52 protein-coding genes (2 of these 52 only partly in view) are annotated in these 56,425 nt (G+C 65.9%); 23 read left to right on the plus strand and 29 right to left on the minus strand.

What is annotated here, in order from left to right; all coding sequences use genetic code 11:
• The 3 genes from ACX9OW_RS18570 to ACX9OW_RS18580 form a co-directional block, all read left to right on the plus strand.
• A protein-coding gene (locus tag ACX9OW_RS18570) for a hypothetical protein (protein ID WP_322523345.1) crosses the window boundary here: on the plus strand, nt 1-360 show its 3' portion. It extends 57 nt beyond the left edge of the window; 360 of the gene's 417 nt are visible here — the last part of the coding sequence; its start codon lies beyond the left edge, outside the window; it ends in the stop codon at nt 358-360.
• Nucleotides 361-487: 127 nt separating this feature from the next.
• Complete coding sequence (locus tag ACX9OW_RS18575) at nt 488-1,162, plus strand: hypothetical protein (RefSeq protein ID WP_459062672.1); 675 nt, start codon at nt 488-490, stop codon at nt 1,160-1,162.
• Nucleotides 1,163-1,296: 134 nt separating this feature from the next.
• Entirely contained in the window at nt 1,297-2,139 is an 843-nt protein-coding gene (locus ACX9OW_RS18580; protein WP_065182578.1) for a class I SAM-dependent methyltransferase, read from the plus strand.
• Nucleotides 2,140-2,142: 3 nt separating this feature from the next.
• Here the strand turns inward: ACX9OW_RS18580 and ACX9OW_RS18585 are convergent, their stop codons facing one another.
• Together ACX9OW_RS18585 and ACX9OW_RS18590 are read right to left on the minus strand one after the other, a co-directional pair.
• Nucleotides 2,143-3,111, minus strand: a complete 969-nt coding sequence (locus ACX9OW_RS18585) for a polysaccharide deacetylase family protein (RefSeq protein ID WP_459062673.1) — start codon at nt 3,109-3,111, stop codon at nt 2,143-2,145.
• 54 nt (nt 3,112-3,165) lie between these two features.
• A complete protein-coding gene (locus ACX9OW_RS18590; protein WP_253161724.1) occupies nt 3,166-3,762 on the minus strand; it encodes a hypothetical protein in 597 nt (198 codons plus the stop codon).
• A 139-nt stretch (nt 3,763-3,901) separates the two neighbouring features.
• On the opposite strand from ACX9OW_RS18590, the gene ACX9OW_RS18595 reads away from it, so the two are divergent.
• The gene (locus ACX9OW_RS18595) at nt 3,902-4,645 is read left to right on the plus strand and encodes a hypothetical protein (protein ID WP_459062674.1); all 744 of its coding nucleotides are present in this window, start codon (nt 3,902-3,904) and stop codon (nt 4,643-4,645) included.
• Here the strand turns inward: ACX9OW_RS18595 and ACX9OW_RS18600 are convergent.
• Both ACX9OW_RS18600 and ACX9OW_RS18605 read right to left on the minus strand, forming a co-directional pair.
• A complete protein-coding gene (locus ACX9OW_RS18600) occupies nt 4,642-4,812 on the minus strand; it encodes a hypothetical protein (RefSeq protein WP_164972344.1) in 171 nt (56 codons plus the stop codon). The genes ACX9OW_RS18595 and ACX9OW_RS18600 overlap by 4 nt on opposite strands.
• A gap of 20 nt (nt 4,813-4,832) precedes the next feature.
• A complete protein-coding gene (locus ACX9OW_RS18605; RefSeq protein ID WP_459062675.1) occupies nt 4,833-5,645 on the minus strand; it encodes an alpha/beta fold hydrolase in 813 nt (270 codons plus the stop codon).
• A gap of 219 nt (nt 5,646-5,864) precedes the next feature.
• Between ACX9OW_RS18605 and ACX9OW_RS18610 the strand changes: the two genes are divergently transcribed.
• On the plus strand, nt 5,865-6,341 hold the full coding sequence (locus tag ACX9OW_RS18610; protein WP_459062676.1) for a nuclear transport factor 2 family protein: 477 nt from the start codon (nt 5,865-5,867) through the stop codon (nt 6,339-6,341).
• A gap of 59 nt (nt 6,342-6,400) precedes the next feature.
• Here the strand turns inward: ACX9OW_RS18610 and ACX9OW_RS18615 are convergent, their stop codons facing one another.
• The 3 genes from ACX9OW_RS18615 to ACX9OW_RS18625 form a co-directional block, all read right to left on the minus strand.
• The gene (locus tag ACX9OW_RS18615; RefSeq protein ID WP_414487753.1) at nt 6,401-6,994 is read right to left on the minus strand and encodes a hypothetical protein; all 594 of its coding nucleotides are present in this window, start codon (nt 6,992-6,994) and stop codon (nt 6,401-6,403) included.
• 45 nt (nt 6,995-7,039) lie between these two features.
• Nucleotides 7,040-7,954 carry an HNH endonuclease gene (locus ACX9OW_RS18620; protein WP_459062677.1) on the minus strand — a complete coding sequence of 305 codons (915 nt, stop codon included), beginning with the start codon at nt 7,952-7,954 and terminating at the stop codon, nt 7,040-7,042.
• 147 nt (nt 7,955-8,101) lie between these two features.
• A complete protein-coding gene (locus ACX9OW_RS18625) occupies nt 8,102-9,241 on the minus strand; it encodes a YncE family protein (RefSeq protein ID WP_459062678.1) in 1,140 nt (379 codons plus the stop codon).
• A gap of 688 nt (nt 9,242-9,929) precedes the next feature.
• On the opposite strand from ACX9OW_RS18625, the gene ACX9OW_RS18630 reads away from it, so the two are divergent.
• Nucleotides 9,930-10,298: a hypothetical protein gene (locus tag ACX9OW_RS18630; protein WP_459062679.1), complete on the plus strand. Its 369-nt coding sequence runs from the start codon at nt 9,930-9,932 to the stop codon at nt 10,296-10,298.
• 289 nt (nt 10,299-10,587) lie between these two features.
• Here ACX9OW_RS18630 and ACX9OW_RS18635 read toward each other — a convergent pair whose 3' ends face one another.
• Together ACX9OW_RS18635 and aceE are read right to left on the minus strand one after the other, a co-directional pair.
• Nucleotides 10,588-12,954: a P-loop ATPase, Sll1717 family gene (locus tag ACX9OW_RS18635; protein WP_459062680.1), complete on the minus strand. Its 2,367-nt coding sequence runs from the start codon at nt 12,952-12,954 to the stop codon at nt 10,588-10,590.
• A 48-nt stretch (nt 12,955-13,002) separates the two neighbouring features.
• Complete coding sequence (gene aceE / locus ACX9OW_RS18640) at nt 13,003-15,690, minus strand: pyruvate dehydrogenase (acetyl-transferring), homodimeric type (RefSeq protein ID WP_053520110.1); 2,688 nt, start codon at nt 15,688-15,690, stop codon at nt 13,003-13,005.
• Nucleotides 15,691-16,263: 573 nt separating this feature from the next.
• On the opposite strand from aceE, the gene ACX9OW_RS18645 reads away from it, so the two are divergent.
• Together ACX9OW_RS18645 and ACX9OW_RS18650 are read left to right on the plus strand one after the other, a co-directional pair.
• Nucleotides 16,264-16,821: a PadR family transcriptional regulator gene (locus ACX9OW_RS18645; RefSeq protein WP_053520111.1), complete on the plus strand. Its 558-nt coding sequence runs from the start codon at nt 16,264-16,266 to the stop codon at nt 16,819-16,821.
• 59 nt (nt 16,822-16,880) lie between these two features.
• Nucleotides 16,881-17,678, plus strand: coding sequence for a siderophore-interacting protein (locus ACX9OW_RS18650; RefSeq protein ID WP_459062681.1), 798 nt, complete (start codon nt 16,881-16,883; stop codon nt 17,676-17,678).
• Between the two features lie 17 nt (nt 17,679-17,695).
• On the opposite strand, the gene ACX9OW_RS18655 is transcribed toward ACX9OW_RS18650, so the two are convergent.
• Nucleotides 17,696-18,520 carry a hypothetical protein gene (locus ACX9OW_RS18655; RefSeq protein WP_459062682.1) on the minus strand — a complete coding sequence of 275 codons (825 nt, stop codon included), beginning with the start codon at nt 18,518-18,520 and terminating at the stop codon, nt 17,696-17,698.
• A 181-nt stretch (nt 18,521-18,701) separates the two neighbouring features.
• On the opposite strand from ACX9OW_RS18655, the gene ACX9OW_RS18660 reads away from it, so the two are divergent.
• The gene (locus ACX9OW_RS18660; protein ID WP_459062683.1) at nt 18,702-19,103 is read left to right on the plus strand and encodes a hypothetical protein; all 402 of its coding nucleotides are present in this window, start codon (nt 18,702-18,704) and stop codon (nt 19,101-19,103) included.
• Between the two features lie 104 nt (nt 19,104-19,207).
• On the opposite strand, the gene ACX9OW_RS18665 is transcribed toward ACX9OW_RS18660, so the two are convergent.
• On the minus strand, nt 19,208-19,918 hold the full coding sequence (locus ACX9OW_RS18665; RefSeq protein WP_074902043.1) for a YceI family protein: 711 nt from the start codon (nt 19,916-19,918) through the stop codon (nt 19,208-19,210).
• Nucleotides 19,919-20,003: 85 nt separating this feature from the next.
• Nucleotides 20,004-20,594, minus strand: a complete 591-nt coding sequence (locus ACX9OW_RS18670; RefSeq protein ID WP_053520115.1) for a malonic semialdehyde reductase — start codon at nt 20,592-20,594, stop codon at nt 20,004-20,006.
• 126 nt (nt 20,595-20,720) lie between these two features.
• Here ACX9OW_RS18670 and ACX9OW_RS18675 point away from each other — a divergent pair, with 126 nt between their 5' ends.
• Complete coding sequence (locus ACX9OW_RS18675; RefSeq protein ID WP_459062684.1) at nt 20,721-21,680, plus strand: mitochondrial fission ELM1 family protein; 960 nt, start codon at nt 20,721-20,723, stop codon at nt 21,678-21,680.
• A 101-nt stretch (nt 21,681-21,781) separates the two neighbouring features.
• Nucleotides 21,782-22,348 carry a queuosine precursor transporter gene (locus ACX9OW_RS18680; protein WP_053520117.1) on the plus strand — a complete coding sequence of 189 codons (567 nt, stop codon included), beginning with the start codon at nt 21,782-21,784 and terminating at the stop codon, nt 22,346-22,348.
• 111 nt (nt 22,349-22,459) lie between these two features.
• On the opposite strand, the gene glnE is transcribed toward ACX9OW_RS18680, so the two are convergent.
• Complete coding sequence (glnE, locus tag ACX9OW_RS18685; RefSeq protein WP_180875822.1) at nt 22,460-25,255, minus strand: bifunctional [glutamate--ammonia ligase]-adenylyl-L-tyrosine phosphorylase/[glutamate--ammonia-ligase] adenylyltransferase; 2,796 nt, start codon at nt 25,253-25,255, stop codon at nt 22,460-22,462.
• A 318-nt stretch (nt 25,256-25,573) separates the two neighbouring features.
• Between glnE and ACX9OW_RS18690 the strand changes: the two genes are divergently transcribed.
• Nucleotides 25,574-27,088: an acetyl-CoA hydrolase/transferase family protein gene (locus ACX9OW_RS18690; protein ID WP_053519658.1), complete on the plus strand. Its 1,515-nt coding sequence runs from the start codon at nt 25,574-25,576 to the stop codon at nt 27,086-27,088.
• A gap of 259 nt (nt 27,089-27,347) precedes the next feature.
• Here ACX9OW_RS18690 and hglS read toward each other — a convergent pair whose 3' ends face one another.
• The 9 genes from hglS to ACX9OW_RS18735 form a co-directional block, all read right to left on the minus strand.
• Entirely contained in the window at nt 27,348-28,709 is a 1,362-nt protein-coding gene (hglS, locus tag ACX9OW_RS18695; protein WP_053519657.1) for a 2-oxoadipate dioxygenase/decarboxylase HglS, read from the minus strand.
• A gap of 100 nt (nt 28,710-28,809) precedes the next feature.
• A complete protein-coding gene (locus ACX9OW_RS18700) occupies nt 28,810-29,298 on the minus strand; it encodes a hypothetical protein (RefSeq protein ID WP_053519656.1) in 489 nt (162 codons plus the stop codon).
• A 31-nt stretch (nt 29,299-29,329) separates the two neighbouring features.
• Nucleotides 29,330-30,082: an HAD family hydrolase gene (locus tag ACX9OW_RS18705; protein ID WP_053519655.1), complete on the minus strand. Its 753-nt coding sequence runs from the start codon at nt 30,080-30,082 to the stop codon at nt 29,330-29,332.
• 95 nt (nt 30,083-30,177) lie between these two features.
• The gene (locus tag ACX9OW_RS18710) at nt 30,178-30,585 is read right to left on the minus strand and encodes an EF-hand domain-containing protein (protein WP_053519654.1); all 408 of its coding nucleotides are present in this window, start codon (nt 30,583-30,585) and stop codon (nt 30,178-30,180) included.
• Between the two features lie 227 nt (nt 30,586-30,812).
• Nucleotides 30,813-31,184, minus strand: coding sequence for a hypothetical protein (locus tag ACX9OW_RS18715; RefSeq protein WP_053519653.1), 372 nt, complete (start codon nt 31,182-31,184; stop codon nt 30,813-30,815).
• A 71-nt stretch (nt 31,185-31,255) separates the two neighbouring features.
• Complete coding sequence (locus tag ACX9OW_RS18720; RefSeq protein WP_053519652.1) at nt 31,256-31,969, minus strand: M15 family metallopeptidase; 714 nt, start codon at nt 31,967-31,969, stop codon at nt 31,256-31,258.
• A complete protein-coding gene (locus ACX9OW_RS18725; RefSeq protein ID WP_459062685.1) occupies nt 31,902-33,452 on the minus strand; it encodes a serine hydrolase domain-containing protein in 1,551 nt (516 codons plus the stop codon). The genes ACX9OW_RS18720 and ACX9OW_RS18725 overlap by 68 nt, the downstream gene beginning before the upstream one ends.
• 58 nt (nt 33,453-33,510) lie before the next feature.
• A complete protein-coding gene (locus ACX9OW_RS18730) occupies nt 33,511-36,510 on the minus strand; it encodes a TonB-dependent receptor (RefSeq protein WP_111186633.1) in 3,000 nt (999 codons plus the stop codon).
• Between the two features lie 51 nt (nt 36,511-36,561).
• Nucleotides 36,562-38,022 carry a transglutaminase-like domain-containing protein gene (locus ACX9OW_RS18735; RefSeq protein ID WP_053519649.1) on the minus strand — a complete coding sequence of 487 codons (1,461 nt, stop codon included), beginning with the start codon at nt 38,020-38,022 and terminating at the stop codon, nt 36,562-36,564.
• Nucleotides 38,023-38,154: 132 nt separating this feature from the next.
• On the opposite strand from ACX9OW_RS18735, the gene ACX9OW_RS18740 reads away from it, so the two are divergent.
• The 6 genes from ACX9OW_RS18740 to ACX9OW_RS18765 all read left to right on the plus strand — a co-directional run bounded on the left by ACX9OW_RS18740 (nt 38,155) and on the right by ACX9OW_RS18765 (nt 44,168).
• Nucleotides 38,155-39,591: an SH3 domain-containing protein gene (locus tag ACX9OW_RS18740; protein WP_053519660.1), complete on the plus strand. Its 1,437-nt coding sequence runs from the start codon at nt 38,155-38,157 to the stop codon at nt 39,589-39,591.
• Entirely contained in the window at nt 39,588-40,694 is a 1,107-nt protein-coding gene (locus ACX9OW_RS18745) for a dipeptide epimerase (RefSeq protein WP_053519648.1), read from the plus strand. Before ACX9OW_RS18740 ends, ACX9OW_RS18745 begins: the two co-directional genes overlap by 4 nt.
• 73 nt (nt 40,695-40,767) lie before the next feature.
• Entirely contained in the window at nt 40,768-41,613 is an 846-nt protein-coding gene (locus ACX9OW_RS18750; RefSeq protein WP_053519647.1) for a MurR/RpiR family transcriptional regulator, read from the plus strand.
• Nucleotides 41,614-41,640: 27 nt separating this feature from the next.
• A complete protein-coding gene (locus ACX9OW_RS18755; protein WP_053519646.1) occupies nt 41,641-42,417 on the plus strand; it encodes a L,D-transpeptidase family protein in 777 nt (258 codons plus the stop codon).
• Nucleotides 42,414-43,712, plus strand: a complete 1,299-nt coding sequence (locus tag ACX9OW_RS18760; protein ID WP_164151066.1) for an APC family permease — start codon at nt 42,414-42,416, stop codon at nt 43,710-43,712. The genes ACX9OW_RS18755 and ACX9OW_RS18760 overlap by 4 nt, the downstream gene beginning before the upstream one ends.
• A gap of 111 nt (nt 43,713-43,823) precedes the next feature.
• On the plus strand, nt 43,824-44,168 hold the full coding sequence (locus ACX9OW_RS18765; RefSeq protein ID WP_053519473.1) for a hypothetical protein: 345 nt from the start codon (nt 43,824-43,826) through the stop codon (nt 44,166-44,168).
• A 90-nt stretch (nt 44,169-44,258) separates the two neighbouring features.
• Here ACX9OW_RS18765 and yiaA read toward each other — a convergent pair whose 3' ends face one another.
• Nucleotides 44,259-44,708, minus strand: a complete 450-nt coding sequence (yiaA, locus tag ACX9OW_RS18770; protein WP_053519474.1) for an inner membrane protein YiaA — start codon at nt 44,706-44,708, stop codon at nt 44,259-44,261.
• Nucleotides 44,709-44,877: 169 nt separating this feature from the next.
• Here yiaA and ACX9OW_RS18775 point away from each other — a divergent pair, with 169 nt between their 5' ends.
• Nucleotides 44,878-46,062: a PQQ-dependent sugar dehydrogenase gene (locus ACX9OW_RS18775; protein WP_053519475.1), complete on the plus strand. Its 1,185-nt coding sequence runs from the start codon at nt 44,878-44,880 to the stop codon at nt 46,060-46,062.
• 45 nt (nt 46,063-46,107) lie between these two features.
• Here the strand turns inward: ACX9OW_RS18775 and ACX9OW_RS18780 are convergent, their stop codons facing one another.
• From ACX9OW_RS18780 to tsaD, 5 genes are all read right to left on the minus strand, one after another.
• The gene (locus ACX9OW_RS18780; protein WP_053519476.1) at nt 46,108-46,623 is read right to left on the minus strand and encodes a hypothetical protein; all 516 of its coding nucleotides are present in this window, start codon (nt 46,621-46,623) and stop codon (nt 46,108-46,110) included.
• 161 nt (nt 46,624-46,784) lie between these two features.
• Nucleotides 46,785-48,959, minus strand: coding sequence for a glycoside hydrolase family 3 N-terminal domain-containing protein (locus tag ACX9OW_RS18785; protein WP_053519477.1), 2,175 nt, complete (start codon nt 48,957-48,959; stop codon nt 46,785-46,787).
• Nucleotides 48,960-49,087: 128 nt separating this feature from the next.
• Nucleotides 49,088-50,359: a mechanosensitive ion channel family protein gene (locus ACX9OW_RS18790; RefSeq protein WP_053519478.1), complete on the minus strand. Its 1,272-nt coding sequence runs from the start codon at nt 50,357-50,359 to the stop codon at nt 49,088-49,090.
• 65 nt (nt 50,360-50,424) lie between these two features.
• On the minus strand, nt 50,425-50,778 hold the full coding sequence (folB, locus tag ACX9OW_RS18795) for a dihydroneopterin aldolase (protein WP_053519479.1): 354 nt from the start codon (nt 50,776-50,778) through the stop codon (nt 50,425-50,427).
• Nucleotides 50,779-50,902: 124 nt separating this feature from the next.
• Complete coding sequence (gene tsaD / locus ACX9OW_RS18800; RefSeq protein WP_053519480.1) at nt 50,903-51,928, minus strand: tRNA (adenosine(37)-N6)-threonylcarbamoyltransferase complex transferase subunit TsaD; 1,026 nt, start codon at nt 51,926-51,928, stop codon at nt 50,903-50,905.
• Nucleotides 51,929-52,095: 167 nt separating this feature from the next.
• Here tsaD and rpsU point away from each other — a divergent pair, with 167 nt between their 5' ends.
• Complete coding sequence (gene rpsU / locus ACX9OW_RS18805) at nt 52,096-52,311, plus strand: 30S ribosomal protein S21 (RefSeq protein WP_002808376.1); 216 nt, start codon at nt 52,096-52,098, stop codon at nt 52,309-52,311.
• 133 nt (nt 52,312-52,444) lie between these two features.
• Nucleotides 52,445-52,891, plus strand: coding sequence for a GatB/YqeY domain-containing protein (locus ACX9OW_RS18810; protein WP_053519481.1), 447 nt, complete (start codon nt 52,445-52,447; stop codon nt 52,889-52,891).
• Nucleotides 52,892-52,970: 79 nt separating this feature from the next.
• On the opposite strand, the gene ACX9OW_RS18815 is transcribed toward ACX9OW_RS18810, so the two are convergent.
• Complete coding sequence (locus ACX9OW_RS18815; RefSeq protein ID WP_229765859.1) at nt 52,971-53,909, minus strand: hypothetical protein; 939 nt, start codon at nt 53,907-53,909, stop codon at nt 52,971-52,973.
• A gap of 212 nt (nt 53,910-54,121) precedes the next feature.
• Here ACX9OW_RS18815 and ACX9OW_RS18820 point away from each other — a divergent pair, with 212 nt between their 5' ends.
• Nucleotides 54,122-55,048 (plus strand): YihY/virulence factor BrkB family protein, encoded by a 927-nt coding sequence (locus ACX9OW_RS18820; RefSeq protein WP_053519482.1) that lies wholly within the window; start codon nt 54,122-54,124, stop codon nt 55,046-55,048.
• A gap of 60 nt (nt 55,049-55,108) precedes the next feature.
• Nucleotides 55,109-56,425, plus strand: partial view of a DNA primase gene (dnaG, locus tag ACX9OW_RS18825; protein ID WP_053519483.1) — the 5' portion only. Its footprint extends 423 nt past the window's final position; only the first 1,317 of its 1,740 coding nucleotides appear in the window; it begins with the start codon at nt 55,109-55,111; its stop codon lies beyond the right edge, outside the window.

Below are 56,425 nucleotides of genomic sequence, written 5' to 3' on the forward strand. Positions count from 1 at the left end.
GGCGATGCACGGCTGCCGTTCTCCTCCGATGCCCTGCAAGGCTGCTTCGCCACCAGCCCGCGCAGGACCGCCGATTTCCGCATCGAGCGCGAAGGCAGCCAGTACTTCGTTTCCTTCAACCGCGATGGCCAATGGCAGCGCGACCCGAACGGGCTGCACAAGGCCACCTCCAGCGAGATCAGCCGCTACTTCCGCGACGATGCGGCACAGATCGACAGCGCCGTGATCCGCATGGCCGGCGGCTTCGGCCTCTTCCACTTCAACAGCGGCGCCACGCTGAAGGGCAAGGCCAGTGACAGCGACTACATGGCGCTGATGCTGATCGGTGCCGGGCCGGTGTATGCGGTGAAGTGCGATTGATCGAAGTGCAGGGATTCAAGCGGATGAGGAAAGTTTCAAATTCGATCAGGCACAACTTCGGTCACAATCAAGATGCCGGATATTGTTGAGCCTACTGTCTCCGCCACCATGAAACGGAGACTCACACATGAGCAGACGCGCGCTGATCCTATGTTTAGCGACGGCCATGGCTGTACCTGCGTTCGCAGAAACACCCTTGAGTGTCGACAGAACCGAGTTGGACTCCAAGGGCGAGATCATCATCGTTCGTCGTACAACGTGGCCAGACTTCGACGGAGCACACATCCAGGTTGATCAGCATCTCAAGCCAGATGGATTTGGACGCCTGATCTATCGATACAGTGACCAGTCGGAAGCCACCAAGCTCTATCATCAGGCCTTCTGCGCCTCCATGGATATGGAACCGTCTGAGGGGGAAGGGACGATTGAAGGGCCGGCAGCAGGCTGGGTATGCACTCGTGAAAATGCTCCCGGTAGTTCAGCCTCAAAATTGAACTGGAAGAGTATCGACTGGGTTACAGCAACTGCTCCGAATGGACGTGTGCCTGTGGGCATCTCCTACTACTCAACGGGCCAGATGAACGCAGAAAGTTCTGTCGCCGGCGCCCGAACGGCCACACTTGGTGTTGACAATGGCAGATGCCACCTTAGCGATACACGTCATTTCTCATCCCCCTTCTCTCTCAGCGAGGGAATTGGCGTCATCTGCACCGTAAACGAGTCGCGATTCGTGAGCACCTCGCTGGATGTATGCATACCAAAGCAGTGCGCATCCAATCGCGGAACTCAGTTTGCCCAATAGGCCGTTTCTTCCTGGCGACCTTCATCCTTTCAATGAAGGTCGTCGCAGCAATGCACAGGGGTCCGACACCGCTCTTTCTATCCTTCATGGCAGCTGCGGTACCATGCCCTCCCCCGAACCGCCCGATGCCTGCCGTGCCCCACTACACCGGCCCCCTGCTGACCCGCGACAGCGCCGACGCCCTGCGTCGCGCCCACGACAAGGGCGCGCCCGAGTGGCAAGGCTCGCTTGACCTGGGGCGCAGCCAGGACAGCGTGGGGCTGGACGCGGAAGGCTTCCATTTCCGCGGCCAGCACTACCCGTGGCCGGGCAAGCTGAAGGACCGCACGCTGTACTACTGGGAGGGCGAAGACTTCGCTCCCATCTCACGCTACAGCGGTTCACTGATCAAACTGGTGCCTACCGAGTGGGGTGCGCCGACCTTCGAGATCGACGGCATCAAGATGCTGCCCACCTCGAAGCTGTCGCCGTTCGAGGACGCGCGCCGCAAGGTCGAGCTGGTTGCACCGGCGGGCAAGGCGCTGCTTGATACCTGCGGTGGGCTCGGCTACTTCGCCGCCTGCGCACTGGAGGCCGGCGTCGGCCAGATCCGCTCGTTCGAGAAGAACGCCGACGTGATGTGGCTGCGCACGCTCAACCCGTGGTCGCCCGATCCCGACTCGGCCGCTGCCGGTGGTCGCCTGCACTTCAGCCAGGGCGACGTCTCGCAGCAGATCGAGCAGATCGCCAGCAACAGCGTCGATGCGATCCTGCATGACCCGCCGCGCTTCGGCATCGCAGGCGAACTGTATTCGCAGGTGTTCTACGACCATCTCGCCCGCGTCCTGCGCAAGGGCGGCCGCCTGTTCCACTACACCGGCGCGCCCAACAAGCTCACCAGCGGCCGCGATGTGCCGCGCGAAGTGGCCAAGCGCCTGGAAAAGGCCGGATTCAAGGCCGAGCTCGCGCTGGACGGCGTGCTGGCGGTCAAGCGCTGAGCGCTACTCCGAATCCACCTTCGCCAGCGTCATCACCCACGCCGGCACCACCGGTTCGCCGGCATAGAAGTCCTTCGGCTTGTTCTCGGCCATCGCCCAGCGATGCAGCCAGCTGGGGCCGTAGCGGCCGTTGTAGCCTTCCGCGCCGCGCGCATAGGCGGGGTCACGCATGGCTTCTTCCAGCGTGATGAAGCGGTAGCCGCGCCGCCGGGTGGCCGCCACCAGTTCGGCGAAGGTGGCCGCGTTCAGTTCATTGGCATGCATCAGCCAGACCTGCGGCAAGGCATAGCCCAGCAGCGCCTGCGACTGCCGCTCGTAGTAGTCCAGCTTGTTGAGCATGTACGGCACATAGCCCTTGTGCAGCCGCGCCAGCGTAGCCTCGCGGGCTGCGGACGGCGGCTGTTCATTCATCACGTTGGCGTAGGCGAAGGCCCAGACCCATTCGCCGTTGTCCACCGTCACCGGCGCCACGCGGTACCCGTGGTCGCGGAAGAATCCGTCCATTGCCGCGCGGTCCTCGGCGGTCCGGCCCGCACGCAGATACGGATGGCGCATCCACTGTGGCCGCTGGCCGAGCTCGGCCAGCAGTGGCCGCAGCACCTGTTCGCCACGCAGGAAATCCTGCTGGAAGGCGGCTACGCCCTGCGCATTGAGGTCCATGTGCGAATAGGTGTGGTTGCCCAGCCCATAACCCGCGTCGAGCCAATCGCGCAGCATCTGCACCCGCGCCGGCTGCACCTGGCCATCAACCTCCAGCTTGTTCTCGTTGACGAAGCCCACCACCGGCACATCGGCCTGGCGCAGCTGCGCCATCAACGCCGCATGGCGCGTCTGCAGATCCGCAGGCAGGAGGGTGTCCAGGCGCGCCCACGGCAGATCATCAATGGTCACCGCGATGCGCCGGTCCACCTCCGCGGCGTGCACCGCCAGCGACAACAGCAGCAACGGCAGGGCACGCAGCCACGTACGCATGGACCATCCTTGTGTCGGCAGGAACGCCGACTGTAGCCCAGCGCGCGAGCGCCGTCAGCGCCCCTCTTCCGCAGCCGCGGCCCGCCACAGCGCAACACCGCCCACCATCGCGGCCGTCAGCAGCGCCACCAGCACCAGGGCCAGGTCATCCGGATTGCGCTGCAGCGGCGCGTGCGCGCGGGTGAAAATATGGAAGACCACTTCCTGGGCCTGCTCCAGTGGCATGCGTCCCTGCTGGGTCAGATCGACCAGACACGCCGTCGGAGACAGCCTGACCACGCTGTTCCACGCGTCTTCGTACAGATGCAGGGTCCACGCCGCCAGCGCCATGGCGCTGGCATGCAGAGCCATCAGCCCCAACGCGGTGGTGCGCAGGGGCCGCCGTACCCGGTGCCACCAATGCACGCAGATGGCCATCGCACCCAGCAGTGCGAGCGCCATGCCCGCTACCGGCAACCACCGCAGCGGCTGCCAATCATCCAGTGCGCCGGCACGCGCCATCAACACTTCGGCCATCCGCAGTCGCGCCGCGGGGTCCGGGCCACCGCAGGCAGCCGTCACCGGCTCCAGCAACAGATCCACACGGTGATGGAAATAGCCTGCGGCCAGGCCAAGGCCCAGCACGGCGACCACCTGCAGCAGAAGCAACATCAGTCCCGGGGCGCGCGTGCGGCCCTGAGGGAACGGAGTGGATGTCATCGTTACACTCGTGTCGGCGGTCTGTCATCGTAACCAAGCCGATCACGGCTGTCGGCTGGCGGATGCGACAACACGTGTGCTCGGCGGTACGATGTCCACCGAGGAAGAGCCGTTGCATGGAGTGCGCTGGATGCTGACGCTGTACCTGCTGGTGCATTACGGCACCGGCCTGTTGATGATCGCAGGGGCGGCCTACGCCGTGTCGCGTGTCATCCAGACCCAGCGCGCCAAGCTGCCACCAGTCACGCAATCCCTGCTGCCTACGGCCACACCACCGCGCCGTCGCGAACGCAAGGCACTACGGCGCCTGCAACGTCGTCATCCGCAGTGGAGCTACCACGTTGCCGCACCGGTTCCCCGCCGCTGGTACTTCGTCGGCTGCATACCGATCTTCGCCACGGCAGCGGTATGGGCCGTCGTCATGCCGGACGGCGCACGCTTCCAGGTCATGGTTGAAAGCACCGTCGGCTACCCGGCGAGCATCGCCCAGGTGCGCCTGCCCGTATCCCGGCACGCCGCGCTGTTGCAGGCGTGGCAGCCTGTCATCGCACAGGGCGCACGCACGGTCGAGATGGACTACACCATCGGCCGCCCACCGCTGGCAATCCAGTCGCGCGACGTTCTGCCGGTACAGGTACGGCAGCAGGGTGACCTGCTGCAGGTCGCGTTTGCACAGCCGATGCAGACACGCCAGCTGCAGGCCGCACTGACAGCGCGGGGCGCTCTGGCCGCCGGTGCGGTGCAGGTCCATCCACGCACGTTCGCACCTTGGCGCGAACGCGGTTGGACGCCCCTGCTCGCCCCTGCACCAGCGGGCCGCCCAACGCCGCGCTAACCGCGCGGCAGCTTGGCCGCCCACATGTTGTCGACCAGGTTCGGATAGGGTCGCCCGTTCTCCTCCGCGCGCTGCCGCGCCGCCTCCTTCTGTGCAGGCGACAACGGCTGCGACTTCTGGCCCTTCGGGTTGGGCTTCTTCCACGGTGGCGTGCGGGTCTGGCGCATGCGACGAGTGTAGAGGCCGGTTACTGCTTGAGGAAGTTCAGCAGCGCCAGATTGAAGTCGTCGGTGTGGCTGGTGTTGCAGCCATGCGGCGCGTTATGCAGCACCACCAGCTCGCTGCCGCGTATGGCGCGCTGGGTGCGCTTGCCCGAGCCCTCCAGTGGCACGGTGGCATCACTGTCGCCGTGCAGCACCAGGGTGGGAACGCTCACCTTCTGCAGATCGCGACGGAAGTCGGTAGTGGCAAACGCCTTCATGCAACCCAGCGCCGCCGCCTGGTCGGACTGGTGGCACAGCGCAATCGCCGCCTGGCGCTCGGCCTCGGTGACCATCAGCTTGCCGTTGGCGCTGAAGAAATCGCGGGTGAAACCATCGAAGAAGGCTTCGCGGTCCTGTTCCAGGCCGGTGCGCATCTCGTCCGCCTTGTCCTGGGTCAGCGGGCCCTCCGGGTTATCGTCGGTGCGCAGCAGGTACGGCGGCACCGCAGCCGCGAACACCACACTGTGCAGGCGCGACTCGCCGTGATTGGCGATGTAGCGCGCCACCTCGCCGCCACCCATCGAGAAACCGACCAGCGTGACCTCCTTCAGATCGCGCTGCTCGATGATGCTGGCCAGATCGGCCGCCAGCGTGTCGTAGTCATAGCCGTCAGTCGGCTTCTCGGAGCGGCCGAAGCCACGCCGGTCATAGCTGATCACGCGATAGCCCGCATCCCGCAGGATCGGCACCTGGTCCTTCCACGCCTCGGCCGAGAGCGGCCAGCCATGGATGAGGATGACCGGGCGGCCCTCGCCGCCGGTGTCTTCGATGTGCAGCCGGATGGGGGAAGCAGGCATGGGAACTCCTGATGAAAGGATGGCACCAGCCTAGGCAGCGGCGCCTGTGGCGACCGTGAGGGAATCCGCCCGCGCCATGACATGCCCTACACGCCTGGCGCCCGGCACCCGCACCCGGAATCCGGCCGTTCGTACCCGGCAGACGCGGCTTCGTCGCACCTGTGCGCCGACCGCCCCCGCAGCGTGCCACTGTGCGCCCGACATCCACGGAGACGCGCCATGCTGTTCGCCCTGCCCTTGCTCGCCGCCGGCCTTGCCGCCAGCCCTGCCCCGTCCGATACCCTGCGCGAGCAGATCCGCCAGGCCGATACCCAGCTGTTCGCGGTGGCGTTCGAGGCCTGCGATGCCGATCGGGCCGCGGCGATGACCACCAAGGACATGGAGTTCTTCCATGACAAGGACGGCAAATCGGCCAGCAGCCGCGAGGACTTCCGGCGCAGCGTGGCCCGCATGTGCGACAGCGCGCGCCAGGGCGGCTGGCGCCTGCGCCGCGAACTGGTGGAACGTTCGCTGCAGGTGTTCCCGCTGCACGACGAGCGTGCATTGGAGATAGGTGACCATCGCTTCTACGAACGCGGCAAGGACGGCCTGGAGCGGTGGGTGGGGCAGGCGCGCTTCGTGCAGGTGTGGCGACGCGTGGACGGCACCTGGCAGGTGGAGCGGGTGATCAGCTATGACCACCGCGGGGTGGATTGAGGTTGGGGGGCGCTTACAGGCCTGCCCCTTCGATCCACCCCAGCAGTCGAGTGGCGGCCTCACGTCATTCCGAGCCAACGCTCAATCGCTGCGCTGCCTGCACTGAACAGCAGGTAGCGATGGAGGCACCACCCCGCCAACACGCCAGCAATCGCAACCCATAGCCAGTACGGGGCAGATGCACGCAGCGAGAAATCGCCGACCAGCAAGAAGTACGCCAGTAGCATGGCCACCATGGCCGTAATGCAGTAGCCCGCCATGAATGCGCAAGCGAGATACCTTCTTCGTTGTGGAGTGGAATGCCGCCGATGGCGCCATGTCAGCTCACCGGTGGTGTCATCCAGATCGATCAGTTCCCACGCGTCAGCGATCTCCATGATTGCCCGCGCCGGCTGGTCCAACCGGGAGAGTTCCTTAATCAGCGACACCGGCAGATAGGCGCCAAAGTGATGTCGCACAGCAACGGAGAGCCAAAGGTCATCCTTGCCATCCGCACGCTGAAATAGCTCAAGGAACTCCTTTCGCGATGTACCTTTCGACTGCGCATTACTTGCAATCCACTTGAACAGCAGAACAGCGATAGCGCACAAGATGAGTGGGAAGAGCAATTGCCCACCATTCAAGTCCACCAGTCGATTGATGATGCCATCCATGCGTTATCTCCCTGAGATGCGAAACAGCGGTGCCGAGCTCTCGTTCTACCTCTGGAACCGCCGGTTACGGTGGTAGTCGAGGTACCGCCGCTGCGCTGCATTGAACGGCTGCTGCGCCCGTCGCTGCTCGAGCGACCAATCCTGCAACAGCGTTGCGGGCAACTTGGGGCTCACGATAAGTCCACCCTCGTCATCGAACGAGATGAACCCCCGATCGAATAGTCGATCGACATGCGGCGCAAGCATTAGGCCATTGTTGCCATCTAGACGCTCCGCGTTGTCACTATCCGCCCACGGCTTGATGTGGCTTGCGATAAGAAAGTTGACATCACTGGTTCCCGTGACGCGGCACCTGAGCTCAATGGCCTTCACGTTGTTGCGGAACTTCCCCTGTCCCAGGCGCGCGGTAATCAACTGCTTCTTTTGAGTTACCGAGAGCTCGCGATCATTCTCAATCTTTTCGATAGCGCGGTTGATCGGCACGTCCTCCTGCCACTGCGACACCTCATCAACATCAACCCTCATCAGTGCTAGGAGTTCGTCTGCCATGCGCTGCGGCACCGGGCAGAGGTACGCCTCGTTCGCCTTGCCGTTTCGCTTGAGGGGCGAATACTTGTCCGGGAGATGAGGATCGAGACGATCCATATGCTCGCTCACCAGCAGCGGTGCCTCGAGCAGGCGGTACGTCACAGGGACGGCCCAACCGTCCTTGCCCCACTCACTATCCGGCACATCGAACGCGTCTGGTCGGTCCTGGGAGTGGTGCGGGTCCGTTACCACCGCAAGGGCTTTGATCCGCTTGTTCGCAAATGCGAAGACCATGTCGCCGGGCTGGACCTGCGTCATATGGTCATAGAAGGGACTGGAGTACCCGCCCTTCTTTTTCTTTGGGGACCACAGAAAGCCGCCCTGGAACGATGCGTCGAACGTCTTCTTCTGATTGACCCACCAATACCTCATTCCTGCCCCCGTCTCGTCCAGATGACGCAGCCTCCTGGCCGCCTGACGGGATACTACCTAGCAATGTCGTAATCGGCACGATTTCGTCCAAAGGAACAGAGGCAGGGGATCGCCCTGCCTCTGCCTTTGACCTATCGCGTGTTGCGCTTACAACTGGATGCGCGCCACGCTCTCGTTCGCGTCCTTGGCATCCTTCTCGCCGTTCTTGATGCTCACGTACAGCACGTTGTTCTTGGCATCCAGCGCCAGGCTGTTCGGGTGGGTCGGCACCGGGTAGGTGGCCACCTTCTGGTAGCTCTCACTGTCGTACGCGGTCACCGTGCCGCCGTCGCGGTTGGTCACGTACAGGCGCTTGCGCGGTGCGTCCAGCAGGATGCCCAGCGGGCCAGCGTCGGTCGGGATGCTGGCCAGTTCCTTGCCGGTGGTGCGGTCGAGCACCAGCACGCGCTGGCCCGGGTGCTTGCTGGTGAAGCCCGCGCTGCTCTTGGTCATGTAGCTGCGGATCATCTCCGAGCCCTGGTCGGTCACGAACAGGCGCTTGCCGTCCGGGTGCAGCGCGATGTTCATCGGCTGCTCGGCGCTGATCTTGTGCTGGGCCACCACCTTGTTGGCGTCGGTGCCGACTACCACCAGGTCGGCCAGCAGGTTGCTGGTGTACACACGCTTGTTGGCGGCATCCAGCGCCAGGCCTGGCGCCTTGGCGTTGCCCAGGCCCGGAATGGTGTCGATCACTTTCAGCGTGGTGGTATCAACCACGAACAGCACGCTGCCCTCGCTGGAATGGCCGGTGACGTACAGACGGTTGGCCGGGCTGTCGACCACCAGTTCGCGCAGGTCGTGGGTGTAGGCGGCCTTGCCGTCCTTGCCGACCTTCTTCTCCATCAGCTGCACGATGCCGATGGCCTTGTTCTGGGCGGTATCGACCACGGTTACCGAGGTATCAACGGTGTTGCCGACGTACAGGCGGTTGTGGGCGTCATCCAGCACCACGCCGAACGCCTTGCGCTCCAGCGGGATGCGGGTTTCCACGGCCAGCGTGGCCGGGTTCAGGCGCAGCACCTGCGACGGGCCGGCGTCATCGCCGAAGCCACCGGACGAGGCAACGAACACGGCGTTCTGGGTGGGGCTGTACGCCAGTTCGTACAGGCCCTTGGCGATGGCCTGGCGCTGCACGGCAGCGGGGGTGCTGGCGGCGGGCGCGTTATCGGCGAAGGCCACCGGCGCGCCGACGCTGAGCGAGATGGCAAGGGCCAGGACGGCCGAGCGGAAAGCGGAATGACGGAACATGCGAGCATCCTTGATAAGGGCACGGAAGGGTGTCCTGGCTCGCTGGGCCGTACGGCGACGGCCCGCCCCGGGTATGTCTGCACGGGGTGGGCTGGCTGGGTTGCGGGGGAATGGTAGCAGGCTGGCGAGAGGCGTGGCGCCGAGGATGACGGCCGAAGTGTCGTTTTTGGCTCGCCATTTCGGCTGCGAGGCGATGACGATGGCCCGATTTCGGTGTGGACGGATGCTTTCGGGAGGCCTTGCGCGATCGGCAGGCGGTAGCGTTCTGTGCGGGCGTACAGGCTGATTACGATCTTTCCTGTCGCAGAAAGCTTCCTTGAAGTTCGATTGCGGAGATTGTCGTCGCATACGGCACGCTGGCCATCTGCGACAATAGTCCTGCTCTGTGGAACAGCGTGTTTTCTCCGCAAATTCCAATTGGATTTCAGGGCGCAGGCGTGAGCAGATTGGCGGGCCACCGGAAAAGGGTGGCGCGGGACTCGAAAACCCGTCCAAGTATCAGATGTTCACGCTTGTCAGCCGGCGTCACGTTTGTGTGGCGCCGGCTGGCAATCCGTTCGCGTTCCATGGCGGGCGGTGCGTGGGGGTCTTCGGACCCGCCGGTCTGATACTTACCGGTTTTCGAGCCACGCATCGTCCCGCCACCTCCATCGGTGGCGTTGCTTTCTGTCCTGTACGGAGCATTGCCATGAACGAATCGGATTTCCGTTCCCTGCACGCGCAGTACGATCCGGCCAATACCGAGCCCGAGCGCGACGCATCCCCCGATCCCAACGGATTTGTCTCTACCCTGCGTCGCATCGGAAAGGGTGCGGCTGCGGACGGTCAACCGTGGCCGGAGCGGCATCAGCTCCCGGGGCGTTGTCTTCAGCTGGCGGATGCGGATTGTGCGCTGGCGGGATTGCGTGTGGTAGCAGAGCTGATGCTGGCTGCGGAGCGGACTCGGCAGAATGGCTCGCCCGAGGAGTATGTCGGGGATCGGGTGATGGAGGGGTTGAAGATGGCTTGTGTGGCGTTGACTGCGCAGGTTACTGAAAGGTTGCAGGTGCGGGGGTAGTCATGCCTCCACGCTTCATTTCTTACCTCGTGGCATCATTGCTCGAGTAAGAACATTGGGCAATTCGGTGTCGGCGTCATTGCGTAGCCCTTCTTGAGCTAACGGCGTATAGAATCACCTCAAAACCGCGCGCGCTCCGCTGCTCGGAGATCACTAGCACCGCCTCTAGCGGCCCATGAACTTGACTTCGCGAAGCTATCACTACTTGGAGAGCGATCGCGCCACTCTTGCTGTGCTATAGCGGCGATTGAGGAAAGCGCAGAGCCACTTCAACCCGAATCCTGGCGAACTATTTAATTCCTAGGGCCGGCCAGAATGCTGGGCTGATGACAAAAGATTTAACATGGCTTGCTCGACGCTTCCTATACGCATCGAGCAGCTTTGGATTATACGCAACGTCGTGGATGAACTTTGAATCCCCCAATTCGTCAAGGCAGCCCAGAAACCCGTACCAGAGCAATATTTTCACTAAGTGATCTGCATCGCACTCAGGAACTTTCGCATCCTGAAGTGCGCTCCGTAGCTCATCCTCGGACAACTCATGATCGAGACCGATGAATGAATACAAAATATCCTCCCCTTGCGGATAAACATCGCGAATTTCGTGACTAAGATCAGCGATGAGATCGGATGAAAATATGTTCATACCCTTATCGATATCGTCAACGTCAATCCGATCACGACCAAGCGTAATCGCCATTCCGCGGCAGTGATTTATCAGATCTATTAAGTATCGAGGACGCATCATAGATCGGTCAATCAAATACTGAGAACTCTCTTCCCCACGTATATGACTAACACAGACCTGCGACCACAGTGACTCGAAACTATCTATATCGTTTTCTGAATGGTATGAAGCTCGACGCAATATCAATTGCCTTAACAACTCTGAATCAGTCCAATCGAGCAGAGCCTTTGGCTCCTTACCTCTATCTGCCATCTCATCAATAAGGATTTCAAAAACATCATTTCTAATAAACATCAAGGTATGAGCCTCGACGCCACCACGCTGGATCCTTCGTTCCAGCTTCCTCGTTGCCTCAACCAACGACTTAACTATTATCAAGTCGTCCTCATTTATTCCGCGACTTGACCATCCCTTGTCTATATTGTCAAAAAGTATCCAGACAGCCTTCTTTGAAGACAAGTATGAGAGGAGCTTATCCTGTAGATTCCTTATGTCACTACTGTATATCAATTCAGTTATCTGTGGCGTGGATAGCATCTGGGAATCCGCCCCTCCGAATCTTTGGGCATAGTCGTTCTCTATCCTCCCCAGAAGTCGCGCCATTCGCTCCGCAAAATCCCCCTGCGCCTCATAACCAAATTTCTGATATTCACTTGCCAAGTCCCTGTAGGCACTTATTACATCTTCGTCTCTGTACAGGTAGGAATCCCTATCCCTCTCAACGACCTTGTGACAGGTTTCAAGCCACAGGAGACTATCCCAGAATGCAGTGATGGTATGTTCAAAACTCCCCCTCTCGAGGAGCTTAAGCACGCGGTCTTTAAACTTTATGAGCCGATATCCGTCAGGCTTTAGATCTAGAACGACGTTGTCACGACTGGATCTCATTCGATCCCGAACTTGCATAAAAAGAGCAGTTTTTCCGGAGCCCTTCCGCCCAACAATTAGGCGCACTTCCCCGCGCTGCGCCCTCCGATACCCATCAATTGGTAGATAGTAATTATGGAGATCTCGAAGCTCGTTCTCAGCAGATGAGGCCCCCAGATCAAACTTTTCCAGAGTCGTGTACTCTCTTCTCTGGACATCTTCAGGGGATCGCTGGACCTCTTCGTAGACCATTCCAGCGAAGTCGCTTATGAAATCATCAATTTGGTCGGGATGCGCATAAGATTTAACAAAGTCCCTGTAATCCAGAGGAACGGGATCTGCACCGGACTGCAGGATCGACACAACTTTCCCCATCCCCTGCGCGAGCCCTGCGATGAAGGCCCCCCTTAGATTAGATATCTCGTGATCAGCCACTCCATTTGATATGAGGTGCACGAGAACGCCATATGACTGGGATACTTGCTGTATCGCATCTAGAGCAGACAGACGCGGCTGCTCGGTGGGATCAAAACTGCGAAAAGCGAGACGTGCCTTACGGACTCTAGAAAGAATTTTGGTCGCGCCGTCCGTCTTCCATTTGTCCTGCGTTAAATATACTGGAGACTTCTTATTCAGTACCGAGGAATTAGGAATGGCGGACACCTCTCGGATCCCCGAAAGATAATCTTGCAACCCTTTAGAATTTTCATATGCCCTGTAGCCCAGCGTATCAAATATTCCAAGCTCATTGATTTTGCTAGCCGCAGGTGCTGCGTAAGGCTCATTCCGGACGACAAGGACACGCTTCCCCTTCCCAATTGCGTATCCAATCTCGTATATCACATTGAAGTTTAAGACCGTAATGTCTGCAACTAGAAAATCGCTCGCTTCAATTCCTGACAAAACCGTCGCCGCTATGAACCTACCTGGAATATCCAACTCGGGCCATCCAGTGACCTCCACCTGTCCAGAATACCTATGAAAATCGTGCAGCGCGGACTGAATGGTCGCGCCGACTTCCTTGGGCGACGACGAATAGGCAAAAAATCCTTTTAGTTGGTCAACCACGTTAGCCCCCTGCTGCTGTGCTTTGTCCAACATAGCAAAAAGGCGGCCTTTCGGCCGCCCTTTCATCCAACCATCACCCAATCAAACCCCAACAGGATTAGCCTTCTCCGGATCAATCTTGTACTGCTTGATCGCCCGGGCCACATCCTTCGCGGTCATCTTCCCTTCCTTCGCCAGCGCCGCAATCGCGGCATGCGCGATGTAGTACCGGTCAACCTCGAAGAAGCGACGCAGGTTCGCACGGGTATCCGAACGGCCGAAACCATCCGTACCCAGCACGGTGTAGCTCATCGGCACGAACGCGCGGATCTGGTCCGCATACGCACGCACGTAGTCGGTAGCGGCAATCGCCGGGCCCTGGCGGCCTTCCAGCAGCTCGGTCACGTAGGCCTTGCGCTGCTCGCCTTCCGGATGCAGGCGGTTGTGGCGCTCCACATCGAAGCCGTCGCGGCGCAGTTCGTTGAAGCTCGGGCAGCTCCAGATATCGGCGGTCACGCCGAAGTCCTTGTCCAGCAGCTCGGCGGCGGCGATGGCTTCGCGCAGGATGGTGCCCGAACCCAGCAGCTGCACGCGCAGTTCGCCCTTCTTCGGCTTGCCGGCGTCGGTCAGCAGGTACATGCCCTTGACGATGCCCTCGGCTGCGCCTTCCGGCATGTCCGGGTGGGCGTAGTTCTCGTTCATCAGGGTCAGGTAGTAGTACTCGTCTACCTGGTCTTCCATCATCGCCTTGGTGCCGTGCTGCAGGATCACCGTCACTTCGTAGCCGAAGGTCGGGTCGTAGCTGCGCACGTTCGGAATGCCACCGGCCACCAGATGGCTGAAGCCATCTTCGTGCTGCAGGCCTTCACCGTTCAGCGTGGTGCGGCCGGCGGTGCCACCCAGCAGGAAGCCGCGGGTGCGCATGTCGGCGGCCTGCCAGGCGATGTCGCCCACGCGCTGGAAGCCGAACATCGAGTAGTAGATGTAGAACGGCAGCATCGGCACGTTGCTGACCGAGTAGCTGGTACCGGCGGCCATCCACGAGCTGATCGCGCCCGGCTCGCTGATGCCCTGCTGCAGCACCTGGCCGCTCTGGTCTTCGCGGTAGAACATCAGCTGGTCGGCGTCCACCGGCTTGTACTTCTGGCCGAACGGCGCGTAGATGCCGATCTGGCGGAACAGGCCTTCCATGCCGAAGGTGCGGGCTTCGTCGGCCACGATCGGCACGATGTGCGGGCCCAGCTCCTTGTCGCGCAGGGTGATGTTCAGGCTCTGCACGAACGCCATGGTGGTGGAGTAGGTGCGCTCGCCGCTGCTCTTCAGCAGGCGCTCGTAGGTTTCCAGCTTCGGTGCGTTGAAGCTCTTGTCGGCCTTGCGGCGGCGCTGCGGCAGGTAACCACCCAGGGCGGCACGGCGCTCCTGCAGGTACTGCACTTCCGGCGAGTCCGGGCCCGGGTTGTAGAACGGCACCTGGCCGTCCTTGAGCTGCTCGTCGGTCACCGGAATGTTGAAGCGGTCGCGGAAGTGCTTGACGGCTTCGTCGTCCAGCTTCTTGGTCTGGTGGGTCGGGTTCAGCGCTTCACCGGCGCTGCCCATGCCGTAACCCTTCACGGTCTTGGCCAGGATGACGGTCGGCATGCCCTTGGTGTTCACGGCCTGGTGGTAGGCGGCGTACACCTTGTGCGGGTCGTGGCCACCGCGGTTGAGGCGCCAGATGTCGTCGTCGGACAGGCCGGCGACCATCGCGGCGGTCTCCGGGTACTTGCCGAAGAAATGCTCGCGGGTGTACGCGCCGCCGAAGGCCTTGCAGTTCTGGTATTCGCCGTCGACGGTTTCCATCATCAGCTTCTTCAGGACGCCGTTGGTGTCCTTGGCCAGCAGGGCATCCCAGTAACCGCCCCACAGCAGCTTGATGACGTTCCAGCCGCCGCCGCGGAACACGCCTTCCAGTTCCTGGATGATCTTGCCGTTGCCGCGCACCGGGCCGTCCAGGCGCTGCAGGTTGCAGTTCACCACGAAGATCAGGTTGTCCAGGCCTTCACGGCCGGCCAGGGCGATGGCACCCAGGGTTTCCGGCTCGTCCGACTCGCCGTCGCCGATGAAGCACCACACCTTGCGGTCGGACTTCTCGATCAGGCCACGGTTTTCCAGGTAACGCATGAACTGCGCCTGGTAGATGGCGGCCAGCGGGCCCAGGCCCATCGACACGGTGGGGGTCTGCCAGAAGTCCGGCATCAGCCACGGGTGCGGGTAGGAGGACAGGCCACCGCCGTCCACTTCCATGCGGAACTTGTCCAGCTGCTCTTCGCTGATGCGGCCTTCCAGGAAGGCGCGGGCGTAGATGCCCGGGGCGCTGTGGCCCTGGATGAACAGCAGGTCGCCGGGGTGGTTGTCGCTCGGGGCGCGCCAGAAGTGGTTGAAGCCCACGTCGTACAGGGTGGCGCCGGAGGCGAACGAGGCGATGTGGCCGCCCAGGTCGCCCGGCTTGCGGTTGGCGCGGACCACGGTGGCCATCGCGTTCCAGCGGATGATCGAACGGATGCGCCATTCCAGGTCGGCATTGCCCGGGCTCTTGGCCTCGAACTGCGGCTCGATGGTATTGACGTATTCGGTGGTGGGAGAGAACGGCAGGTAGGCGCCCGAACGACGGGTCAGCTCCACCATGCCTTCCAGCAGCTGATGCGCGCGCTCGGAGCCCTCGACATCAATAACGGCCTTCAACGACTCGATCCACTCCTGGGTTTCCACAGGATTCGGGTCGTTGTTCAGCACCTCGTTCAACCAGTTCATTAGCGCTCCCATAACCGCACGCACGCGCGCGACTGTTGTATAGATATCTAGACCGCAAAGTGTAGCGCACCAAGGGCTTTCGTCACTTGGCTACGCTGGCGTATGGACGCATGCAGCCAGTGTCCGCAAGGCATGTCCCGCCTGTCTTCGGCGGGCCAGCAGGCGCGCTGCAGGCCGCTGCGGCGGGCCTTGGACCGCTTCGGGCACGTCGCGATTGCCCGCCTGGCGCATGTGCAGAACGAAGTGTTACCCAGGGCGATGACCGTTGTAGGGCACGGCCGACCGCGTGTGGGCCTACGCCGGGGGCACCGCAGCTGAATGACTGATGCGGTGTCGCGCCCGGCTCTGGACCGGGCTGCGCCTGCCGCGCAATGTGGCGGCGAGTGTTGGCACTGCCGCAACGGCCCGCCGTCTGGCTGCCTCGCTCCCTTCCACAGTGGTCCCCGGGGCGCACCGCAAGGGCGCCCTTTCTGTGTACGTGGCCCAAACGCGGCACGGTTGTGGCCGGATCGATGCTTGCCGGCGCCTGCCCTATCGATATATCGTTTCGATACTCGTTACCGATATATCGAAATGAGCCGTTCCCCTTCCCCCAGAACCCGTTCCAGCGAATCGGCCGTGCCCCGCCGCCATGGCCAGCCACGCGTGCTGAGCCGGGGCGACCTGCGCCTGCTGGTACTGGCCCTGATCGGCGAGCAGCCGCGCCATGGCTACGAGCTGATGCAGCTGATCAGCAACCAGTTCCTGCAGGCCTACACGCCCAGCGCCGGCACCATGTACCCGCTGCTGGCGAGCTTCGAGCAGGCCGGCTGGGTGGCATCGGAGGAAGTGGATGGCCGCCGGGTGTTCCGCATCACCGCCGCCGGCGAGTTCGAGCTGAAGGTGCAGCGCACCCAGGTGCGCCTGGCCCAGCGACGGGCCTTCGATCGTGCCCGCGAGATCACCAAGGCATCGCTGCCGCCGCCGCTGGCCAGCGCCCTGCGTGACTTCAAGCGGGCGCTGGTGCATCACCACGGCCGCTGGGCCGAAGGCGAGGCCGAGCAGGTGGCGGCGCTGCTGTCGCAGGCATCGGCACTGATCAACGGCACCACCGGTAGCGAGCCCACCTCTTCAACGACCCAGCCAGACTGACTCCAGCCAGGTCTCCCCCTACGCCGCGCCCCCTGCGCGACACCTTTACAGGTACTCCCATGACTGAGCATCACAACGCGCGCCTGCGCCTGGATGTGAGATTCCGCGAACTGACGGTGCTGCGCACCGAGGTGGTCACCCCGCACATGCGCCGCGTCGTGCTGGGCGGCGATGATCTGGCCGGCTTCGATTCGCCCGGCGCCGACGACCACATCAAGCTGTTCTTCCCCAACGCCAGCGGCGAAATGGTGCTGCCGGTGCTGACCGCCGAAGGCCGCAGCTACCCGGACGGCAAGCAGCCGTCGCCGGCACGCGACTACACCCCGCGCTGGTGGGACCACGACGCCAGCGAACTGGCCATCGACTTCGTGCTGCACGACCAGGGCATTGCTGGGCCATGGGCCGAACGGGCGCAGCCGGGCGACAGGCTGGTGATCGGCGGCCCGCGCGGCTCGTTCGTGGTGGCCGACAGCTACGACGCCTATGTGCTGATTGGCGATGAAACCGCGCTGCCGGCCATTGCCCGCTGGCTGGATGTGCTGCCGGAGGGCGCCGAGGTGCAGGCCTTCATCGAAGTGAGCGATGAAGCCGAGCGACAGGACCTGCCGCAGTACGAGAACGTGCAGATTCACTGGCTGGAACGCAATGGCTTCCCGGCGGCCAGCAGCACGCTGCTGGAAGACATGCTGACCGACTTCGAGGCACCGGAGGGCGACACGTTCTACTGGATCGCCACCGAATCGCGTCGCGCACGGATGATGCGCAAGTTCATCGAAGGCCATCTGGGCGTGCCGCGCGACTGGATCCGCTCGACCGGCTACTGGAAGGCGCACCCGGACGATACCGACGGCGACTGAGCACGCCGCGTTTTGCCTCAGTCTGCGTGAGCCGGGCATGGCCCGGCTCTGCAGCAGGCAGCCACCGGCATGCGCTCCTGTCGCCATCCGAACCGGTGCGCGGCCCAGATCTCCAGCGCCATCAGCAGCACAACGACCAGCCACGGCAGCAGCAGGCCGAAATACACGCCCGGCATCATGCCGTTGATCTGCGCTTTCACCAGCCGCAACACGCCGCGGGTGTGCAGCAGTTCGTCCACGCGCATCGTCAGCGCTTCGCGCACCACCGTCGGCTCCACGCCCAGTACACCGGCCTTGTCCACCAGGGTGTCTTCCACCAGCCCGCGCAGCACGCCTTCGCGCACCTTGCCGATCACCCAGCCACTGGCGCGTGCCAGTACGCCATCGCCCAGGCCATCCAGTACCGGCAGCGGGTGTTCGCTGAGGTAGGCCGAGGCGACGGCTTCGGCCACATCGCCCACCGTGCCTTCGCTGTGCAGCGCATCGCGCATGCGCGGGTCGTCAAGCGAGTCGGTGAACCCGTGGCTCCACTTGGCCACGAGCGTCTGCAGATGCGGCTGGAAATGGTCCATCTGCTGGAGCAGCGCGCGGTGCGCGCCCGCGGTGAAACCCAGCTGCAGGCCGAAGAAGGCGGTGCCCAGCGGCAGCAGCAGCGCGTAACTGGCCAGCAGCCAGTGATGCCAGCGCCTGCGCCGCTGCAGCCAGCCGCGGCGGCGCAGCGCGTACCAGCCGGCCAGGCCGACCATGAGGCCCAGCAGCGCGCCCAGCACGCTGCCCACTGCCAGATCGAGCACGCTCAACCCGGCCCAGAATTCGTTCAACCAGTACTGCACGTCCTGCATGGCCTTACCTTCCGTGGATGAAACAGCAGGCGATTGTAGGACCGGGTTCACTGTTGGTGGCTCTTCAGCCCATGCCACAGGGTCAGACCCCTTGTCCCACGGAGCGGCGCATGACGCCGGCATCGGATCGAGCCGGGCAGATGCGACAATCGCGCTCCTTCCCAGTTGCAACGAGGCCCCTGTGGGCAAACTGACCTTGGCCGGCGTCGATGCGCTGCGCTCCCGCTTCAACGACGACGCCGCCTGTGATGGCGCGCTGGCGGCCTTCGCTGATCCGGCCGCCCTGCGTGCACCGCTGCGGGACCTGTTGGACGCCGAACGCCGGTTCCTGCAGGCCGAGTACGAAGTGGCGCAGGTGGCCGATGTGCTGCGCCGCGACCACAAGTACGCGCCGGTGGGCCGGCCGTCGGTGCATATCGTGCAGCTGCGCAAGCAGCAGGCGGCGACCAGGCAGGCCGCGTTGATCGCACGTCAGGTGGTGGCGCAAGCCGCGCAGACCTTCGTGCGGGTGAGTGGCATGACGGTGAAGGCCAAGCAGAGCCCGAGCGAGGCGTGTGCAGCGTGGCTGGGCGCGCTGCGCTGAGCGCGCGTACCCGGCAGCGGCCAACGCGCGTTCCCGGCGCTCAAAAAAGAAGGCCCGCTTCGCAGCGGGCCTTCTGCCTTCTCACGACGAGTGAGCGGGGTGCATCAAGCGGCCGGCTTCTCGCCGGTGGCTTCGGTGGTGATGCGGATCTTCACTTCATCGCTGACGTTCGGGGCGTAGGCGCCCACGCCGAAATCGCTGCGCTTGAGGGTGGTGGTGGCATCGAAGCCGGCGGCCGGAACCTTGGCCATCGGGTGCTCGCCGCCGCCGTTGATGGTGACGTCCAGGGTCACCGGCTTGGTGATGTCCTTGATGGTCAGATCGCCAGTGACGGTCAGCTTGTTGGTGCCGGCCGATTCCACCTTGGTGCTCTTGAAGGTGGCCGCCGGGAACTTGGCAGCGTCGAAGAAATCGGCGCTCTTCAGGTGCTCGTCGAACTTGGCGGTGAAGCTGTTGAGGCCGCTCAGCGGCAGCTTCACTTCCACGGTGGACTTGGTCACGTCGGCGGCGTCGTACACCAGGGTGCCTTCAGCGTTGCCGAAGTGTGCGCTCGGGTTGGAGAAGCCGAAGTGGCTCCACTGCGCCAGCACGTCGGTGTGGCTCGGGTCGAGCTTGTAGGTGCCCGAGGCGATCTGGATCGCTTCGGCGGCCGGCGCGGCAGCGGCAGCATCGGCAGCCGGGGTGGCGGCCGGCTGTTCGGTGGCGGCCGGAGCGGCGGCATCAGCGGCCGGGGCAGCGGTATCGGCCGGCTTGGAGCAGGCGGCGATGGCCAGGGTCAGGGCCAGCGGCAGCAGCAGTTTACGGGTGGCGCTCATCTGAGGAACTCTCCGGATCGTAGGGTGGGTACAGGGTGCAGCAATGGCCCGCCGCAACCGGCGGGCCCGAAACCGATACAGCGACTTACGCGATGCGCGCCGCTTCGTCGAACGACAGACGCGGCAGGCGCGGGAACAGGCCCGCCGGGTCACCGTACCCCAGGTTGACCAGGAAATTCGACTTGATGCTGGTGCCGGCGAAGAAGGCTTCATCGACCTTGGCCGGGTCGAAGCCGGACATCGGGCCGGCATCCAGGCCCAGCGCGCGCGCGGCCAGGATCAGGTAGGCGCCCTGCAGGCTGCCGTTGCGGATGGCGGCCTCGTGGCGGCCTTCCTGCGGGCCGTCGAACCAGGACTTGGCGTCGGCGTGCGGGAACAGGTACGGCAGCTTCTCGTGGAAATCCAGGTCGAAACCGATGATGACGGTGACCGGTGCGGCCATGGTCTTGTCATGGTTGCCTTCGGACAGCGCGGGGGCCAGCTTGGCCTTGGCTTCGGCCGACTTCACGAACACGAAGCGCGCCGGGCTGGCGTTGGCCGCGGTTGGGCCCCACTTCACCAGCTCGTACAGTTCCTGCAGCAGGCTGTCGTCCACCGGGGTGTCGAGGAAGGCATTCTGGGTGCGGGCGGTGCGGAACAGCTGATCCAGTGCGGCGGCGTCAAGCGCGTGGGACATCGGTGCATCTCCAGGGCGGCGAAGGGGAGTCAGTGCCCGCGGGCAACGCGGGGCGAAACGACCAGCCGCAGTGTAGAGTGTCGCGACTGTTGCAACACCCAGCAGGGCTGAAACGAATTAATGCCAATGGTGAAACGATCGAGCGCACCGTGGACGGTCACCGACGGCCGTGCAGGCAATGTCCGCCAAGCGGTCGCGCTGGCCTCGGCGCTGCGCCAGGGCACCTATCGACCCGTGGTACTGCAGCCTCGGGCGCCCTGGCGCTGGGTCACCCCGCGGCGCCTGCCCGGGGATGCCAACGGCTACGGCGATGCGTTCGCGGCACTGGCTGCCGAGCCCCCTGCGCTGGCGATCGGCTGTGGCCGCCAGGCCGCCGGTGCGCTGCGCGTGCTGCGCGCCCGCGGCACGCAGGTGGTGCAGATCCTCGACCCGCGCATCGGCGCCAGGCATTGGGACGTGGTGGTGGTACCCGAGCACGATCGCCTGCGCGGCAGCAATGTGCTGACGTTGATCGGCAGCCTCAACCCGGTCGATGACGACTGGCTGGCCTGGGGACGGGCCGCGTTCGCCGGCTTCAGCACCCTGCCCGGTCCGCGCACTGCACTGCTGGTGGGCGGCCCGACGCCGCTGGCGCCGTGGGACGAAACGGCGATGGTCGGTGTGTTCCGCGCCCTGGCCGCGCAGATCCGCAACGAAGGCGGCAGCCTGCTGGCCACCACCTCGCGACGCACCCCGCCGGCACTGGCCGAGATCCTGCGCGCGACCTTCGCCGACCTGCCGCACGTGATCTGGGGCGACGGCGGCGACGGGGTGAATCCGTATGGCGGCCTGCTCGGCTGGGCCAACCGGGTGGTGGTATCGCCCGATTCGGTGAACCTGCTCTCTGAAGCCTGCGCCACGCGCATGCCGGTGATGGTGGCGCTGGCGGAGACCGCGCAGGGACGCCTCGCCCGCTTCCAGCAGCAGCTGCACGAGCGCGGGCGATTGCAGACACGCTGGCTGGACTGGCAGTACGACCGCATCGAACCACTGCGCGAAACCGCGCGCATCGCCGCCGAGGTCAGGGCGCGGCTGGCATTGGGGTAACGCCCCACCGTTGACGGCTGGTGTGTTCCTGAACGGGTGGTTTTGGATTTGCCTTTGGCCGCGCGGATAATGGGCGATTCCCCTTGTCCTCCTGGCTCGCCATGTCCGTGCGTCCCGCCCCCGTTTTTGCCCCGCTGACCCCGCGCGCCCTGGTGCTGGCCGTGCTGGCGATGGGCGCGGTGGTGCTGCTGTCGAACGTGCTGGTGCAGTACCCGATCAACGACTGGCTGACCTGGGGTGCGTTCAGCTATCCCGTCGCGTTCCTGGTGAGCAATCTGATCAACCGCCGCTTCGGCCCGGGACCCGCCCGGCGCGTGGCCTGGATCGGTTTCGCGGTGGCGGTGCTGTTGTCGGTCTGGGTGGCGACGCCGCGCATCGCCATCGCATCGTGCTCGGCCTTCATCGTGGCGCAGCTGCTGGACATCACCGTATTCGACCGCCTGCGCCGGGGCAGCTGGTGGCGTGCGCCGATGGTAGCCACCACCTGCAGCGCGACGGTGGACACCACGATCTTCTGGTCGATCGCCTTTGCCGGTTCCAGTCTGCCGTGGGTGAGCTGGGCGGCAGGCGATCTGGCCGTGAAGCTGGCCATCGGCGTGTGCCTGCTGGCGCCGTTCCGCGCGCTGCTGTGGAAGATGGCGCCGCTGCGCGCGGAAAGCGCGCGGTGATTCCGCCGGGCATGGCCCGGCGCTACCGCTGCGTTTGTTTGGATGACGCCGGCATGGCGCAGCGCGCCTGTTCGGGTAGCGCCGGGCCATGCCCGGCGGCCTCGCCGCCGATCAGCCGAACGGCAGGCCGGCCGCCCGGCAGGCCGCACTGATTGCTGCGCAGGCCGCTTCGATGGCCGGTGTGGTCGGTGCCAGCCGCGGGCGACGGTCCAGCGTGCAGGCCAGGCCCACATCCAGCAGAGTGGCATGCGCAGCGTGCAGTGCCTGCGCGGTGGCGACCGGCAGGAATTCCGCTGCGGCCAATGCATCGATCAACGACGGCGTATCGCGGGGTGACAGCAGCGCCGGTACCTGTGCACTGCGCTCGAGCACACCGGTCTGCAGCAGGAACTCCAGGTCCACCACGCCACCGGCGCCCTGCTTCAGGTCGATGCGCGCGGCATCGCTGCGGTCCAGTTCGGTGCGCATGCGCCCTCGCATCTTCAGCACATCGGCATAGAGGGTGGCGGGGTCGCGTGCACGGCCCAGGGTCTGCGCACGCACCTGCTCGAAGTCGGCCAGCAGGCTGGCATCACCGGCCACGCCGCGCGCACGCACCAGCGCCTGATGCTCCCAGGTCCACGCGCGTTCGCGCTGGTATTCGGTGTAACTGGCCAGGGACGAGACCAGCGAGCCTTTGCCGCCGTCCGGCCGCAGGCGCACGTCGATGTCGTACAGCCGACCGGCGGCGGTGACCGCGCCGAGCAGGGCCATCACCTTCTGTGCCAGCCGCGCGTACCAGCGTCCCGGCTCCAGCGCGCGCGCGCCATCGCTGGCCTCCACGCCCGCCGGATGATCGTGCAGGAACACCAGGTCCAGATCGGAACCGAAGCCGAGTTCGAGGCCCCCCAGGCTGCCATAGCCGATGATCGCAAAGCGCCCACCGGGAATGCCGCCGTGGGCGGCCTGCATGTCGGACTCGGCCATGGCCAGCACCGTGACCACCACCGCCTGCGCCAGCTCGGCCAGTTGGCGGGTGCTGTCGACCGCGCCCTGGCGGCCGTCCAGCGTGGCCATCGCCATGCGGAAACTCAGGGCCAGCCGGGTTTCGTTGAGCCAGCGCAATGCGGCCTCCGGATCTTCGACCGTCAGCGCCTGCTGGCATTCGGCCAGCATGCCGGCCGCATCCGGCATCGGGCCGGACACGCGCACGTCCAGCAGTTCGTCCAGCAGCAACGGATAGGCCGCCAGGCGCTCGGCCAGCAACGCGCTGCGCGCCAGCACATCCACCAGCCGCGCCAGCGCACTGGGCTGTTCGTCCAGCAGGGCCAGATAACTGGTCCGGCGCAGCACCGCCTGCAGCAGGCCGAGTACGCGCTTCAGTGCGGCATCCGGTTGCGGCGAGCGCGTGGCGGCGTGCAGCAGCGCCGGCAGCACGCGGTCCAGCCGCGCGCGCGCGGCGTCGGACAGCGACTTCACGCCGGTGCTCTGCGCGAAATCGCGCAGCGACTGATCGGCGCCGTTCGCATCGAGGAAACCGGCTTCGGCCAGCAACGGCGCGTCACTGCCACCCGGCAGGCTGCGCCAGTAGTTGGCCAGCGCGTCCGGCGCCGCCTGGCCCTTGCGCGGTGCCAGCAATGCAGCGAACTCGGTGCTGACCCGCTGCTGCTGCACGGTCAGTGCGGCGCGCAGCGCCTCCCAGTCCGGGTAACCCAGGCCCAGGGCGATGCGCTCGCGGTCGATCGCATCGCTGGGCAGCACATGCGTCTGCGCATCGCGCAGCATCTGCAGCCGGTTCTCCAGGCGGCGCAGGAACAGGTAGGCCTGCTCCAGCGATGCGCCATCTTCGGGTGCGATCTGGCCCGCCGCCACCAGCGCCTGCAGCGCCACCAGCAGGCGACGTTCACGCAGGGCCGGTTCGCGGCCGCCACGGATCAGCTGCAGTGCCTGGCACAGGAATTCGATTTCGCGGATGCCACCGGCACCGCGTTTGATGTCTTCATGCAGTTCGCGGCGGGCGACTTCAGCCGTGATCGCAGCCTTCATCTCGCGCAGTCCGTCCAGCGCGGTGAAGTCCAGATAGCGTCGATAGACGAACGGGCGCAGCGTCTGCAGCCACGCCTCACCGGCGGCGATATCACCGGCCACGGCACGTGCCTTCAACCAGGCGTAGCGCTCCCAGTCGCGGCCCTCCCGCTGGAAGTACTGGTCCATCGCAGCGAACGACAGCGCAACGCGGCCGGCACTGCCGAACGGGCGCAGGCGCAGGTCGACGCGGTGACTGAAGCCATCGACGGTGGTTTCATCCAGCAGCTTGGCCAGGCGCTGGCCGAGCCGCGCGAAGTATTCTTCGGCGGCCAGCGGACGCGGTCCGTCCGATTCACCGCCCTGCGGGTAGGCGTAGACCAGGTCGATGTCGGAGCTGAAGTTGAGTTCGCCACCGCCGAGCTTGCCCAGGCCAAATACGACAAGTTGCTCGACGCGGCCCTCGTCATCACGGATCACGCCGTGGCGCTGTGCGAATTCCTGCTGCAGGGCGTCCAGCGCCAGCCGCAGGCAGTCTTCGGCCAGGGCGGTGGCGCCGGCCAGGGTCTGTGCCACGTCATCCAACCCGGCCAGATCGCGCCAGACCAGGCGGGTCGACATCGCTGCACGCCAACGCCGCAGCTGCGCCGGCCATTCACCGGGCTGCACCGGGTCGAGCACCGGCGTCGGCAACGGCGGGCACCCCGGCTGGGCCAATTGCGACAACAGGCCGGGCTGCCGCACCAGCGTGTCCAGAGCGAAGTCACTGGCGATGGCCAGGTGGGTCAGCAGGGGCCGCAGGTCGGCCGGAATCGGTTCCGGAACCACCTGGGCCAGGCGCGACAGGGCACGATCAACCAGGGGCTGCAGCGCGGCGGGCAGTTCGGCGGGGGCGAGGGTCATGCGTTGATTCTCGCGGCGCCGGGCGCCTTTGCCAACGGCGGGAAGTCGCTGCGCCGCGGTCCATCGCGCGCATTCATCCTGGGCAGCGGGCAATAAAAAAGCCCGCTTGCAGCGAACTGCCAGCGGGCTCTGCTCCCTCCCCCACGTCGGGATGCAGGGCCATCCTGCGGGCTGCGAAAGGACTTTGCACGCTGCACTGCAAAACAGAACCGGCGGGTATGGATAGCCCCGCCCGCGAAAAGCCATTCCACGAAGGTAGCCCCCCCGTACGCCGGGGGATGGCCGATAATCGAGGCTCCCCCCAGAAACACTGTCGTCATGTCTGTTGATCGCATCGCCAACGCGCGTCTCCGCGACCGCGTGGTCTCCGCCGAGGCCGCAGCCGCGCTGATCCAGCCGGGTGAAACCGTGGCCATGAGCGGGTTTACCGGCTCGGGCTATCCCAAGGCCGTCCCCGTGGAACTGGCGCGCCGCATCGAAGCGGTGCATGCCCAGGGCCAGCCCTTCCAGATCAAGCTGATGACTGGCGCCTCCACCGCGCCGGAGCTGGACGGTGCGCTGGCCAAGGCCGACGGCATCGCCATGCGCATGCCCTTCCAGAGCGACCCGGATGCGCGCAACCGCATCAATGAAGGCAAGCTGGATTACATCGACATCCACCTCAGCCACGTTGCGCAGCACGTCTGGTTCGGCTTCTACGGCGAGATCGACACCGCCGTGGTGGAAGTCTCGGCCATCCGCGAGGACGGCTCGCTGGTGCCGTCCACCTCGGTCGGCAACAACAAGACCTGGCTGGACCTGGCGAAGAAGGTGATCGTCGAGGTCAACGAGTGGCAGCCGGCCGGCGTCGATGGCATGCATGACATCTACTACGGCACCGCGCTGCCGCCGCATCGCAAGCCGATTCCGCTGGTCAACGCCAACGACCGCATCGGCGATACCGCGCTGCGCTGCGACCCGGACAAGATCGTGGCGGTGGTCCGCACCAACGGCCCGGACCGCAACAGCCCGTTCAGCCCGATCGATGCGACCAGCGAGCAGATCGCCGCGCACCTGATCGACTTCCTCAAGCACGAAGTGAAGCACGGCCGGCTGCCGCCGAACCTGCTGCCGCTGCAGTCCGGCGTGGGCAACATTCCCAATGCGGTGCTGGCAGGCCTGGCCAGCAGTGGTTTCCGTGATCTGGCCGCGTTCACCGAGGTGATCCAGGACGGCATGCTCGACCTGCTGCGCGACGGCGTGCTGAGCTATGCCTCGTGCACGGGCTTCGCGCTGAGCCCGCAGGCCAACGAGACGTTCAAGGAGAACATCGACTTCTACCGCGAGCGCATCATCATGCGCACGCAGGAAATCTCCAACCATCCCGAGCTCGTGCGCCGGCTGGGCTGCATCGGCATGAACGGCATGATCGAGGTGGACCTGTACGGCAACGTCAATTCGACGCACGTGATGGGCACGCGGATCATGAACGGCATCGGCGGCTCTGGTGACTTTGCCCGCAACGGGTTCCTGTCGGCGTTTCTCAGCCCGTCCACGGCGAAGAACGGCACCATCTCGGCGATCGTGCCGATGGCCAGCCACGTCGACCACACCGAACACGATGTCTCGGTGATCGTCACCGAGCAGGGCCTGGCCGATCTGCGCGGCCTGACCCCGCGCAAGCGTGCGCAGGTGCTGATCGACCGCTGCGCGCACCCGGATTTCCGCCCGCAGCTGCAGGACTACTTCGACCGCGCCAGCCGTGAGAGCTATGGCAAGCACACCCCGCACCTGCTGCCGGAAGCGTTGTCCTGGCACCAGCGGTGGCTCGATACGGGCACGATGAAGGGTTGAGGCATAGGGTTCGCCGGGCATGGCCCGGCGCTACCGTTGCATCCTTCGCCGCTTCGCCGGGCATGGCCCGGCGCTACCGTTGCATCCTTCGCCGTCTCGCCGGGCATGGCCCGGCGCTACCGTTGCGTCCTTCGCCGTTTCGCCGGGCACGGCTCGGCGCTACCGCTGCATCCTTCGCCGTTTCGCCGGGCGCGGCCCGGCGCTACCGCTGCATCCTTCGCCGCTTCGCCGGGCCATGCCCGGCGACCACCGCAACGCATCAACCGCGCAGGCTGGCCAGTGATTCGGCCTGCAGGCGCTCGTAGATGTCGAACTCATCGTTCACCGGCACGCCCAACGCCTGCTCGAACGCTTCGCGGTTGGCATGTGCGGCATAGGCGCGCTGCTCTTCGCCACCCAGGTTCGACTGGAAGATGCCTGCGGCGCTGACCGGCAGGAAATCCTCGTAGACGATCGGGTCGGCCACCACCAGCCCCGCCGCGATCAGGGCTTCCGCCGGCAGGTCACCAATCCCGCCAGGCGCGGCGCGGCCGGCCTCGGTCAGCTGGTAGCGGAAGTAGCCCAGACCCTCGCGGCGCAGGGTGTCATGGTCGTCCGGGAACGCTGCGAACGCTGCCTGCAGGCGCTGGCCATAGTCGCCACCGGTACTGCCGGCACCTTCGCTGTTGCGCGCCTGCGCCAGCAGCTGGTCGTACAGCGCGCGCCCCTTCGGCGTCAGGGCCAGGCCACGCTGCTCGATCTCGCCGAACCGCGCGGTGTGGGTGCCGGCATCACCGCCCTGGTCATCGGGGAAATGCACGGCTTCTTCCAGCGCTTTGAAACTGGTCTGCCGCAGCAGGATCGGACAGGCGCGGCGCGGCGGACCTTCGATGACTGCCTTGGCGGCCATCCCCTGCTCGATCATCGCTGCCTGCGCGGCATCGATGTCCAGCGTGCGCGGGGTCAGGTGGTTGATGTGCGGGCCACGGAAGCTGACCACGTCGGCCACCAGCCGGTGTGCCTGGTGCAGCGCATGGTAGGTCGGCAGGTCGACGGTGGCGTCACCGTGCCAGCGGAAGGTCTCCAGCGCCTCGGCCACGAAGCGCTCGGCGTCGTGCTGCGACAGCCCGCCATCGCGCTCGGCCTGGTCGATCAGGGCCAGGGCGGCGTCGGTGAAGATGCGGCGGCGGGCCAGGATCTGTGCCGACTGTGCACGCAGGGCCTCGTCCCCGATCAGTTCCAGGCGCAGCAGCGAGGTGAACACGCGGAACGGATTCTGCGCCAGCGCCGCCCCGGTGAGCGGGCGAAACGCGGTGGAATGCACCGGCACACCGGCCACCGACAGGTCGTAGTAGCCGACCGGAAACATGCCCATCACCGCGAACAGGCGGCGCAGGGTGGCCAGCTCCTGCACGGTGCCGACGCGGATCGCGCCGTGCCGCTCCTCGTCCAGCCGGCCGCGCTCATCGTTGCGCTGCAGCTGCGCAGCCAATGCAGGGTCCTGCGCCAGCACCTGCGCGTTGATCCGCTCCACCAGTTCCACCAGCGTGCCGTACAGCGGCACTTCGGTGCGGTACATGCGGGACATGGCCTGGGCGAACAGGCGGCGGATCACATCAGGCGAAACGAAAGAGGCGCTCATCAGTCACTCGATTACGGGAACGGGGAACAGCTCGAACCCGTATTGTCGCCGGAGCGCGGGGCCGGCGGCGATATGCAGAGCAGCATGGAGCGGACCGGCGCTACCGGTTGAGCTGGCGCTTCAGGGTGGCATCCAGGGTGATCGGCCGGTCCCAATGCTCATAGCTGGCCACGATGGCGTGGCGCACGGCGCGGTAGTGCAGATTGTCCGGTGCCTTGGGCATCCGCTTCACCACGGCCTGCCAGCCGCCGGCCGGGTCACGGCTGAAGGCACGCACGCTGTCGCGGCAGGTCTGGCCGCTGGCCTTGGCCCAGAAGCAGGCGAAGTACAGGTCACCCGCCTGCCAGCCGTGGGTGCTGAACAGCGCGCTGACATAGCCACGCGGCACATCGGCATAGCGCGAGACCTCGTCGAGGAAGGCATCGGGGTAGCGCTCGGCGTAGTGGTTGATGTCGCGCAGCTGGGCGTCGATCCAGCGGTCGCCGGTGTCCACCTCATAGGCCGCCGAGCGTTCGGCCGTCTGCTGTGCCAGCACGGTGGCCGGCGCCAGCAGCAGGAGCATCAGCAGCGTGAGCAGGCGAGCATTCATGCCCCGATTCTGCCGCAGCCGTCGCGCCCTGTCAGGCCGCGACGCTGGCCTTGGCTTCGATCGCGGCCAGTGCGGCCGGCCAGTCCCAGGCGGTATCGGCGCTGACCATGCGCGGCTCGTCGTCGGCCACGCCATGCTGGGTCTCGTGCGCCCAAGTGACCGCATAGGGCGTATGGATGCCCCAGCCCCCCAGCGTGACCACCGGCTCGATGTCCGAGCGCAGCGAATTGCCGACCATCACGAAGCGCTCGATCGGCAGGTCGAACTCGGCCAGCACGCGGGCATAGGTTGCCGGGTCCTTCTCCGAGACGATCTCGATGCGCGGGAACAGTTCATGCAGCCGGGCGACGTTGATCTTCGCTTCCTGGTGGAACAGGTCGCCCTTGGTGATCAGCACCACTGGATAGTGCTCGGCGATGGCCGCCACCGATTCACGCACACCGTCGATCAGCTCGACCGGATGGCGCAGGGTGTCGTGGCCGATATCGAGGATGCGCTGGATGTCCCTGGCCTCGATGCGCTGGCCGGTGATGTCGATGGCCGCCTCGATCATCGACAGCGCCATGCCTTTCACGCCGTAACCGAACACACCCAGGTTGCGCTGCTGCACTTCCAGCAGGTGACGGGCGGTCTGGGTGTCGTGCACGTCGATGTAGCGCGACAGCAGGTCAAGGTAGTCCTGCTCGGCCTTGCGGTAGTAGTCCTCGCTCTTCCACAGCGTGTCGTCACCGTCAAAACCGACCAGGCCGATGGCGCGCGCGGGCGCAGGCGTGGAGGTGTTCATCGGACAAGGATACAGGCGCGGCGAGGGCGAAAAAAACCCGGGCGGCTGACGCCGCCCGGGTACCCATGCACCGGTTGTCCCGAATCAAAGGTGGATCAGCGGCCCTGTGCGGCGCCGCCGGCACCGGCCTGCTGGGCGGCCACATAGGCCTTGTACTCATCGGCGCTCAGCTCGCCGTCCTTGTTGGCATCGGCCTGGTCGAACACCTGGGCAAGGCCGGCGTTGACCTGTGCCTCGGACTTGCTGATGGTGCCGTTGCCGTCGGTATCGATGCTGGCCCAGGTCTGGCCGCCGCCGCTGGCCTGCGCCGATGCGGCAGCCGCTGCGTCAGTGGCCTGGTTCGCGGCCTGGCCTGCCTGCGCGGCGGCCTGCTGGGCCTGCGCTGCATCATTCTGCGCCTGTGCGGCCTGCTGCTGCGCGGTCTGCGCCATGGCCGGAATGGCCAGTACGCTGCCGGCGGCGACAATCAGGGCCATCAGGGGCTTGCGGTTGCGAATGGTCATCAGGGATGTCTCCTTGGGGTGGTGTTGCGCGGCCTGTTGTTTCCGCACGGCACCTACCCTGCCACCCCGTTTCTGAATCGATTTTGCGCCGCGACCGGCATCCACACGCGCGGTTAACCACTGCCCAGCGCGCATGCATTAGCGCGGTGGTTAGGGGGAAGTGAGCGGCCCATAAGGCGAACATTCAACGCCCTTGGATTTAACCCGCAGGCAACGAAAAACCTGCGTCAGTCGACGTTCTGGGACGATGACCGCGAACTGAACAACACCCATCCCAGCGCCACACCGGCGAGCGCTCCGGCAATCTCCAGCACCACGCGGCTGCCGAGTTCGTTCGGATCGTGGATGGTGGCCAGGAACAACCGCGCATACAGCGGCGACTCCAGCCGCACGATTCCCATGTAGAAGAGCTTCCATGCATCGATGCCGGCCGAGATCACCACGGCGATGACGCACGACCAGCCGATGGCATGGCCTACCGTCCAGTGCAGCAGGCGGCACAGCCGATGCCAGAGCAGGTACACCAGCAGGCCAACCAGCAATGCGATGGCGCCAGCTTCCAGGGTACCGAGCAGGCCGAAATGCAGGGGAAGATTCATCGGGTGCGCAGGAAGGGAAAGGCGGCCAGTGTACGACGGAGGGTCTCGGCGGCGCGGACCCGCCGGTGCTGCTATCGAACGGGCACGTCGTAGGCGGTCATCGGGTCCGGCTCGGGCTGCAGCGTGTAGTGCCACCACTCCTGCGCATAGTTGCTGAAGCCATGCCGGGCCATCGCCTGCAGCAGACGGGCACGGTGGGCCCGCTGTGCGTCATTGAGTCCTTCGGCCGCGGTGTGCGCCCGCGGACCGAAGAAATCGAAATCGGTGCCCATGTCCAGCGGCGTGCACGTGTCGCGCCGGCACGCCAGCAGGCCGACGTCCACGGTGGCGCCGCGACTGTGGCCCGAGCGCTCGGCGATGTAGCCTTCGCTCAACAGCTGCGGCTTTTCCAGATCCGGATACTGCAGTGACTTGCGTGACTGCTCCGCGGGGTCATGTGCCCAGGCCACGAACGCCTGCACCGCGCGCACCGGGCGATAGCAGTCGTAGATGCGCAGAGCGAAGCCCTGCGCGCGCAGATCCGCTTCGACCCGTGCCAGTGCGGTCGCGACCGGCGCCAGCAGATAACAGGCCGGCGCTTCATAGCCAGGCACGCGTGCGCCCGTGAAGTTGCCGGCGCCGGCATAGCGGATGTCCAGCTCGATTCCCGGCGACACCGTGCGGATCTCCACCAGCCCGGCCTGCGACGCATCGGTGGCCGACGATAGGCGCGGCGCCTCACTGGCGTGCGCGGGGCTCGCCAGTGCAGTCGCCAGTGCGAGTGAAATGCAGATCCTGGAAGTCATAGCTGAAGTCGATGTCCGGGTCGATCGCGCGCAGTTGCAGGGACGGCACCGGGCCATCGCCGGGCTGCAGCCACGCCTGCGCGTCCTCACCCAGCGTATCCCAACGCAGCAGCCAACGCTGCTGCAGCTGCATCACCCGGGCCTGCAGGCGAGGCGATTTCTCCACGCGGAACCGCAGGCCGTCGGGGCCTGGGCACAGCCAGGCGGTTCCCAGCCACGGATCCGCATAGCGGCCCTGCCACTGCGGCAAGGCCGTGCCGGATACGGCGCGCGCACGTTCCGTCGAAGGCGCCACATGCCCCTGCGCACGCTTGGACGCCTGCGCGCGCTCCAGTTCATCGAGGTAGTCGGCGGCACGCCTGCGGTCCTGCGGCGCGGTGTACGCCTTCAGCATCGACTGCATCAGCGCCGTACGTGCCTGCTCGCCCTCGCCATTGATCAGGATCACCACGCCGATGCCACGGTCGGGCAGCAGGGCCAGCGACGAATACATGCCGGACAGGGTGCCGGTATGCGCCACCTTCCAGTGGCCATCGATGTCCGACAGGCGCCAGCCGTAGCCATAGCCATGGACGTGTGCGTTGTCCCAGCGCCGCTGCATGTCACCCAGCGGCATCGGCATGTGCAGCGTCCACAGCGCGCGCCGCTGTGGCGTGTCCAGCCAGTCCGGCACCAGGTCGGGATCCAGCAGCACCTGCATCCAGCGCGTCATGTCGCGCAGCGAGCAGCGGATGCCACCGGCCGCCATCGATGGCAGATCGGCGCTGATCTCACCGTCGGCGTTGACCACCGCCGTGCGGCCGTCGCGCCGCGCATGCGGCTGGGCGACGTTGCCGACGTCGCGCACCGACCAGCGGCCGACCTGGCAACGGGCCATTCCCAGCGGCTCAAACACCTGCTCGCGCATCAGCTGGTCATAGGGCTTGCCCCCTGCGGCAGCAGCCACTTCACCGGCGACCACGTACATCAGGTTGTCGTAGGCATAGCCGCTGCGGAAGCTGGTAACGGGTTTCAGATGCGCAAGCCCGGCGATGATGTCGGCGCGGGTGAACGTATTGGGTTCAGGCCACAGCATCAGGTCGCCAGCGCCCAGCCCCAGGCCGCTGTTGTGGATCAGCAGATCACGCACCTGCATCTGCTGCCCCACCCAGGCGTCGTGCATACGGAAGCCGGGCAGATGCCGCTGCACGGGGTCATCCCAGCGCAGCCGGCCCTGCTGCACCAGCCGTGCCAGCAGCGCGGCGGTCATCGCCTTGCTGTTGGAGGCGATCTTGAACAGCGTGTCCTCATCAATGCGACCGCCATCACCCCGCATGCCCTTGGCATGGCGGTACACCACCTGTCCCTGGTCCACCACCGCCACCGCCATCCCAGGCAGGTGCTCGCGTGCGACAACGGTGGCGATATCGGCATCAAAGCGCGCGGGCTCCGCCGGCGCAGCAGGCGAGGTGGCAAGTGCCGCAAGGACGATCAGCTGAAGCACAGGCCCGCTCCCTTGTGTCATTGCCCGCGCCGCCCCTTCGAGCGGCGCGGGCACAGCGTCAGTAGCTCCAGGTCACCGTCAGCTGCGCATAGCGCGGCGACTGGAAGCCGGTGCCATAACGATACAGCGGGTTCGGCGTACCGATGCTGTCCTGCGGCTCGTAGTCTTGGTCCACCGTCACCACACGCTGCTGGTTGAGTACGTTGTACACCGCCAGCTTCAGGCGCAGGTCGGTGGGGATCGGCACCTTGTACGACACGCTGACGTCGAGGTCGTAGGTCCACGGCGTGCGGCCATCGCCACCGCGCGGGGAATGCACGAACACGCGCTCGGACGGCACACTCGCCTGGCAGTTGGACACGCACACGTAATAGCTGTGGAAGTCGGTGTCGTCGAACGGATTGCCGGCGCCGAAGCGGGTGATCGGGCTGCCCGACTGCACGCCCAGCGTCGCCGCCACGCTCAGGTTCTCGGTCAACGCATAGCTGCCACGGAACTTGAACTGATGCCGCCGGTCATTGGCCAGGTAGCCATAGCCGCCGTAGTTCACCCAGGGGTTGTCGAAGTTCTCGGTACGACCGGCATCGGCGAAGTCGGTATCGGAGTTGACCGGGCCTTCGGCGTTGCCACGGCCGTAGGCCAGCGTATAGGACGCATTGAAGCCCCACTTGCCATCCCAGGCGCGATCGACCTGCAGCTCCAGCGCCTTGTAGTCGCGCTTGGGCTTCACCCAGCCGCGCTGGCCAACATAGTTGCCGTCATCGTCATACAGCGCCCAGCCTTCCTTCGACGTATCGATGCTGATCCAGCCGTCGTTGCTGCCGTCGCAGTTGGTATCGCCCCAGACGGTATTGCTGCGCCCGGGATTGCCCATGATCCAGACGCTGTCGATGGCACCGCACTGGCCGGTGGCGGTGATGTTCATGTCATCGATCGCGTTGTGCAGGCGCCGATAGGTCACGCTGGCGCCGACCGACCAGGCTTCGTTGATCATCTGCTGGAAGCCGAGGATCGCCTCGTCCTGGTAGACCGGGTCCATGTCCCGGTTCACTTCGGCACGCAGGTCCGGCACGCTGCCATCACCCTGCGAATTGTCGACCGGCCCGATCTGTGCCCCCAGGTTCGGCACGTTGTTGGCGGCACCGCTATAGCCGAGGAATTCGTACCAGGTGCGTTCGTCCAGGAAGCCACCGGCCTGCTTGATGTTGATGACGTTGGCCACCGGCAGGAAGTAACGGCCAAGGTTGCCGAACACCTTGGTGGTGCCATCACCGCGCACGTCCCACGCGAAGCCCAGGCGCGGGGCCAGCATGTCGTCGATCTTGATGTAGCTGCTGCCGTCGCCGCCCTTGTTGTCGAAGGCTTCCAGGCGCAGGCCCATGTTCAGCAGCAGGTTCGGGGTGACCTGCCAGTTGTCTTCCAGGTAATACGCCGAGTTGATGGTTTCAAACGAGCCATCCACTTCATACCGGCGGGTGCGCGCGACCAGGCCACTGGCCGGCACGATGCCCCCATTGAGCGAGCTGCCCGGCGTGCGGTAGTAGATGTCGTAGCGGAAACCACCCGGACCGGGATAGGCGCGGCTGTAGTCGGAGGTGTTCTCTTCGCGGTCCAGGCCGAAGCGCAGCAGATGGTCGCCCAGGGTCCACTCGAAGTCGGCGCGTGCGGCCTTGCGCGTATCCAGTGCCGATTCCAGCAGCGAGCTGCTGGTGCAGCTGCGGTCGCCCTGCAGCTGCGAGGGCACGCCCTGGCTGGCGGTACGGTTGTCGAACACGCGGTTGCAGTTTTCGTCCATCAACGAGCTCTGCGCGCGGTTGCGCTTGTTCTCGCCATACATCAGCTTCATGGTCAGGTCGTTGTTGACCTGCCAGCTGTAGGTGCCCGACCAGTTCCTGCCGCCCACGGTGTTGTAGATCTGGTTGCTGCGCTCGCCTACCGTCTGGCCACTGGCATAGTCGTAGTTGTAGACATCGGTAAGCGTCTTGCTCTTGTCCGAGAAGCCGAACAGCGACAGCATCTGGTTGTCGGTGATCTGCCAGTCGATCTTGCCGCCCCAGAACGGGTCATCGGCCTTGCCCTGGCTCAGGCGCGTACCGGCATCGTTGGTCGAGGTTGGCCGGTAGTCACGGGCCTCGTACATGCCGAAGAAGAACAGCCGGTCCTGGACCAGGGCACCGGAGGCGAACACGTTGAGCGCACTGCGGCTGTAGTCGTCGCGGCTGGCGGTGATGTAACGGCTGCCTTGGCCGTCATAGCGGTCGCGGGCCTGCGACTGCCACGCGCGGGGTTCGAACACCAGCTCGGCACCGGCCTTGAAGTCGTTGCTGCCCGAGCGGGTGACGGCGTTGATGACGCCACCGGTGCTGCGCCCGAACTCCACCGAATAGCCTCCGGTCTTGACCTGGAACTCCTGGTAGAAGGAGAACGGTACTGACGAGAAGCCCACCCGGTTGTAGAAGTCGGTGACGTTCAGTCCATTGATGTACACGGTGTTCTCGGCCACTGACGAGCCGCCGAACGAAATGCCCTGCCCACCCAGCGAGCCCTTGCCCTTCACTGCGCCCGGCGCCAGCAGCGCGACGGCGGTGATGTCACGGTCCACCGGCAGGCGCGACAGCTCCTCGCGGGTGATGTTGGTGGCCGATTCGGTGGACTTCACATCCACCATCGATACCACCTGCGGCGCGCGCACCTCCACCGTTCCCAAGGTACTGACCGCACCCAGCGGCACATTGACGGTGGTTGCGCTGCCCAGTCCGACGGTGACCTGGCCGACGCGGCTGGCACCGCCGCCGGGCAGGCTCACCTCCATCTCATAGGTGCCCACCGGCAGCAGCGGAATGCGATAGCTGCCGTTGGCATCGGCCTGTACCGAGCGGACGAAGCCGGTGGCCGGATTGCGCACCGTGACCGTGGCGCCGGCGGGAACCTGGCCGGCATCGCTGACCAGCCGGCCGGCGACGGAGCCATCCTGCGCGAAGGCGCCGGGCGCGATCACGCCCAGACAGGTACCCAGGGCGACGCACAGCGCCGCCCGCTTGATGTTGTATGCCTTCATCCCCTGCTCTCTCCTGCAAGAATTGAATGGTGCCGATGGTGGTGTGTCGCGCTAGCGTTGCCCGGCGGGCAGTACCTGCCACTGGAAGTCGTAGCTCCATTGGTCGAAGTACAGGTTGCCGCCTGCCCACTCGGCCTCGCCGCGCTGCGAGTCGACCGTTTCCGAGCGGAAATGCTGTTTGGCCGGCACGAACGGCTGGCCGAAATCGTCGTTGAAGGCGATGCGGTAGCCGTCGAGGCCACCCAGGTAGAAATCGCGCAGCGCAGGTACATCGCTGGCCAGTGCACCGGTGGTCACATCCATCGGCAGCCAGCCATACGGCGCCAGATAGACCTGTCCCCAGTCATGCAGGTTGTTGTAGCCGCTGCCATCGTCGGAGAACACCATGCCCGACTGCCAGCGCGCGGGAATGCCGTTCATGCGCAGCAGCGCGATCAGCAGCAGCGTCTGCTGGCCGCAGTCGGCATGGCCGGCACGCAGCGCGTAGTCGCTGATGTTGCTGAGGGTGGAATACTCGCGTGCGCCGGCCCATGGGATGCGATCGACCGCCGCGAACAGCCTGCGCATGATCTCGTAGGGGCGTGTTTCGCCCTGCAGCACCTGGTCGGAAAACAGTTTCAATGCCGGCGTGAAACGCACATGCGGCAAGTGTTCGCTCAGGTAAGGCTGCAGCGCGGCGTCGGCCGGTGTCGGCTGCACCCGGGCCGGATCGATTGCCGTGTGGCGGGCGAACAGGGTGACGGCATAACGGATCTCGAAGCGCGTGGGCTGCCCGGCGACGGCCTTCGCTTCCAGATAGGCGGTGCGCTGCAGGGTACCGGCGGGTGCCACGCGTGCTTTGTCCGGTGTACTGCCAAGCCATTGCACGCGCTCCTGCTGGCCCGGAATCTCGCGCGGATAGGGAATCCAGGCGCGAACGGTTTCGCCCGCCGGGACCGCATCGGCCTTGACCGTGAGCGACTGCGTGAACGCGATGCGCTGCGGCAGCACCGAGCCCTGGCCGCTTTGACCGGCAGCAGCAACGACACGTGCGTGGTGCGCGTTTAGCACTTCATTCGGGCCCGGAGACGGCATCGGTGCATCGGCGCGGCGGCGTGCACGCGCTTCATCGCTGAGCAGGAACAGGTTTGAGGGCGCGCGCTTGAAGTACGCGCGCCTGCCATCGATATCGAGGTGCTCGATCAGCCCCAGCTGGTCCCAGCGCGCGAACTCCTCGTCGGTCAGATCCGGAATCCAGCGACGCACCGCCGCTTTGGCCGCCGCTTCGTCGAGGGAAAAATCCAGGCGGATGCGGCGCATGCGCTCGCGCTGGAATGCGTCTTCGGCAGCATCGCGCCCGGTCGCCAGCAGCGCCTGGGCGTCGCTGAAGCGCCCGCTGTCGATCAGGTCGATCACTTGCAGCTGCCGGCTGTCGCGCGCGTCTGCCGCGTGCGTGGCCGACGCCCACAGCAGCAGCGCGGCACACAGGCCGGCGGCGGCAGGCAGACGCGGTTTGCGAACGGCAGGATCCACAGCGACACTTCCCAAGCGCGGGTGGTAACGGCTGTGTAACACGGGCCGGAGGACCGGTCAATAATTTATTCTTGCTTTCGCGAGCGAAAGGAATAAATATTCCTTAAGGCATTCGAGGAGGGTGTGCTGCGCATGATCCTGGCTTCCCGCGAACCGCGCCGGCAGTGGCCGCGCCGGTTGACCCTGGCCCTGTGCCTGTTCGCCGCACCGGCCTTCGTGCAGGCTGCCGCGCCCGATCCGGGCGCGCCGCTGCCGTATGTGATCGGTCTGCACGAGGCTTACCTGACCCCGGACTACTGGGCCGCCCGGCTGGACGATGCCGATGCGCCGATCCTCGACCGCGCACAGATCCAGGCGCAGAACGCACGGATGCGCGCAGAGGATGCCCATATCCAGGACATCGCCGCCCTGCCCGCCCAGCTGGATGCGGCACAGGTACGCAGCAGCATCACGGCGCTGTCGAGCTGGCCCACGCGTACGCTCTACAACGCCAAGGGGCAGGCGATCGCACCGGCAGTGCGCAAGGCCATCGAAGCCAACCTCGGCCTGGATGCGATTCCCGCACAGGTGGCGCCCGACTACGGGCTGGTGGTGAAGCGTGCCGCACTGCGCACCTTCCCGACCCGCGAGCGGGTCTTCAGCACGGTGGGCGATACCGATATCGATCGCTTCCAGGAATCGGCGCTGTTCCCCGGTGACAAGGTCGCCGTGGTCCATCGCAGCACCGATGGCCGCTGGTTGTTCGTGCACAGCGAGCGTTACAGTGCATGGATCGAAACGGACGCCGTGGCCACCGGCGACAAGACCAGCGTGCTCGGGTATGGCAGCGCCGGCCCGTACCGCATCGTCACCGGCGCCACCGCGCACACCGTCTACACGCCGGAAGAGCCGCGCGTCTCGCGCCTGCAGCTGGACATGGGCGTGCGCCTGCCGGTGCTGGCCGACTGGCCTGCGGCCACGCCGGTCAACGGCCAGCAGGCCCACGCCTCATGGGTGGTGCAGCTGCCCGTGCGCGAGGCCGATGGACGACTGAAGCTGGTTCCGGCACTGCTGCCGCGCTCGCAGGACACGGCCGCCGATTACCTGCCGCTGACCCCTCGCCGGCTGTTGCAGCAGGCGTTCAAGTTCCTGGGTGAGCGCTATGGCTGGGGCCATGACTACGATACCCGCGACTGCAGCGGCTTCGTTTCGGAAATCTACCGCAGCTTCGGCGTGCTGCTGCCGCGCAATACCAGCGCCCAGGCGATCAGCCCGGCACTGGATCGCCTGCCGTTCACCAGCAGGGATGGCAAGGCCGCGCGCGAACGTGCCGTCACCGGCCTGCAGGTCGGTGATCTGGTCTACATCCCCGGCCATGTGATGATGGCCATCGGCCACGTCGACGGCCGCACCTGGGTCATCCACGATACGGCCGGCGGCAGCTGGTTCGGCGCCGACGGCACGCGTGTGCAGGCCCATCTCAATGGTGTTTCGGTCACGCCGCTGGAGCCGATGATGGCCAGCGACACGGTCCGCTACATCGACCGCATCACCAACATCCAGCGCCTGCGGGCCAAGACCCCTGAATGAAGATCACCGCCATTGAACTGGGCATGCTGCGCGTGCCGCTGAAGACCCCCTTCAAGACCGCCCTGCGCACCGTGGAAACCGTGGAGGACGTGGTGGTGCTGGTCCGCACCGACAGCGGCCACACCGGGTACGGCGAGGCGCCGGCCACCGCGGTGATCACCGGTGATACGCATGGCTCGATCATCGAAGCGATCCGCCACTTCATCGCTCCACGCCTGATCGGGCAGGACGTTGCCAACCTCAACCGCCTGTGCGGGCTGGTGCAGACGTCGATGGAGCGCAATACCAGCGCCAAGGCCGCAGTGGAGATCGCCCTGTACGACCTGTGGGCGCAGCTGCATGGTGCGCCGCTGTACCAGATGCTCGGCGGCGGCGACCCGGTCATCACCACCGACATCACCATCAGCGTGGACTACATCGACAAGATGGTGGCCGATTCGCTGTCGGCGATCGAGCGTGGCTTCGAGTCGCTGAAGATCAAGGTCGGCAAGGACATCGGCCTGGACATCGAGCGGGTCAAGGCGATCCACGCGGCGGTTGAAGGCCGCGCCCTGCTGCGCCTGGACGCCAACCAGGGCTGGACCGCCAAGCAGGCGGTGCACGCGATGCGCACGCTGGAGGATGCCGGCGTGGTGCTGGAGCTGCTGGAGCAGCCGGTGAAGGCCGCCGACATCAGTGGTCTGAAGTACGTGACCGACCGGGTCAACACGCCGGTCATGGCCGATGAGAGCGTGTTCAGTCCCAGCCAGGTGATGGACCTGATCCAGCAGCGCGCGGCGGACATCATCAACATCAAGCTGATGAAGACCGGTGGCCTGTCCAATGCCATCCGCATCGCCGACATCGCCGGCATCTACGGCGTGCCGTGCATGATCGGCTGCATGATCGAATCGAGCATCAGCGTGGCCGCGGCCGTGCACCTGGCCGTGGCCAGGAGTGATGTGATCACCAAGGTCGACCTGGACGGTCCTTCGCTGGGCCAGTTCGACCCGGTCAGCGGCGGGGTCAACTTCAACGAGTCGGAGATCACCATCAGCGATGCGCCGGGGCTGGGAATCACCGAGGTGCGCGGGCTGGAGATGATCGCGCCGCCGCGCTGGTAGGCCGCAGCACGGGCGCTACCGCCGACCGTTGATCCCGCTTACCCTTCCTGCAACCGGACCCACGCTGAGCCCCATGCCACCCCTGGTGAAAATCCGCTCCGAGCGCGGGCAGATGTCGGCCATCGAACGCCGCATCGCCGACTTCATCCTCGACAACGCGCACCTGCTGCGCGACTACTCGTCGCAGCAGCTGGCCAGCGCGCTGGGCATCAGCCAGTCCAGCGTGGTGAAGTTCAGCCAGAAGCTGGGCTTCAAGGGTTACCCGGACCTGAAGTACTCGATCGGCCAGGACGTGGCGCGCGCCGGCCACGATCCGCAGGCACGCCCGCCGTCGCCGAGCGCCGGTGACTACGCCGACATCGCCGGGCGCCTGCGCCTGAGCCGGGCAGCCGCCGAGGAAGAGACCAGCCTGGCCAATGCGCAGGCTGATGTGGAGGCCATCGTGCGACTGCTCGACAGGGCGCCTAAAGTGTTCGTGTACGGCCTTGGCGATGACGGCCTGTACGCGCGCGAGTTCGCCATGCGACTGTCGCTGCTGGGCATGCTGACCGTGCACCATGCCGATCCGATCCTGATGATGGCCAACCTGTCAGCGGCGCGGGCCGGTGATGCCATGCTGGTGTTCTCCGAGTTCGGCAAGCTGCCGCAGCTGTTCCAGCTGTCGCGGCAGTTCCAGGACGTGGGCGGGAAGGTGGTGTCGATCACCCGCCACACCGCCAACCCACTGCGCGCACATGCCGACCAGTCACTGGTGGTCTGCGCCCATGACCCCGCACCGCACGTGGCGCAGCTGCTGTACCGTGCTTCACTGCAGTCCCTGCTCGACTTCGTCTTCGTGCTTTTGTGCCATGCCAACCCGGACCGCCACCGCCAGCTCGGGGTGAACCTGGAACGGATCGAACACCTGATCGACGCCTGATCGACCCCTGGTTCACTGGAGTCCACGATGCTGCCGCTGCTGCGTACCGCCCTCGCTGTCACCGCTCTGGCCACCGCGCTGCCGGCCGGCGCGCTCACCCCGCTGCCGCCGATGGCGCGCAGTCTGCAGGCCATCGTGGTGGTCACCGACAGCTGGGATGCCACCCAGGGCCGGCTGCAGGCCTATGAGCGCAGGAGCAGCGACGACACGTGGCGCCCGCACGGCCCGGCCTTCACCGTGGCCGTGGGGCGTGAGGGCAGCGCGTGGGGCGTGGGCCGTGAGTCGCTGCACAACCAGGGGCCGCAGAAGACGGAAGGCGACGGGCGCAGTCCGGCCGGCGTCTTCGATATCGGCCCCGCGTTCGGCTACGCGCCGACGATCGCCAGCGCGATGCCGTATCTGCCGATGACGGCCAGCCACTACTGCATGGATGTACCCGCCTCGCGCTACTACAACCGCATCGTCGATGCGGCGGACGTAGGTACCGCCGCAGTAGAAGGCTCCACCGAACCGATGCGGCTGGACCTGCACAACAAGGGCGATGTGCGCTACCGCGAGGGCTTCGTGATCGAGCACAACAGCAGCCGCAGGCCGGGCAAGGGCAGTTGCATCTTCGCCCACCTCTGGCGCAAACCGGGCGAGGCCACGGCCGGCTGTACGGCAATGGAGCCGCGCCACATGACGGCCCTGCTGGCCTGGCTGAAGCCGGACACGCGCGCGGTCTTCGTCCTGCTGCCCAAGACGGAGTACGACAACCTGCAGGGGCCGTGGCAGCTGCCGGCCCTGACCGGAGCGTTGCGTTGAGCGCCCAGGACGAACCGCAGCTGCAGCGCGCGGTCAGCCGCTGGCAGATCGTCGGCCTGTCGATCAACGACGTGATCGGCAGCGGCATCTATCTGCTGCCGGCGGCCACCGTCGCCCTGCTGGGCCCCTTCAGCCTGTGGGGCGTGGTCGCCGCCGGCATCGTGGTGGCCCTGCTGGTGCTGTGCTACGCGCAGGCCGCCAGTTACTTCGATGAACCCGGCGGCAGCTATCTGTATGCCCGCGAAGCCTTTGGCCGCTTCGCCGGCTTCGAGATCGGCTGGATGATCTGGCTGACCCGTATCAGCTCGGCCGCCGCACTCAGCAATGCGCTGGCCGATGCGGTCGCGCGCTTCTGGCCCTGGGCCGGGGCCGGCACGGGTCGCCTTGCCGTGATCGTGCTGTCGCTGGGTTTCCTGACCGGCGTGAACATCATCGGCGTGCGCTCGGCGGCCCGCACCGGCATCGTGCTGGTGATCGGCAAGATGCTGCCGCTGCTGCTGTTCGTGGCCATCGGCGCGTTCTACATCGATCCGCAGCTGGCGTTCTCCGGCCAGCGCCCGGACCCGCACGACCTGCAGCGCATGGGTGAGGCCGCATTGTTGCTGCTGTATGCCTACGCTGGTTTCGAGAACATCCCGGCGGCAGCCGGCGAGTACCGCAATCCCCGTCGCGACATTCCATTCGCGTTGATCACCATGATCATCACCGTCACCGTCATCTACGGCGCGGTGCAGGTGGTGGCGCAGGGCACCCTGGCCGGGCTTGCGTCGTCGCCGACACCGCTGGCCGATGCCGCAGCCGGATTCGGCGGTGAGGCACTGGCGTTGATCCTGACCGTCGGCGCGACCATCTCCATTCTCGGCACCAACAGCAATACGATGATGATGGGCCCGCGCTTCCTGTTCGCGCTTGCCCGCGATGGCTACGGGCCGAAGATCCTCGCGCAGGTCCATCCGCGCTTCCGCACACCGGCTGCCGCGATCTTCTGCCAGGGGCTGATCGCCCTCGGCCTGGCGCTGTCCGGTTCGTTCGTGCAGTTGGCGCTGCTGTCGATGACCACGCGACTGTTCGCCTACATCGGAACCGCGGCGGCCGTGCTGGTGCTGGCCAAGCGCTACGCCGACCGGCCGGGCGCACTGAAGCTGCCGGGCGGGCCGCTGATTCCGGTCCTGGCCCTGCTGCTCTGCCTGGCCCTGTTCGCCAGTGCCAGCTGGCAGAACATCGCCGCCGCACTGGTCGCCTTCGCCATCGGCGCAGTGATCTACAAACTGCCGCGCAAGGACGTAGGCGCCTGATGATCGGCAGCGACGGCGCGGATGGAGGACACCTTCCCTTCACGCGAGCGGACCGGACCGTTAACCGCCATGGCGGCATGATCGAAGCTCATCCACCACGGAGCCCGATCGATGAGCCCCGAGTACCAGATCCCCGGCCGCGTGCCGGATGACAGCGCACCGCGCCAGGCCGTTTCCGACTTCTGGCGCGAGCGTTACACCGCGGAACCCTATTACGACAACCAGCTGTTCTTCGAGGACTACGAGCCGGCCTATCGCATCGGCCACGCTGCCCGTGCGCAGGACATGATCCGCGCGTACGAAGAGGTGGAGGCCGAACTCGAGTCGCGCTGGGCGAGCGAGCGCGGCAAGAGCCGGCTGGAATGGGCGCAGGCCCGCAACGCCGTCCGCCGCGGCTGGGAAGAAGCGGTCAACCTCGACCAGCGCCTGGACCGGGGCGTACCGCGCGGCACCTGAGGGCACGCCCCGCTGCGGCCGGGCCATGCCCGGCTGTCCTTCGGCACTGCGGCAGAGCCGGGCTGGTCCCGGCTCTGCGCAATCCGGGCGTCAGTCGTGTTCCGGCAGCGGCGGCACGGCCTGACCGCGTGCATTGCCGCCGTTGGCGGCGATCAGGTCGCGGGTGTTCTTCTGCACCGCGACCGCGCCGAACAGCGCAAGTGCGAAGGCCATGGCGTAGAAGCCCTTCTCGCTCAACAGCAACGTGGCATTCCACAGGCCCACCAGCAACAGCAGCAGCGCCGACAGCAGGGCGAACCAGCACAGCGCGTAGTACAGGCCGCTGACCGGGATGCCCTCCACGCGGTCGCGCACGCTCTTCTGCAGCGATACCGCCGCAAACAGGCCGTACAGCAGCAGCGCCAGGTAGTAGCCCTTCTCGTTCAGGGCCATTTCGGCGTTGAACAGGCCGATCAGATAAGCCACCGCGCCAAGCAGCAGCGCCACCCAGGAAGCGGCGACGAAGGCGGGAGACGGCTTGTGGGTCGGAACAGTGTGCATTGCAGATCCTTGGCAGACAGACGGGCATGCATTGCCCGGGCGTGCCCACCCTAGACGATCCGCCCCACGTCGCACAGGGGGTAGCAGGACCTTCGGGCCACGACGGTCACACCCGCAGTGGTATACAAGGGAACGCTTGGCCATCCGCATCCCCGCCCCGGAGATTCCCGTGACCCGTACGCCCCTCCTGCTTGCCCTCGGCCTGGCGCCGATTCTCGCCACCACGGCCTGCAACGCCGCCGATCCTGCATCCGCTACGGCCGGTACTGCCGCCACCGCTGCTGCACCCGCCGCGACTGCGGCCGCAACCGACCAGCGGCCGTTCACCGCCACGGAAGTCAGCCGTTTCGATCAACCGTGGGCAATGACTTTCCTGCCCGATGGCAGCCTGCTGGTCACCGAGAAACGCGGCAAACTGCAGCACCTGGACGTGGCCAGCGGCCAGAAGCATGAGATCACCGGCGTACCGAAGGTCGCCTATGGTGGCCAGGGCGGCTTCGGCGATGTCATCCTGCACCCCGACTTCGCCCGCAACCAGGTCATTTACGTCAGTTATGCGGAGGAAGGCACGCTGGATACCCGCGGGGCCGCGGTGGCCCGCGCCACGCTTGCCCTGGACGCCGATGGCGGCGGCCAGCTCAAGGATCTGAAGGTGATCTGGCGACAGACACCGAAGGTCAGCGGGCAGGGCCACTACGGCCATCGCCTGGTGTTCGGTCCGGACGGCAAGCTCTGGATCAGCTCCAGCGAACGGCAGAAATTCGACCCCGCGCAGGACATGGGCGGCAACCTCGGCAAGATCATCCGCCTCAACGACGATGGCAGCCTGCCGGCGGACAATCCGTTCGCGTCACAGGGCGGCGTGGCTGCACAGGTGTGGTCGCTCGGCCATCGCAACATCCTGGGCATGGCCTTCGATGCCAACGGCAAGCTGTGGGCGCATGAGATGGGGCCGGCGGGCGGAGACGAACTGAACCTGATCGTGCGGGGCGCCAACTACGGCTACCCGGTGGTCTCCAACGGCGACCACTACGACGGCCGGCCGATTCCCGACCACGACACGCGCCCGGAGTTCGCCGCGCCAAAGGTGACCTGGACGCCGGTCATCTCGCCTGCGGGCTTCGTCATCTACAGCGGCACCCTGTTCCCGCAGTGGAAGGGCAGCGGCTTCATCGGTGGCCTGTCCTCCACATCACTGGTGCGCGTAGCCTTCGAGGGCGACAACGCGCGCGAGGCGGAACGTTTCGACATGGGTGAGCGCATCCGTGAAGTGGAACAGGGGCCCGATGGCGCGCTGTGGCTGCTTGAAGATGGCAGCAAGGCGCGCCTGCTCAAGCTCACGCCGAAGACCTGATCAGGTAACGCAGGGTGGCGGGCCAGAGCCCGTCACCCCGCACGCTCACTGGATGGTGATGACCTTCACTTCGGTCCGGGTGCAGGCCGCATCAAGGCACTGGCCGCTCAACCACACCTGGCCATCGCCGATCATCACGCCCTGCTGGTTGACGAACACCTTGCCGAAATCCTGTGCGGACACCGCCTTGACCACGGCCGGCGTGATGATCTTCTCGTAGCTGCGCTGGAATTCGCCCGGTCCGGCGATCGTCTTTCCGCCGCTGATGTTCAACGGGAAACGTATTTCCTCGACGACCGCCGCGCGATCACCGCCGACCACCGCCGTTCTGAAGGCAGTGAAGACCTTCTCGTACTGCGCCGCGTCACCGAGCAGTGTCTCGATGCGCGCGCGCGCATCTTCGGTCTGTTCGCTCGTGGGTGCCGCAGGTGCTGCCGGTGCTGCCTGCACGGGTTCGGCCGGCGGTGCGGCAGCGGGCGTTGCCTCCGGTGCGGTCGGCGGCGCCGGTTGGGCACAGGCTGCCAGCAGCAGCGCGGGGGCAAGGAAAGCACTCTTGCGCATGGTCGGGCTCCATCGGATCACGAACCCCGATGGTAGCGCCGGGTCAGGCCCGGCGTGTTTGCCATGGGTGACGACGCGCACACCCACAGCGATGGTAGCGCCGGGCCATGCCCGGCGTGTGGGTGACGACGCCGGGCATGGCCCGGCGCTACCGTTCCCGTTCAGCCCTTCAGCAGTTCGAACTGCACCGGCTCGCCAGCCGCTGACGACGCGCACACCCACAGCTCGAACAGGCCCGGCTCGGCACGCAGCACGCCATCGCGGCCGGTGAACGCCAACTGCTCGCGATGCAGGGTGAACACCACATCGGTGGATTCGCCCGGCTGCAGTGCGATCTTGCGGAAGTCCTTCAGCTCGCGCACCGGCCGCACGCGGCTGGCCACGCGGTCATGGATGTACAGCTGCACCACTTCCTCGCCGGCCACGGTACCGGTGTTGGTCAGCGTGGTGGTGATGGTCAGGGTGTCGTCCCAGCCCAGCTCTGCCGTGCTGAGCTGCGGCACCCCATAGGCGAAGGTGGTGTAGCCGATGCCATGGCCGAACGGATACAGCGGCTCGTTGGGAATCTCGCGCCAGCGTGCCTTGAACTCCGACATCGTCGGCAGTTCGGGGCGGCCGGTACGCGGATGGTTGTAGAAGTACGGTTGCTGGCCGGACACCTGCGGGAAGCTGACCGGCAGGCGGCCGGACGGGCTGTAGTCGCCGAACAGCACATCGGCCACCGCATGACCGGTCTGCGTGCCCAGGTACCAGGTGACCGCCACGGCCTGTGCATTGCGCACCGCACCTTGCAAGGCCAGCGCGCGGCCATTGCGCAGCAGCACCACCAGCGGCTTGCCGGTCATCGCCACCGCCTCGGCCAGTGCCTGCTGCGCCGGCGGCAGGGTGATCTCCACGCGCGACTGCGCTTCGCCGCTGTAGCGCTGCGGCTCGCCCAGCGCCAACACCACCACGTCGGCACGCAGCGCAGCCGCCACGGCGGCTTCGGTGCCCCCCGGGATCGCGGTTTCCAGATCGCAACCGGGCACGATCTCCAGCAGCGACGCGTCACCGATGGCGGCACGCACACCGGTTTCCAGGTCCACATAACGCTGCTTGTCGCCGAACAGGGTCCAGCAGCCTTCGATGTTTTCGCGGTCCTGCACGAACGGGCCGATCAGCGCGATCTTCTGCCCGGTCTTCTGCAGCGGCAGCACGTTGTCACGGTTGTTCAGCAGCACGATCGAACGGCGCGCGGCATCGCGCGAGAGCTCATCATGTGCGGCGATGTGCGAGTCGTCCGCTTCGCGGGCCGGGTCCAGCGACCGGTACGGGTCGTCGAACAGGCCGATGGTTTCCTTCAGCCACAGGATGCGGCGCACGCCCTCATCCAGCACCGCCATCGGCACCTCGCCGCTTTCCACCAGGCCTGGCAGGTGCTCGGCATAGAAGCCGCTCTGCATGCTCAGGTCCAGGCCGGCGGTGAAGGCCTTGGCGGTGGCGTCGCGGTCATCGGCGGCGTAGCCGTGCGCCACCAGTTCCATGTCGGCGGTGTAATCGGAGATCACCACACCCGGGAACTTCCACTCGCCACGCAGGATGTCGGTGAGCAGTTCTGCATTGGCGCTGGCCGGCACGCCGTTGATGTCGTTGAACGAGGACATCACCGTGATCGCACCGGCATCAAAGGCCGCCTTGAACGGCGGCAGGTGCACGTCGCGCAGGGTCTGCGGCGAGATGTCCACCATGTTGTATTCCATGCCGGCCATCACCGCGCCATAGGCGGCGAAATGCTTGGGCGTGGCCAGCAGCGAATCGGCGGCACGCAGGTCGCTGCCCTGGAAGCCGCGCACACGGGCAGCGGCGAAGGCACAGCCCAGCACCACGTCCTCGCCTGCGCCTTCGGCGCCACGGCCCCAGCGCTGGTCGCGGGCGATGTCCACGGCAGGCGCATAGGTCCAGTGCAGGCCGGCGGCGGTGGCCTCGACCGCAGTGGCGCGGGCGGTGCGCTCGGCCAGGTCCGGCTCGAAGCTGGCGGCCTCGCCCAGCGGGATCGGGAACACGGTGCGCATGCCGTGGATGACGTCGGCAGCGAGGATGACCGGGATGCCCAGCCGGCTCTCCTCGGTCGCGACCTGCTGGATGCGGCGGCCCAGTTCGGCGCCCACCCCGTTGAACAGCGAGCCGACCTTGCCCTCGCGCACCTGCTGCAGCACCTGGTCGGCATTGCGCACGTTGGCTTCCGGGTTCACGTCCGGGGCGAACGGGCGGACCATGTCCGCGAAAACACCCAGCTGGCCGACCTTTTCCTCGACGGTCATCTGGGCAATGAGGGATTCGATGCGTTCGGAGGCCACCGGCAGTCCTTGATGAAAACGTTTACAAGCCCGGCATTCTAGCGATCCCGGGCCATTTGGCGAGAGGTTTCGGCATTCAGTTTCATCCACCAGCGGGGTCCGTACGGTCCCGCGGGCGGCACGGCAGCTTACTCCGAGCAGGCCGACTGGCGCTGCCCGGCCATCAACATGGCGTCGCTGGACGCCTGGAACACCCTCAGGCCGAAGGCCGGCAGGATCGCCAGCAGATGGTCGAAAATGTCCGACTGCACGGCCTCGTACTCCGCCCAGGCGGTAGTGCGGGTGAAGCAGTACAGCTCCAGCGGCAGGCCCTCGGTGGTCGGTTGCAGCTGTCGCACCAGCAGGGTCATGTCGGTGTGGATACCCGGGTGGCTGCGCAGGTAGCGCTCCACATAGGCCCGGAACGTGCCCAGATTGGTCACCCGGCGGCTGTTCACGTCCGCCACGCCCTGTTCGCGCAGGCGCCCGTTCCACTGCCCCAGCTCCTGCTCCTTGTCGCGCAGGTAGTCGCGCAGCAGGGCGAACTCACCGAGAAAGGCCAGGTCGCCCTCGTCCAGGAAGCCGACGCTGTGCTGGTCCAGGTACAGCGCGCGCTTGATGCGTCGGCCACCGGCCTCCTGCATGCCGCGCCAGTTCTTGAACGACTCGGTCACCAGCTTCTTGGTCGGGATGGTGGTGATGGTCTTGTCGAAGTTCTGCACGGTGATGGTGTGCAGGGCGATGTCGATGACGTCACCATCGGCGTTCTGGCTCGGCATCTCGATCCAGTCGCCGATGCGCACGCGGCCATCGCCACTGATCTGCACGCTGGCCACCAGCGAGAGGATGGTGTCCTGGAAGATCAGCATCAGCACGGCCGTGGCCGCACCCAGGCCGGTCACCAGCGGGCCCAGCGCCACGCCCAGCAGGGTGGAGATGATCGCCAGGCCGGCCGCCACGAAGATCACGATCTTGACCACCTGCAGGTAGCCCTTGATCGGCTTGTTGCGCGCATCCGGCTTGCGCTCGTACAGGCTGTTGGCCGCATCCAGCGCATGCGAGAAGGCCAGCGAGACGGTCAGCACCGCCCACACGATGCACAGCTTGACGATGACGCTGACCAGCCCGGGCGGCAGATCGGGAATGAGGGTGATGCCAGAGGCGATCACCTGGCTGGGCACCACGTTGGACAACCGCGAGATGACCCGCATCAGATGGCTGCCACGCCCGGATTCGGCACCGGGCAGGCGCTGCAGCAGACGGCGCAGCCCGCGCACCAGGATGCGCTTGGTCACCCAGTTGGCCAGGCCCGCCGCGAGCAGCAGGGCCGAAATCATCAACGCCAGGTAGGCGCCGGGATAGGGTTCCAGTGTGTTCTGCAGCCGCTCCATCCACTGTACCGCCACCACCGCATCCACCATCAGTCGTCTCCTGTTTCAGTCATTTCGCATGAAGAAGTTGCCGGCCGCCGGCCGACGCTGCTGTTTCAGCCGCGTTCGCGCTCGATGATCACGCCGACCGCGCGCGCGCCGCGCACCGCTCCCGGCTTGCTCAGCTTCAGCCGCAGCCAACGCACATCGAACTCGTCGAGCACGATCTGCGCGCAACGCTCGGCCAGGGTCTCGACCAGGCCGAACTCCGATTCGCGCACGAACTGCTCCAGCCGCTTGCTGACCGCCTTGTAGTTGAGGGTATGGGCGATATCGTCGGTCGCTGCCGGGCGCCGGTTGTCGAAACCCATCTCCAGGTCGAACACCAGGTCCTGCCGGATCCGCCGTTCCCAATCGTAGATGCCGATCAGGGCGTCGATCGTCAGCCCCTCGATGAAAACCTTGTCCATTGCGGTTACCAGCGGGAAAACAGACGGTCATGGTAACGGCACGGAACCACCACTGCCTGAAACGACCGGATCCCGGCACGTCCGCCGCTACGGTCGCAGCCTGTGTGGATGGGTGCGCCGCGGGTCACACCGCGGGCAGCGTCGCCATGTCCCAGCGCGGGGTCACGTCAACGTTCGGCGGGTTGTGCTGCCCGGCCTGCAGGCGCAGGGCGCCGGCGAAAGCGATCATCGCGCCGTTGTCGGTGCACAGCGCCGGCCGCGGGAAGCAGGCACGCCCCCCGAGGCGTTCGGCCATCTGCTGCAGGCGTGCACGCAGCCGCGTATTGGCACCGACACCGCCGGCCACGACGATCACATTGGTGCCGGCTGCTTCCAGCGCGCGTTCGCACTTGATCGACAGGGTCTCCACCACCGCATCCTCGAAACCGCGCGCGATGTCGGCGCGGGTCTGGTCGCTCTGGTCGCTGTCACGCCAGGCCATCAGCACCTGGGTCTTCAGGCCGGAGAAGCTGAAATCCAGCCCCGGGCGATCGGTCATCGGCCGCGCGAAACGGTAGGCCCCCGGGGTGCCCTGTTCGGCCAGCTTGGCCAGCTGCGGGCCGCCGGGATAGGGCAGCCCCATCAGTTTGGCCGTCTTGTCGAAGGCTTCGCCGGCCGCATCGTCCAGGGTCTCGCCCAGCAGGCGGTAGCGGCCGATGGCATCGACCGCCACCAGCTGGGTGTGGCCACCGGACACCAGCAGGGCCACGAACGGGGCCTGCGGCGGATCGTCCTCCATCAAGGGCGCCAGCAGGTGCCCTTCCATGTGGTGCACGCCCACGGCCGGCACCTCCAGTGCCCAGGCCAGGGCACGGGCCACCCCGGCACCGACCAGCAGCGCACCGACCAGCCCGGGGCCAGCGGTATAAGCCACGCCATCGATGTCGTCCACGCCCAGGCCCGCCTCGGCCAGGGTCTGCCGGACCAGCGGCAGCAGCTTGCGCACGTGGTCACGGCTGGCCAGCTCGGGCACCACACCGCCGTACTCGGCGTGCAGGGCGATCTGGCTGTAGACCGCATGGGCGCGCAGGGCCGCGCTGCCGGTCAGGTCGGTGTCGTACACCGCCACGCCGGTCTCATCACAGGAAGATTCGATGCCAAGGACTCGCATGCCTGCTATTATGACGCCCCTGCCGCCCCCTCGGGGTGACGTGCAGATCCCACTGCATCCGTATTGCTGGCCCGCATTCAGGCTTGCGTGCTTGCAGTTTGTTGATTCGCCGCTATAATGTGCGGCTCGCCGGGCGTGACCCGGTTCTACTGTGTCCCGGAGATTCCATGCCCAGCGTCAAAGTCCGCGAGAACGAGCCCTTCGAGTTTGCTCTTCGCCGCTTCAAGCGCACTTGCGAAAAGGCCGGTGTGCTGGCCGAAACCCGCAAGCGCGAGTTCTACGAAAAGCCGACCCAGGAGCGCAAGCGCAAGGCCGCCGCTGCTGTGAAGCGTCAGCTGCGCCGCTCGTCGCGCGACGTCACCAAGCGTCAGCGCCTGTACTGATCGGACGCATCTTCATTGCGGCGGGTTCGTCCTTCCGCGGTGAAGCCGAAGCCGGCACGCGCGAGCGTCGCCGGCTTTTTGCGTTTCCGGGCCCGGGCAACCGCCCTGCCCCACTACCACCACGAGGTCTCCCATGAGCATGAAGCAGCAGCTCACCGATGACATGAAGGCCGCCATGAAGGCGGGCGAGAAGGACAAGCTGGGCGTGATCCGCCTGATCAACGCCGCGATCAAGCAGAAGGAAGTGGACGAGCGCATCGAGCTCGACGACACCGCCGTGATCGCCGTGCTGGACAAGATGGTCAAGCAGCGCAAGGACTCGGTCAGCCAGTACGAAGCGGCCAACCGTGAAGACCTGGCCGCGATCGAGCGCGCCGAGATCGTGGTCATCGAGGCCTACCTGCCCGCCAAGATGGGTGAGGCCGAGATCGCCGCCGCCATCCAGGCCGCCATCGCCGAAACCGGTGCCACCGGCCCGGCCGACATGGGCAAGCTGATGGGGGCGCTGAAGCCCAGGCTCGCCGGTCAGGCCGACATGGGCGTGGTGTCCAGGCTGGTCAAGCAGGCCCTGGCTGGCTGATCCGCCACCGCCCCCTGCCGGACACGACAAGGCCCGCTTCACGCGGGCCTTGTCATTGCTGCAGCGGCCAAGCCAGCGCTTACACCTGGCGGCAGTTGCGCAGGGTCATGGAACTGCCCTCCACCGCGCTGACCTCGCCTTCCAGCTTGGCCCAGTCGCGTTCGCGCAGCATGGCGAAGTTGGCCGCCTGGTCCGGAGCGAATTCGCAACGGATGGTGTAGTTGTTGTTGTTGAAGGTGTCATTCTGGCGGATCCGCAACAGGCCACGGGTCGGCGTCACCAGGTAGTTGATCGATCCGACCTCACCCGGACGGCTGGAGTAGCTGTTCGAGTTGACCGTGTAGATCTGGCCGTCGATCCGGTAGCGGCGACCGATGTACTTGGCATACACCGGCAGGAAGGTGGCCGAACGGTCGCCCAGGTCTTCCTTGTTGGTGGTGGTGCCCAGCAGCAGGTCCTTGAAGCTGCCCGCAGCGTTGTAGGCCGCCATCGTATCGCGCACCTCCTTGCCCATCTTCTTGGACAGGTCCGGCGCGGTCACGTCCTCCGCCACGGAAGTCGGATACTGCGCGCGCGCAGCGGCGGCCAGCGCGTCCCCCTGGCTGCCCCCCTTGAGCTTGTCGAGCATGTCGCACATCGACTTGCGGGCATCCTCCTGGGCGATGGTCTGGCCGCGGGCCAGCTTGGTGGCCAGGGTGACCCGGCCGCTGCGGTCGGCGGTGCCGATCAGCACCAGCGGCGTGCGCAGGCCCTTGGTCTGGATCAGGTACTGGTTGCCGGTATCGCCTTCCACCAGCTGGCCGCCCACCTCGAACTGGTCATCGGCACCGATCTTGCGAAGCTGGTCCAGTGCACTCTGCACCTTCAGACCGGGCACCGTCAGGTCGGCCATGTACATCGCGCCATTGCGCGGATCCCCTACCGTCTTGAAGGCCTTTTCGCAGGCCGTGGACGCCGCAGCGGCCGAACCGCTCGTCGCCAGCAGCAACACCATCGTGGTGCAGACCATCCCTTTCATAACGCGTCCTTTTGCAGAGAAGTTGGATTGTCGTGGCCCCGCACACCGGCGGTGGGCCCGGATACCGCGGCGGCAGCCCCAGCGCGCCCTCGGTCCGGGCAGAAGGATAACGCGGACTTCGCTGCATTCTGCGACCGCGCTTCCACTTCACCTGCCGCAACGCCGGCATCTGCTAGAAAAGGAAGCCTGTACCGCTCCAGCCGACGCCGTAGATGCCGCATCCCCGCACCTTCCTGCCCATCGTCCGATCGCGCCTGGAGAAGCTGCAGGACAGCTTCCCGATGGCCGTGGCCAAGCGCTTCGTCGAAATTGACGTCCTGACCCAGGCCGCATCGGTTTCGTTCTATTCCCTGCTGTCGATGGCGCCGTTGCTGGTGCTGCTGCTGTGGTTGACCGCCTCGCTGTACCCGCCCGCGCAGCAGGCGCTGATCAGCCAGATCGGCTCGGTGGCCGGCAGCAGCGTGGCCAGCGTGGCCGATACCGTGCTGCACAACGCCAACAGCCAGCCGAGCATGGGCTCGCTGGCCGGGTTGTGGAGCACCCTGCTGCTGTTCGTCGGCGCCACCGCCGTGTTCGCACAGCTGCAGAACGCACTCAACCGCATCTTCCATACCAGCGGCCAGCGCCTGGAAGGCGTCCAGGCCTGGCTGCGCAAGCGCGTGTTCTCCTTCGGCGTGGTGCTGGCGCTGGGCTTCCTGCTGATCCTGTCGATGACCGCCACCACCGCCCTGCAGGTGGTATTCGCGCAGCTGCCATCGGTGTTGCCGGCCATCGGTTACGTGACCACGCTGCTGCTGTACACGCTGGCCTTCGCCTTCCTCTACCACTATCTGCCCGACCGTCGCGTGGCCTGGCGCCAGGCCTTCATCGGCGGGGCCATCACCTCGCTCCTGTTCGCCCTGGGGCGCTACGGCATCGGCGTCTACATCGCCACCGTGGCACCCGGCAGCGCCTACGGTTCGATGGGCGCCCTGGTGATCGCGCTGGTCTGGATCTACTACGCTACCGCGGTGTTCTTCGTCGGCGCCCTGATGACCGCGGTGATCGACGAGCGCCTGAGTGCCCGGGCACAGCGGGCTGCCGCCAGCGCCGGCGGCAGCAGCGAACAACAGGCCGGCCCGACCATCGCCAGCGAGTAAACTAGGGGGACCTGCCGCCCCTGCTGCGCGCCCCGGCGGCCGCGCCCTGCCCTGCTGCCCATGGCCCGTATCCCCGACGCTTTCATCGACGACCTGCTGGCCCGCACCGACATCGTCGAGGTGGTGGGCAGCCGCGTGCCGTTGAAGCGACAGGGCAAGGAGTACGCGGCACGCTGCCCGTTCCATGACGAGCGCTCGGCCTCGTTCACCGTCTCGCCGACCAAGCAGTTCTATCACTGCTTCGGCTGCGGTGCGCACGGCACCGCAATCAGCTTCCTGATGAACTACGACCGCCTCGAGTTCCTCGACGCGGTGGATGAGCTGGCCAAGCGCGCCGGCATGGACGTGCCACGCAGCGAGAACCCGCGCAGCGCCCAGCAGCAGGACGACAGCCGCGAACTCTATTCGGCACTGGATGCAGCGGCGCGCTTCTTCCAGAAGAACCTGGAAGGCAGCGACAAGGCCCGCGCCTACCTTGACGGCCGTGGCGTGGACGAACAGAACCGCGCCCGCTTCCAGATCGGCTATGCGCCCGACGGCTACAGCGGCCTGCGCGATGCGCTGGGCAAGGACGAGCGGCGGATGAAACTGCTCGACCGTGCCGGCCTGTTCTCCAAGAACGACCGGGGGCACGTCTACGACAAGTTCCGCGACCGGGTGATGTTCCCGATCTTCGACCGCCGTGGGCGGGTGATCGCCTTCGGTGGCCGGGTGTTCGAGAAGGACGACGGTCCCAAGTACCTCAATTCGCCCGAAACCGCGCTGTTCCACAAGGGCCGCGAACTGTACGGCCTGTGGCAGGTGCGCCAGGCGAACCAGAAGATCGAGCGGCTGATCGTGGTCGAGGGTTACATGGACGTGGTCTCGCTGTTCCAGTTCGGCGTCACCCAGGCGGTGGCGACGCTGGGCACCGCGACCACGCCCGACCATGCCGAGCTGCTGTTCCGAAACGCACCGGACGTGTTCTTCTGCTTCGATGGCGATGCCGCCGGCCGCCGCGCCGGCTGGAAGGCACTGGAGTCGGTGCTGCCGCGCATGAAGGACGGCCGCCAGGCCTTCTTCCTGTTCCTGCCCGACGGCGAGGACCCGGACACCATCGTGCGCAAGGAAGGCGCTGAGGCCTTCAACGAACGCCTGAAGCAGGCCACGCCGCTATCGCAGTTCTTCTTCGACGAGCTGACCCGCGAGATCAACATGGGCACGCTGGACGGCCGGGCACGCCTGGCCGAGCGGGCCAGACCGATGCTGGCGCAGATTCCCGATGGCGCGTTCGGTGACCTGATGAAGCAGCAGCTGGCGCAGCTGACCGGGCTCGGTGCGGCCACGCAGAATACCCGCACGGCGATGCCGCAGCGCCCTCCGGCACGGTCGATCCAG

The sequence above is a fragment of the Stenotrophomonas genospecies 5 genome, assembly GCF_054473825.1.

What these genes read in the sequence shown, in the direction of transcription:
- ACX9OW_RS18575 (WP_459062672.1), top strand. Translation starts at nt 488, where the DNA reads ATGAGCAGACGCGCGCTGATCCTATGTTTAGCGACGGCCATGGCTGTA.
- ACX9OW_RS18585 (WP_459062673.1), bottom strand. Translation starts at nt 3,111, where the DNA reads ATGCGTACGTGGCTGCGTGCCCTGCCGTTGCTGCTGTTGTCGCTGGCG.
- ACX9OW_RS18590 (WP_253161724.1), bottom strand. Translation starts at nt 3,762, where the DNA reads ATGTTGCTTCTGCTGCAGGTGGTCGCCGTGCTGGGCCTTGGCCTGGCC.
- ACX9OW_RS18595 (WP_459062674.1), top strand. Translation starts at nt 3,902, where the DNA reads ATGTCCACCGAGGAAGAGCCGTTGCATGGAGTGCGCTGGATGCTGACG.
- ACX9OW_RS18600 (WP_164972344.1), bottom strand. Translation starts at nt 4,812, where the DNA reads ATGCGCCAGACCCGCACGCCACCGTGGAAGAAGCCCAACCCGAAGGGC.
- ACX9OW_RS18605 (WP_459062675.1), bottom strand. Translation starts at nt 5,645, where the DNA reads ATGCCTGCTTCCCCCATCCGGCTGCACATCGAAGACACCGGCGGCGAG.
- ACX9OW_RS18610 (WP_459062676.1), top strand. Translation starts at nt 5,865, where the DNA reads ATGCTGTTCGCCCTGCCCTTGCTCGCCGCCGGCCTTGCCGCCAGCCCT.
- ACX9OW_RS18615 (WP_414487753.1), bottom strand. Translation starts at nt 6,994, where the DNA reads ATGGATGGCATCATCAATCGACTGGTGGACTTGAATGGTGGGCAATTG.
- ACX9OW_RS18620 (WP_459062677.1), bottom strand. Translation starts at nt 7,954, where the DNA reads ATGAGGTATTGGTGGGTCAATCAGAAGAAGACGTTCGACGCATCGTTC.
- ACX9OW_RS18625 (WP_459062678.1), bottom strand. Translation starts at nt 9,241, where the DNA reads ATGTTCCGTCATTCCGCTTTCCGCTCGGCCGTCCTGGCCCTTGCCATC.
- ACX9OW_RS18630 (WP_459062679.1), top strand. Translation starts at nt 9,930, where the DNA reads ATGAACGAATCGGATTTCCGTTCCCTGCACGCGCAGTACGATCCGGCC.
- ACX9OW_RS18635 (WP_459062680.1), bottom strand. Translation starts at nt 12,954, where the DNA reads ATGTTGGACAAAGCACAGCAGCAGGGGGCTAACGTGGTTGACCAACTA.
- aceE (WP_053520110.1), bottom strand. Translation starts at nt 15,690, where the DNA reads ATGAACTGGTTGAACGAGGTGCTGAACAACGACCCGAATCCTGTGGAA.
- ACX9OW_RS18645 (WP_053520111.1), top strand. Translation starts at nt 16,264, where the DNA reads ATGAGCCGTTCCCCTTCCCCCAGAACCCGTTCCAGCGAATCGGCCGTG.
- ACX9OW_RS18650 (WP_459062681.1), top strand. Translation starts at nt 16,881, where the DNA reads ATGACTGAGCATCACAACGCGCGCCTGCGCCTGGATGTGAGATTCCGC.
- ACX9OW_RS18655 (WP_459062682.1), bottom strand. Translation starts at nt 18,520, where the DNA reads ATGCAGGACGTGCAGTACTGGTTGAACGAATTCTGGGCCGGGTTGAGC.
- ACX9OW_RS18665 (WP_074902043.1), bottom strand. Translation starts at nt 19,918, where the DNA reads ATGAGCGCCACCCGTAAACTGCTGCTGCCGCTGGCCCTGACCCTGGCC.
- ACX9OW_RS18670 (WP_053520115.1), bottom strand. Translation starts at nt 20,594, where the DNA reads ATGTCCCACGCGCTTGACGCCGCCGCACTGGATCAGCTGTTCCGCACC.
- ACX9OW_RS18675 (WP_459062684.1), top strand. Translation starts at nt 20,721, where the DNA reads ATGGTGAAACGATCGAGCGCACCGTGGACGGTCACCGACGGCCGTGCA.
- ACX9OW_RS18680 (WP_053520117.1), top strand. Translation starts at nt 21,782, where the DNA reads ATGTCCGTGCGTCCCGCCCCCGTTTTTGCCCCGCTGACCCCGCGCGCC.
- glnE (WP_180875822.1), bottom strand. Translation starts at nt 25,255, where the DNA reads ATGACCCTCGCCCCCGCCGAACTGCCCGCCGCGCTGCAGCCCCTGGTT.
- ACX9OW_RS18690 (WP_053519658.1), top strand. Translation starts at nt 25,574, where the DNA reads ATGTCTGTTGATCGCATCGCCAACGCGCGTCTCCGCGACCGCGTGGTC.
- hglS (WP_053519657.1), bottom strand. Translation starts at nt 28,709, where the DNA reads ATGAGCGCCTCTTTCGTTTCGCCTGATGTGATCCGCCGCCTGTTCGCC.
- ACX9OW_RS18700 (WP_053519656.1), bottom strand. Translation starts at nt 29,298, where the DNA reads ATGAATGCTCGCCTGCTCACGCTGCTGATGCTCCTGCTGCTGGCGCCG.
- ACX9OW_RS18705 (WP_053519655.1), bottom strand. Translation starts at nt 30,082, where the DNA reads ATGAACACCTCCACGCCTGCGCCCGCGCGCGCCATCGGCCTGGTCGGT.
- ACX9OW_RS18710 (WP_053519654.1), bottom strand. Translation starts at nt 30,585, where the DNA reads ATGACCATTCGCAACCGCAAGCCCCTGATGGCCCTGATTGTCGCCGCC.
- ACX9OW_RS18715 (WP_053519653.1), bottom strand. Translation starts at nt 31,184, where the DNA reads ATGAATCTTCCCCTGCATTTCGGCCTGCTCGGTACCCTGGAAGCTGGC.
- ACX9OW_RS18720 (WP_053519652.1), bottom strand. Translation starts at nt 31,969, where the DNA reads ATGACTTCCAGGATCTGCATTTCACTCGCACTGGCGACTGCACTGGCG.
- ACX9OW_RS18730 (WP_111186633.1), bottom strand. Translation starts at nt 36,510, where the DNA reads ATGAAGGCATACAACATCAAGCGGGCGGCGCTGTGCGTCGCCCTGGGT.
- ACX9OW_RS18740 (WP_053519660.1), top strand. Translation starts at nt 38,155, where the DNA reads ATGATCCTGGCTTCCCGCGAACCGCGCCGGCAGTGGCCGCGCCGGTTG.
- ACX9OW_RS18745 (WP_053519648.1), top strand. Translation starts at nt 39,588, where the DNA reads ATGAAGATCACCGCCATTGAACTGGGCATGCTGCGCGTGCCGCTGAAG.
- ACX9OW_RS18750 (WP_053519647.1), top strand. Translation starts at nt 40,768, where the DNA reads ATGCCACCCCTGGTGAAAATCCGCTCCGAGCGCGGGCAGATGTCGGCC.
- ACX9OW_RS18755 (WP_053519646.1), top strand. Translation starts at nt 41,641, where the DNA reads ATGCTGCCGCTGCTGCGTACCGCCCTCGCTGTCACCGCTCTGGCCACC.
- ACX9OW_RS18765 (WP_053519473.1), top strand. Translation starts at nt 43,824, where the DNA reads ATGAGCCCCGAGTACCAGATCCCCGGCCGCGTGCCGGATGACAGCGCA.
- yiaA (WP_053519474.1), bottom strand. Translation starts at nt 44,708, where the DNA reads ATGCACACTGTTCCGACCCACAAGCCGTCTCCCGCCTTCGTCGCCGCT.
- ACX9OW_RS18780 (WP_053519476.1), bottom strand. Translation starts at nt 46,623, where the DNA reads ATGCGCAAGAGTGCTTTCCTTGCCCCCGCGCTGCTGCTGGCAGCCTGT.
- ACX9OW_RS18790 (WP_053519478.1), bottom strand. Translation starts at nt 50,359, where the DNA reads ATGGTGGATGCGGTGGTGGCGGTACAGTGGATGGAGCGGCTGCAGAAC.
- folB (WP_053519479.1), bottom strand. Translation starts at nt 50,778, where the DNA reads ATGGACAAGGTTTTCATCGAGGGGCTGACGATCGACGCCCTGATCGGC.
- tsaD (WP_053519480.1), bottom strand. Translation starts at nt 51,928, where the DNA reads ATGCGAGTCCTTGGCATCGAATCTTCCTGTGATGAGACCGGCGTGGCG.
- rpsU (WP_002808376.1), top strand. Translation starts at nt 52,096, where the DNA reads ATGCCCAGCGTCAAAGTCCGCGAGAACGAGCCCTTCGAGTTTGCTCTT.
- ACX9OW_RS18810 (WP_053519481.1), top strand. Translation starts at nt 52,445, where the DNA reads ATGAGCATGAAGCAGCAGCTCACCGATGACATGAAGGCCGCCATGAAG.
- ACX9OW_RS18815 (WP_229765859.1), bottom strand. Translation starts at nt 53,909, where the DNA reads ATGAAAGGGATGGTCTGCACCACGATGGTGTTGCTGCTGGCGACGAGC.
- ACX9OW_RS18820 (WP_053519482.1), top strand. Translation starts at nt 54,122, where the DNA reads ATGCCGCATCCCCGCACCTTCCTGCCCATCGTCCGATCGCGCCTGGAG.